55 protein-coding genes and 1 tRNA gene (1 of these 56 running past the window's edge) are annotated in these 55,702 nt (G+C 62.1%); 34 read left to right on the top strand and 22 right to left on the bottom strand.

What is annotated here, in order from left to right; all coding sequences use genetic code 11:
- Window positions 1-94: 94 nt before the first annotated feature.
- The 5 genes from MESOP_RS26420 to MESOP_RS26400 all read right to left on the bottom strand — a co-directional run bounded on the left by MESOP_RS26420 (window position 95) and on the right by MESOP_RS26400 (window position 5,255).
- Window positions 95-1,702 (bottom strand): carboxyl transferase domain-containing protein, encoded by a 1,608-nt coding sequence (locus tag MESOP_RS26420; protein ID WP_013896402.1) that lies wholly within the window; start codon window positions 1,700-1,702, stop codon window positions 95-97.
- Window position 1,703: 1 nt separating this feature from the next.
- Window positions 1,704-2,867, bottom strand: a complete 1,164-nt coding sequence (locus tag MESOP_RS26415; protein ID WP_013896401.1) for an isovaleryl-CoA dehydrogenase — start codon at window positions 2,865-2,867, stop codon at window positions 1,704-1,706.
- Complete coding sequence (locus MESOP_RS26410) at window positions 2,836-3,477, bottom strand: TetR/AcrR family transcriptional regulator (RefSeq protein WP_013896400.1); 642 nt, start codon at window positions 3,475-3,477, stop codon at window positions 2,836-2,838. The genes MESOP_RS26415 and MESOP_RS26410 overlap by 32 nt, the downstream gene beginning before the upstream one ends.
- A gap of 21 nt (window positions 3,478-3,498) precedes the next feature.
- Window positions 3,499-3,780 carry an acylphosphatase gene (locus tag MESOP_RS36805; RefSeq protein WP_412033889.1) on the bottom strand — a complete coding sequence of 94 codons (282 nt, stop codon included), beginning with the start codon at window positions 3,778-3,780 and terminating at the stop codon, window positions 3,499-3,501.
- A gap of 362 nt (window positions 3,781-4,142) precedes the next feature.
- Entirely contained in the window at window positions 4,143-5,255 is a 1,113-nt protein-coding gene (locus MESOP_RS26400) for a pyridoxal phosphate-dependent aminotransferase (protein WP_013896398.1), read from the bottom strand.
- Window positions 5,256-5,373: 118 nt separating this feature from the next.
- Here MESOP_RS26400 and MESOP_RS26395 point away from each other — a divergent pair, with 118 nt between their 5' ends.
- Both MESOP_RS26395 and MESOP_RS26390 read left to right on the top strand, forming a co-directional pair.
- On the top strand, window positions 5,374-7,038 hold the full coding sequence (locus tag MESOP_RS26395; RefSeq protein ID WP_013896397.1) for a tetratricopeptide repeat-containing sulfotransferase family protein: 1,665 nt from the start codon (window positions 5,374-5,376) through the stop codon (window positions 7,036-7,038).
- A 117-nt stretch (window positions 7,039-7,155) separates the two neighbouring features.
- Complete coding sequence (locus tag MESOP_RS26390) at window positions 7,156-8,817, top strand: sulfotransferase (protein ID WP_013896396.1); 1,662 nt, start codon at window positions 7,156-7,158, stop codon at window positions 8,815-8,817.
- A gap of 131 nt (window positions 8,818-8,948) precedes the next feature.
- Here the strand turns inward: MESOP_RS26390 and MESOP_RS26385 are convergent, their stop codons facing one another.
- Window positions 8,949-10,118: a porin gene (locus MESOP_RS26385; RefSeq protein WP_013896395.1), complete on the bottom strand. Its 1,170-nt coding sequence runs from the start codon at window positions 10,116-10,118 to the stop codon at window positions 8,949-8,951.
- Between the two features lie 453 nt (window positions 10,119-10,571).
- On the opposite strand from MESOP_RS26385, the gene MESOP_RS26380 reads away from it, so the two are divergent.
- From MESOP_RS26380 to MESOP_RS26365, 4 genes are all read left to right on the top strand, one after another.
- Window positions 10,572-10,662: transfer RNA gene (locus tag MESOP_RS26380), tRNA-Ser, on the top strand.
- Between the two features lie 177 nt (window positions 10,663-10,839).
- Entirely contained in the window at window positions 10,840-11,082 is a 243-nt protein-coding gene (locus tag MESOP_RS26375) for a GIY-YIG nuclease family protein (protein ID WP_013896394.1), read from the top strand.
- Between the two features lie 124 nt (window positions 11,083-11,206).
- Window positions 11,207-12,292 carry a porin gene (locus MESOP_RS26370; RefSeq protein WP_013896393.1) on the top strand — a complete coding sequence of 362 codons (1,086 nt, stop codon included), beginning with the start codon at window positions 11,207-11,209 and terminating at the stop codon, window positions 12,290-12,292.
- A gap of 243 nt (window positions 12,293-12,535) precedes the next feature.
- Window positions 12,536-13,639 (top strand): tyrosine-type recombinase/integrase, encoded by a 1,104-nt coding sequence (locus MESOP_RS26365; RefSeq protein ID WP_013896392.1) that lies wholly within the window; start codon window positions 12,536-12,538, stop codon window positions 13,637-13,639.
- Window positions 13,640-13,703: 64 nt separating this feature from the next.
- Here MESOP_RS26365 and MESOP_RS26360 read toward each other — a convergent pair whose 3' ends face one another.
- On the bottom strand, window positions 13,704-14,609 hold the full coding sequence (locus tag MESOP_RS26360) for an alpha/beta fold hydrolase (RefSeq protein WP_013896391.1): 906 nt from the start codon (window positions 14,607-14,609) through the stop codon (window positions 13,704-13,706).
- A gap of 278 nt (window positions 14,610-14,887) precedes the next feature.
- Window positions 14,888-16,963, bottom strand: a complete 2,076-nt coding sequence (locus MESOP_RS26355) for a lytic transglycosylase domain-containing protein (protein ID WP_013896390.1) — start codon at window positions 16,961-16,963, stop codon at window positions 14,888-14,890.
- Between the two features lie 301 nt (window positions 16,964-17,264).
- On the opposite strand from MESOP_RS26355, the gene dapA reads away from it, so the two are divergent.
- From dapA to MESOP_RS26340, 3 genes are all read left to right on the top strand, one after another.
- Window positions 17,265-18,146 carry a 4-hydroxy-tetrahydrodipicolinate synthase gene (gene dapA, locus MESOP_RS26350; RefSeq protein ID WP_013896389.1) on the top strand — a complete coding sequence of 294 codons (882 nt, stop codon included), beginning with the start codon at window positions 17,265-17,267 and terminating at the stop codon, window positions 18,144-18,146.
- Window positions 18,147-18,171: 25 nt separating this feature from the next.
- Window positions 18,172-18,651 carry an SsrA-binding protein SmpB gene (smpB, locus tag MESOP_RS26345; protein ID WP_013896388.1) on the top strand — a complete coding sequence of 160 codons (480 nt, stop codon included), beginning with the start codon at window positions 18,172-18,174 and terminating at the stop codon, window positions 18,649-18,651.
- 86 nt (window positions 18,652-18,737) lie between these two features.
- Complete coding sequence (locus MESOP_RS26340; RefSeq protein WP_013896387.1) at window positions 18,738-19,448, top strand: glycoside hydrolase family 25 protein; 711 nt, start codon at window positions 18,738-18,740, stop codon at window positions 19,446-19,448.
- An 88-nt stretch (window positions 19,449-19,536) separates the two neighbouring features.
- On the opposite strand, the gene MESOP_RS26335 is transcribed toward MESOP_RS26340, so the two are convergent.
- On the bottom strand, window positions 19,537-20,436 hold the full coding sequence (locus MESOP_RS26335; RefSeq protein WP_013896386.1) for a DMT family transporter: 900 nt from the start codon (window positions 20,434-20,436) through the stop codon (window positions 19,537-19,539).
- Window positions 20,437-20,566: 130 nt separating this feature from the next.
- Between MESOP_RS26335 and MESOP_RS26330 the strand changes: the two genes are divergently transcribed.
- Window positions 20,567-21,040 carry an Lrp/AsnC family transcriptional regulator gene (locus tag MESOP_RS26330; protein ID WP_013896385.1) on the top strand — a complete coding sequence of 158 codons (474 nt, stop codon included), beginning with the start codon at window positions 20,567-20,569 and terminating at the stop codon, window positions 21,038-21,040.
- 34 nt (window positions 21,041-21,074) lie between these two features.
- Here the strand turns inward: MESOP_RS26330 and MESOP_RS26325 are convergent, their stop codons facing one another.
- Both MESOP_RS26325 and MESOP_RS26320 read right to left on the bottom strand, forming a co-directional pair.
- Window positions 21,075-21,731 (bottom strand): uracil-DNA glycosylase, encoded by a 657-nt coding sequence (locus MESOP_RS26325; protein WP_013896384.1) that lies wholly within the window; start codon window positions 21,729-21,731, stop codon window positions 21,075-21,077.
- Between the two features lie 11 nt (window positions 21,732-21,742).
- The gene (locus MESOP_RS26320; RefSeq protein WP_013896383.1) at window positions 21,743-22,324 is read right to left on the bottom strand and encodes a LabA-like NYN domain-containing protein; all 582 of its coding nucleotides are present in this window, start codon (window positions 22,322-22,324) and stop codon (window positions 21,743-21,745) included.
- Window positions 22,325-22,660: 336 nt separating this feature from the next.
- Between MESOP_RS26320 and rpoZ the strand changes: the two genes are divergently transcribed.
- The 9 genes from rpoZ (at window position 22,661) to era (ending at window position 30,391) form a co-directional block, all read left to right on the top strand.
- Complete coding sequence (rpoZ, locus tag MESOP_RS26315) at window positions 22,661-23,062, top strand: DNA-directed RNA polymerase subunit omega (protein WP_013896382.1); 402 nt, start codon at window positions 22,661-22,663, stop codon at window positions 23,060-23,062.
- Window positions 23,063-23,195: 133 nt separating this feature from the next.
- Window positions 23,196-25,424 (top strand): RelA/SpoT family protein, encoded by a 2,229-nt coding sequence (locus MESOP_RS26310; protein WP_013896381.1) that lies wholly within the window; start codon window positions 23,196-23,198, stop codon window positions 25,422-25,424.
- 147 nt (window positions 25,425-25,571) lie between these two features.
- On the top strand, window positions 25,572-26,150 hold the full coding sequence (pyrE, locus tag MESOP_RS26305) for an orotate phosphoribosyltransferase (RefSeq protein ID WP_013896380.1): 579 nt from the start codon (window positions 25,572-25,574) through the stop codon (window positions 26,148-26,150).
- Window positions 26,151-26,276: 126 nt separating this feature from the next.
- On the top strand, window positions 26,277-26,657 hold the full coding sequence (locus MESOP_RS26300; protein ID WP_041165018.1) for a VOC family protein: 381 nt from the start codon (window positions 26,277-26,279) through the stop codon (window positions 26,655-26,657).
- 263 nt (window positions 26,658-26,920) lie between these two features.
- The gene (locus MESOP_RS26295) at window positions 26,921-27,520 is read left to right on the top strand and encodes a DUF2062 domain-containing protein (RefSeq protein WP_013896378.1); all 600 of its coding nucleotides are present in this window, start codon (window positions 26,921-26,923) and stop codon (window positions 27,518-27,520) included.
- Window positions 27,517-27,930, top strand: a complete 414-nt coding sequence (acpS, locus tag MESOP_RS26290; RefSeq protein WP_013896377.1) for a holo-ACP synthase — start codon at window positions 27,517-27,519, stop codon at window positions 27,928-27,930. Before MESOP_RS26295 ends, acpS begins: the two co-directional genes overlap by 4 nt.
- Before the next feature lie 78 nt (window positions 27,931-28,008).
- Window positions 28,009-28,758: a signal peptidase I gene (gene lepB / locus MESOP_RS26285; RefSeq protein ID WP_013896376.1), complete on the top strand. Its 750-nt coding sequence runs from the start codon at window positions 28,009-28,011 to the stop codon at window positions 28,756-28,758.
- Between the two features lie 2 nt (window positions 28,759-28,760).
- Window positions 28,761-29,474 carry a ribonuclease III gene (rnc, locus tag MESOP_RS26280; protein WP_013896375.1) on the top strand — a complete coding sequence of 238 codons (714 nt, stop codon included), beginning with the start codon at window positions 28,761-28,763 and terminating at the stop codon, window positions 29,472-29,474.
- The gene (gene era / locus MESOP_RS26275; protein WP_085984559.1) at window positions 29,459-30,391 is read left to right on the top strand and encodes a GTPase Era; all 933 of its coding nucleotides are present in this window, start codon (window positions 29,459-29,461) and stop codon (window positions 30,389-30,391) included. Before rnc ends, era begins: the two co-directional genes overlap by 16 nt.
- Before the next feature lie 74 nt (window positions 30,392-30,465).
- Here the strand turns inward: era and MESOP_RS26270 are convergent, their stop codons facing one another.
- Both MESOP_RS26270 and MESOP_RS26265 read right to left on the bottom strand, forming a co-directional pair.
- Entirely contained in the window at window positions 30,466-31,971 is a 1,506-nt protein-coding gene (locus tag MESOP_RS26270) for a winged helix-turn-helix domain-containing tetratricopeptide repeat protein (RefSeq protein WP_013896373.1), read from the bottom strand.
- Between the two features lie 127 nt (window positions 31,972-32,098).
- Window positions 32,099-32,902 carry a CPBP family intramembrane glutamic endopeptidase gene (locus tag MESOP_RS26265; protein WP_013896372.1) on the bottom strand — a complete coding sequence of 268 codons (804 nt, stop codon included), beginning with the start codon at window positions 32,900-32,902 and terminating at the stop codon, window positions 32,099-32,101.
- Window positions 32,903-33,647: 745 nt separating this feature from the next.
- Here MESOP_RS26265 and MESOP_RS26260 point away from each other — a divergent pair.
- The 11 genes from MESOP_RS26260 to MESOP_RS26210 all read left to right on the top strand — a co-directional run bounded on the left by MESOP_RS26260 (window position 33,648) and on the right by MESOP_RS26210 (window position 44,290).
- Entirely contained in the window at window positions 33,648-34,790 is a 1,143-nt protein-coding gene (locus MESOP_RS26260) for a porin (RefSeq protein WP_013896371.1), read from the top strand.
- Between the two features lie 131 nt (window positions 34,791-34,921).
- A complete protein-coding gene (gene recO / locus MESOP_RS26255; RefSeq protein WP_013896370.1) occupies window positions 34,922-35,698 on the top strand; it encodes a DNA repair protein RecO in 777 nt (258 codons plus the stop codon).
- Window positions 35,695-36,213: a PaaI family thioesterase gene (locus tag MESOP_RS26250; RefSeq protein ID WP_013896369.1), complete on the top strand. Its 519-nt coding sequence runs from the start codon at window positions 35,695-35,697 to the stop codon at window positions 36,211-36,213. The genes recO and MESOP_RS26250 overlap by 4 nt, the downstream gene beginning before the upstream one ends.
- A gap of 94 nt (window positions 36,214-36,307) precedes the next feature.
- The gene (locus tag MESOP_RS26245; protein WP_013896368.1) at window positions 36,308-39,058 is read left to right on the top strand and encodes a DUF2339 domain-containing protein; all 2,751 of its coding nucleotides are present in this window, start codon (window positions 36,308-36,310) and stop codon (window positions 39,056-39,058) included.
- A gap of 47 nt (window positions 39,059-39,105) precedes the next feature.
- Window positions 39,106-39,348, top strand: coding sequence for a type II toxin-antitoxin system VapB family antitoxin (locus MESOP_RS26240; protein ID WP_013896367.1), 243 nt, complete (start codon window positions 39,106-39,108; stop codon window positions 39,346-39,348).
- Window positions 39,348-39,764 (top strand): type II toxin-antitoxin system VapC family toxin, encoded by a 417-nt coding sequence (locus tag MESOP_RS26235; RefSeq protein WP_013896366.1) that lies wholly within the window; start codon window positions 39,348-39,350, stop codon window positions 39,762-39,764. The genes MESOP_RS26240 and MESOP_RS26235 overlap by 1 nt, the downstream gene beginning before the upstream one ends.
- Before the next feature lie 162 nt (window positions 39,765-39,926).
- A complete protein-coding gene (locus tag MESOP_RS26230) occupies window positions 39,927-40,445 on the top strand; it encodes an RNA polymerase sigma factor (protein ID WP_013896365.1) in 519 nt (172 codons plus the stop codon).
- Window positions 40,442-41,233: an anti-sigma factor family protein gene (locus MESOP_RS26225; protein WP_013896364.1), complete on the top strand. Its 792-nt coding sequence runs from the start codon at window positions 40,442-40,444 to the stop codon at window positions 41,231-41,233. Before MESOP_RS26230 ends, MESOP_RS26225 begins: the two co-directional genes overlap by 4 nt.
- A gap of 205 nt (window positions 41,234-41,438) precedes the next feature.
- Window positions 41,439-42,536 (top strand): GNAT family N-acetyltransferase/peptidase C39 family protein, encoded by a 1,098-nt coding sequence (locus MESOP_RS26220; protein WP_041165017.1) that lies wholly within the window; start codon window positions 41,439-41,441, stop codon window positions 42,534-42,536.
- Window positions 42,536-43,999, top strand: a complete 1,464-nt coding sequence (locus MESOP_RS26215; RefSeq protein ID WP_013896362.1) for a RimK family alpha-L-glutamate ligase — start codon at window positions 42,536-42,538, stop codon at window positions 43,997-43,999. Before MESOP_RS26220 ends, MESOP_RS26215 begins: the two co-directional genes overlap by 1 nt.
- Before the next feature lie 18 nt (window positions 44,000-44,017).
- A complete protein-coding gene (locus MESOP_RS26210; RefSeq protein WP_013896361.1) occupies window positions 44,018-44,290 on the top strand; it encodes a DUF3303 domain-containing protein in 273 nt (90 codons plus the stop codon).
- A 20-nt stretch (window positions 44,291-44,310) separates the two neighbouring features.
- Here MESOP_RS26210 and MESOP_RS26205 read toward each other — a convergent pair whose 3' ends face one another.
- Window positions 44,311-45,228 (bottom strand): LysR substrate-binding domain-containing protein, encoded by a 918-nt coding sequence (locus tag MESOP_RS26205; protein WP_013896360.1) that lies wholly within the window; start codon window positions 45,226-45,228, stop codon window positions 44,311-44,313.
- A gap of 112 nt (window positions 45,229-45,340) precedes the next feature.
- Here MESOP_RS26205 and MESOP_RS26200 point away from each other — a divergent pair, with 112 nt between their 5' ends.
- Window positions 45,341-46,231 (top strand): fatty acid desaturase family protein, encoded by an 891-nt coding sequence (locus MESOP_RS26200; RefSeq protein ID WP_013896359.1) that lies wholly within the window; start codon window positions 45,341-45,343, stop codon window positions 46,229-46,231.
- 10 nt (window positions 46,232-46,241) lie between these two features.
- Here the strand turns inward: MESOP_RS26200 and MESOP_RS26195 are convergent, their stop codons facing one another.
- The 3 genes from MESOP_RS26195 to ygfZ all read right to left on the bottom strand — a co-directional run bounded on the left by MESOP_RS26195 (window position 46,242) and on the right by ygfZ (window position 49,944).
- Window positions 46,242-48,383 carry a putative bifunctional diguanylate cyclase/phosphodiesterase gene (locus MESOP_RS26195; protein ID WP_013896358.1) on the bottom strand — a complete coding sequence of 714 codons (2,142 nt, stop codon included), beginning with the start codon at window positions 48,381-48,383 and terminating at the stop codon, window positions 46,242-46,244.
- A 65-nt stretch (window positions 48,384-48,448) separates the two neighbouring features.
- The gene (locus MESOP_RS26190; RefSeq protein WP_013896357.1) at window positions 48,449-49,084 is read right to left on the bottom strand and encodes a YfbR-like 5'-deoxynucleotidase; all 636 of its coding nucleotides are present in this window, start codon (window positions 49,082-49,084) and stop codon (window positions 48,449-48,451) included.
- Window positions 49,084-49,944 carry a CAF17-like 4Fe-4S cluster assembly/insertion protein YgfZ gene (gene ygfZ / locus MESOP_RS26185; protein WP_013896356.1) on the bottom strand — a complete coding sequence of 287 codons (861 nt, stop codon included), beginning with the start codon at window positions 49,942-49,944 and terminating at the stop codon, window positions 49,084-49,086. The genes MESOP_RS26190 and ygfZ overlap by 1 nt, the downstream gene beginning before the upstream one ends.
- 75 nt (window positions 49,945-50,019) lie before the next feature.
- On the opposite strand from ygfZ, the gene MESOP_RS26180 reads away from it, so the two are divergent.
- A complete protein-coding gene (locus tag MESOP_RS26180; protein ID WP_041164337.1) occupies window positions 50,020-51,351 on the top strand; it encodes a dihydroorotase in 1,332 nt (443 codons plus the stop codon).
- An 86-nt stretch (window positions 51,352-51,437) separates the two neighbouring features.
- Here the strand turns inward: MESOP_RS26180 and MESOP_RS26175 are convergent, their stop codons facing one another.
- From MESOP_RS26175 to MESOP_RS26160, 4 genes are all read right to left on the bottom strand, one after another.
- Complete coding sequence (locus tag MESOP_RS26175; protein WP_013896354.1) at window positions 51,438-52,223, bottom strand: hypothetical protein; 786 nt, start codon at window positions 52,221-52,223, stop codon at window positions 51,438-51,440.
- A gap of 70 nt (window positions 52,224-52,293) precedes the next feature.
- Window positions 52,294-52,551: a hypothetical protein gene (locus tag MESOP_RS26170; protein ID WP_008874920.1), complete on the bottom strand. Its 258-nt coding sequence runs from the start codon at window positions 52,549-52,551 to the stop codon at window positions 52,294-52,296.
- A 409-nt stretch (window positions 52,552-52,960) separates the two neighbouring features.
- Window positions 52,961-53,338: a TIGR02301 family protein gene (locus MESOP_RS26165; RefSeq protein ID WP_041164336.1), complete on the bottom strand. Its 378-nt coding sequence runs from the start codon at window positions 53,336-53,338 to the stop codon at window positions 52,961-52,963.
- Window positions 53,339-53,400: 62 nt separating this feature from the next.
- Window positions 53,401-53,835: an NUDIX hydrolase gene (locus MESOP_RS26160; RefSeq protein ID WP_013896352.1), complete on the bottom strand. Its 435-nt coding sequence runs from the start codon at window positions 53,833-53,835 to the stop codon at window positions 53,401-53,403.
- Between the two features lie 124 nt (window positions 53,836-53,959).
- Between MESOP_RS26160 and MESOP_RS26155 the strand changes: the two genes are divergently transcribed.
- Entirely contained in the window at window positions 53,960-54,721 is a 762-nt protein-coding gene (locus MESOP_RS26155; RefSeq protein ID WP_013896351.1) for an SOS response-associated peptidase, read from the top strand.
- 79 nt (window positions 54,722-54,800) lie between these two features.
- Here the strand turns inward: MESOP_RS26155 and MESOP_RS34090 are convergent, their stop codons facing one another.
- Window positions 54,801-54,956 (bottom strand): hypothetical protein, encoded by a 156-nt coding sequence (locus MESOP_RS34090; protein ID WP_013896350.1) that lies wholly within the window; start codon window positions 54,954-54,956, stop codon window positions 54,801-54,803.
- A 417-nt stretch (window positions 54,957-55,373) separates the two neighbouring features.
- On the opposite strand from MESOP_RS34090, the gene cysS reads away from it, so the two are divergent.
- On the top strand, window positions 55,374-55,702 hold the start of the coding sequence (gene cysS, locus MESOP_RS26150; RefSeq protein WP_013896348.1) for a cysteine--tRNA ligase. Its footprint extends 1,120 nt past the window's final position; 329 of the gene's 1,449 nt are visible here — the first part of the coding sequence; it begins with the start codon at window positions 55,374-55,376; the stop codon falls past the right edge of the window.

The raw sequence follows: 55,702 nt of genomic DNA, 5'->3' as shown, positions 1-55,702 counted from the left end.
CAAGCAATAGCGAATATTTCCTGCCATCACTAGCTCTGCGGCGAAGGCTCGCAATTTCGTGATGGGATGGATGACCACGCCGATATCGTTCATCTCACATCCTGAACACGCCGAAGCGGGTTTCCTCGATCTCCGCATTGAGTGCCGCGGACAGGCTGAGCGCCAGCACCTCGCGCGTCTTTGCCGGGTCGATGATGCCGTCATCCCAGAGCCGCGCGGACGAGTAGAGCGGGTGCCCCTCATGCTCGTATTTCATCAGGATCGGCTTCTTGAACTTCGCCTCCTCCTCGGCGCTCCACTCGCCGCCCTTGCGTTCGATGCCTTCGCGCTTGACCATGGCAAGCACCGTTGCCGCCTGTTCGCCGCCCATCACCGAGATGCGGGCATTCGGCCACATCCACAGGAAGCGTGGCGAATAGGCGCGACCGCACATGCCGTAATTGCCGGCGCCGAACGAGCCGCCGATGATCATGGTCACCTTCGGCACCTTGGCGGTGGCAACCGCCATCACCAGCTTGGCGCCGTCCTTGGCGATGCCGCCGGCCTCGTATTTTCGCCCGACCATGAAGCCGGTGATGTTCTGCAGGAAAACCAGGGGTATCCCGCGCTGGCAGCACAGCTCGATGAAGTGCGCGCCCTTCAGCGCGCTCTCGGAAAACAGCACGCCATTGTTGGCGATGATGCCGACCGGCATGCCATGGAGATGGGCAAAGCCGGTGACAAGCGTGGTGCCGTAATTCTGTTTGAACTCATCGAATTCGGAGCCGTCGACGATGCGCGCGATCACCTCGCGCACATCATAGGGCTGGCGCAGATCGGTCGGTACGATGCCGTAGAGTTCATCCGCCGGATGAAGCGGCGGATGAGCTTTCCTAGAGGTCAGGCTTACAGTCTTGTTTCGATTCAGGTTCTTGACGATGCGCCGGCAAATGGCCAGGGCATGCTCGTCGTCCATCGCATAATGGTCGGCGACGCCGGAAAGCCGCGTGTGCACGTCCGCGCCGCCCAGATCTTCGGCACTGACGTCCTCGCCGGTGGCCGCCTTCACCAGCGGCGGGCCGCCGAGGAAGATGGTCGCCTGGTTGCGCACCATGATCGTCTCGTCCGACATCGCCGGCACATAGGCACCGCCCGCCGTGCAGGAACCCATGACGCAGGCTATCTGCGGAATGCCGGCCGCCGACATGTTGGCCTGGTTGTAGAAGATGCGGCCGAAATGTTCCCGGTCGGGAAACACCTCGTCCTGGTTGGGCAGGTTGGCGCCGCCGCTGTCGACCAGATAGACGCAAGGCAGATTGTTCTGCAGCGCGATCTCCTGCGCGCGCAGATGCTTCTTCACCGTCAGCGGGTAGTAGGTGCCGCCTTTCACGGTGGCATCGTTGACGACGACCATGACCTCGGTGCCTTCGACGCGGCCGACGCCGGCGATCAAGCCGGCCGCCGAAATCTCCTCGCCATACATCGACCACGCCGCGAACTGGCCGATCTCGAGGAAGGGCGAGCCGAAATCCAGCAATTGCGCGAGGCGCTCGCGCGGCAACAGCTTGCCACGCGAGACGTGGCGTTCACGGGCCTCCTCGGAGCCGCCGCGCTCGACGCTAGCCGCCTTCTCCGCAATGTCGGCGACCAGCGCCCGCATGCGCTCGGCATTGGCACGGAAGGTCTCGGAGGAGGGGGAGATCTGGGTTCGGAGAACGGCCATGCTACACCCCCTCGGCCATGATCTCGCGGCCGATCAGCCAGCGGCGGATTTCGCTGGTGCCGGCGCCGATCTCGTAGAGCTTGGCATCGCGCAGCAGACGCCCAGTCGGATAGTCGTTGATATAGCCGTTGCCGCCAAGCAGCTGCAGCGCATCGAGCGCCATCTGCGTCGCCTTCTCGGCGGCGAACAGCACGCAGCCGGCGGCATCCTTGCGCGTCGTCTGGCCGCGATCGCAAGCGGCGGCGACGGCATAGACGTAGGCGCGCGCGGCATTCATCGTCGTGTACATGTCGGCCAACTTGCCTTGCACCAGCTGGAATTCGCCGATCGCCTGGCCGAACTGCTTGCGCTCGTGCACATAGGGGATCGCCACGTCGAGGCATGCCGCCATCAGGCCGATCGGACCGCCGGCGAGCACGGTACGCTCATAGTCGAGGCCCGACATCAGCACCTCGACGCCGCGCCCTTCTTCGTGCAGCACATTGTCGAAGGGCACTTCGACATCCTCGAACACGAGCTCGCCGGTGTTGGAGCCGCGCATGCCGAGCTTGTCCAGCTTTTGCGCCACGGAGAACCCGGCCATCGCCTTCTCGACGATGAAGGCGGTGATGCCGCGCGATTTCCGCTCCGGATCGGTCTTGGCATAGACGACCAGCGTTTCGGCATCCGGGCCGTTGGTAATCCACATCTTGGTGCCGTTGAGCACATAGCGGTCATTGCGCTTTTCGGCGCGCAGCTTGAGCGAGACGACGTCGGAGCCTGCGCCGGATTCCGACATGGCGAGCGCGCCGACACGCTCGCCCGAGCACAGCGGCGGCAGGAATTTTTCCTTCTGCGCCGGCGTTGCCCAGCGGTTGATCTGGTTGACGCAAAGATTGGAATGAGCGCCGTAGGAGAGGCCGACCGACGCCGAGGCGCGCGAAATCTCCTCCACTGCGATCACATGGGCGAGATAACCCATGCCGCTGCCGCCGAAATCCGGATCGGCTGTTATGCCGAGCAGGCCGAGCGCGCCGAACTCGCGCCACAGATGCGCCGGAAATTCGTTCTGGCGATCGATGTCGCCGGCGATCGGCGCGATCTTGTCCTGGGCGAAGCGCCGCACCAGGTCGCGCAACGCCTCGATGTCTTCGTCATGCCCGAAGCTGAGCGTGTTCGTATACATGCCGTTCCTCCCCGGTAGTTGTCGCGCCAACCAGCCGCATTGTCATCGAAAGATATGTCGCCGTCACTTCAGCGATCGACAGCCGCTCGCCCGGGCGAAACCAGACGATGACACCGGTCATCATTTGGATCAGCGCCATCGCCGTCAGTCCGGTGTCATCGACGCTGAAGGCGCCTGCCTCCGCGCCGTCACGCAGGATCGAGCGCAATTCCTTTTCATAGGCCGTGCGCATGCGCAGAATCTGCGTCAGCCTGTCGGGCGAAAGGCTGCGCAATTCCATGTTCGATACATGCGTGGCGTGCCGTCGCTCGATATGGAAAGCGATGTGGTTGCGCACATAGGCCGCAAGCTGTTCCGCTGGATCGGCGCCGACTGGCCTGGCCTGTTCCCAAGCCCCGCGAAGCCCTTCCATGTGCTCGCGCATCAGCGTGAACAGCAGGTCTTCCTTGGTCGGGAAATAGCGGTAGAGCGCGGCGGCCTGCACGCCGACTTCCGCCGCCAACTGGCGCATGGACATCGCCTCGTAGCCATAGCGCGCAATCAGGCTGACCGCTGCCTGGCGGACAGCCGCCTCGGTCTTTTCGCCATCGGATCCTGTGGTGCGCGCCATGGTCGCCTCATTGAAGCGGCATTAATAAAACGAACGTTCAATTAATTCAAGTGCTCTGGATACGTTGTTCCTCGCCCCGCTGCCTTGGGGGCGAGGAATGGCGCTAAGCGATAATCCTGAGTCTGCCGGCGCGTCGTCCGTCGCCTCCTCGACCTCGACCGCCGAGACCAGCGCGCCCCGCGGCCCTTGCCAAAGCCGCTCTATCATGGGGTCGACCGCGGCATCGGCACCGGCAATCAGCGCGGTGACCGAGCCGTCGCGCTCGTTGCGCACCCAGCCCGTCAGCCCAAGACACATTCCCAAGCGGCTGGTCTTTGGCGATAGCTTGCATGGCAGCTTGGCGCATGCATTGTCTAATGTAGCGCTGGTCGACCCCCACTCCGTCTCGGCTTCGCCGAGCCACCTCTCCCCCGATCGACGGGGTAGAGGAAAGGCGCCAAGCTTCTTGCCGTCAACGCGCGTCCAGCAACGCTCCCTTCCTTTCCCTCCGGAGGGGGGAAAGGTGGCGCTGCGAAGCAGCGACGGATTGGGGGAACCACGTGGCAGTCAAGCCGAAGCCCGATCAGTCACGCCAGTCACAGAAGATGTGCGCATAGCGTAGCCACAAGGGAGATTGGCCGCCACCTCGGCCTTCGCAAATGTCCAGGATGTCGCCGGTACCCGCCCTAATTCCCCCGTGCCGCGGCCAATGCGCCGGGCAGCTCCTCGGCGAAAATGTCGAGCTCGTGGTCGAGCCCGACGCTGACGCGGATGCAGCGGTCCAGCCGTGGCGCCATCGGCTTGCGGATGAACACGTCGCGCGACAACAACCCTTGCAGCACTTTCAGCGCGAAATTGGCGTCATGGCCACAGTCGATGGTGACGAAATTGGTCGCCGAAGCCAACGGCTTCAGCCCGCTCTGTTCGGCGATCGCCGTGATGCGCCGGCGCCCGGCAGCCACCCGCGCCACCACTGTCTCGAGATAGGCCTGGTCGGCAAGCGCCTCGACACCGGCGATCTGCGCCATGCGGCTGACACCGTAATGGTTACGGATCTTTTCGAAGTCGCGGATCACTTGCGTCTCCGCCACCGCATAGCCGCAACGTATTCCGGCGAGCCCGTAAGCCTTTGAAAAGGTGCGCATGCGGATGACGTTCGGCCGGGAAATATCGATCGGCGGCAGGGCCGATGCCGGCCCCAATTCGCCATAGGCCTCGTCGAGCACCAGCATGGTGGTTTCAGGCAGCGCCTCGATGAAGCGGATGATTTCGCCCGCCTCCCACCAGGTGCCCATCGGATTGTCCGGGTTGGACAGATAGACCAGCGGCGCCCTTTCCTTGACGACAGCCGAAAGCAGGCCGCCCAGGCTTTCGTGGTCGTTCTCGTAAGGGACGGTCACCAGCCGCCCGCCAACGCCGGCGACATGGAAGTTGAAGGTCGGATAGGCGCCGAGCGAGGTGACCACCGCATCGCCTGGCGCCACATACATGCGCGCCACCAGGCTGAGCAGGCCGTCTATGCCTTCGCCGACAACGACATTCTCGACCGCCACGTCGTGATGCGCGGCGACTGCAACCTTGAGATCGTAATTGTCCGGGTCGCAATACATCCACATGTCGCGGGCGATTTCGGCCATGCGGGCTATGACACGCGGCGACGGCCCAAAACTGCTCTCATTGGCGCCGATGCGGGCACGGAAAGCCCGCCCGCGCTCGCGCTCCTGCGCTTCGGGGCCGACAAACGGCACAGTCGAAGGAAGCGCTGCGATGAGCGGTGTGAGGGGAGGGCGCTGGCGCATGACGGAAGCTCGCATGGAAGGGGAACTTCTTGCTAGCGTGAGCGGATGGTTGGCGCAAGCTGTGCAGGCCCAGGTTGTCGTGCTGGATTCTTGCGACTGTTTTTGCTAGCGAGGCAAGATGAACAATCGTCTGCCGCCCGCTTGGTCCAAGCACCTGAAAGCTCCGTCCGGCTCGAAAATCCCGCACCCGAAAATCGCACAGCCAAAGGCGAACCAGCTATCGCGGGCACAGGCCGACGACGCGCTGCTCAGGCAGGCGGTAGAGCTTCATCAAGCAAACCGGTTGCTTGAGGCCGAGGCACTGTGTCAGCGCGTCCTGGCCCATAGCCCGCGGCATCCTCTTGCCTTGTACATACTGGGAACCTTCGCGCTCGGTCTGGACGACGAGATGGCCATTCGATGCTTCGAGCGTGCGGTCAACGAAGCACCTCGAAATCCGCATTATCAGCTGACGTTAGGTGAAGCCCATTTGAAGGTCGGCGAGCATTCGGACGCAATCAGGCATTTTGAGTTGGCTTGCGAACTGAAGGCTGATTGGGTCGAGGCGCTTTGCGCATTGGGCCGCGCCTACACCGAATTCGGCAAGGCCGATATGGCAGTGCCACGCTATGAGAAAGCGCTCGAAATCGACAGCGGCCATTCCGCCATCCGAATGGGGTTGGCCAATGCGCTGGTCAGTCTTGGCCGGATGGAGGAGGCGACAGATTATATGAAGGAGGCGATCGGCCATCGCCAGGATATTGCGTCTGCTTACAACGGCCTGGTCAGCATCCGGAAATTCACGGACGAGCCGGCAGAATTCAAATCCATTCTGGCTGAGCTGAAAAATCCGGCGCTTGATGAGAACAGCGTCAAGAAGCTCCATTATGCGGCGGGCAAGGTGCTCAACGATATCAGGCGCCATGACGAGGCGATGGACCATTTCCGTGAGGCAAAACGCTCGGCCCGCCGCTTTGACATGGAGGCCTACCGCCGCAGCATCGATTTCATGATCGAATTGTTCAGCCCTGGGATGTTGGCCGCCAGGGCAGGGCATGGAAGCGCTTCGGAAGTGCCTGTCTTCGTGCTTGGCATGCCGCGTTCGGGCACCACTTTGACCGAGCAGATCTGCGCGAGCCATCCCGATGTCCACGGCGCCGGTGAGCTGACAAAGCTCCGGCGCATCACCAACAGGCTTGCGCCGAAAACGCGCTCGTCCGAAGAACTGCGCAGATCGATCCTGAACATGACGGTCGATCAGTCGAAGTCCCTGGCCGAAGAATATCTGGCCCACATCAGGCAACGATCGCCGGATGCTCGACGAATCATCGACAAATTGCCCCATAATTTTGAGCTTATCGGCCTTATAAGGCTCCTTTTCCCCAAGGCGCGCATCGTTCACTGCCGTCGTGATGCTATCGACAATTGCCTCTCGTGCTATTTCCTGGGTTTCAACGAGGACAACACCTATACAGCCGATCTCCGCACGCTCGGACTGTACTATCGTGAGTACGACCGGCTCATGCGTCATTGGGACGAAGTTTTTCCGGGGCAAATCCTGCAGAACCGCTATGAGGACATGGTCTCCGACCAGGAAGGGCAATCGCGCCGCTTGATAGACCATCTGGGTCTGCCCTGGGACGATGCCTGCTTGCGATTCTTCGACAAGGGCGGTGCGGTGAACACGTTCAGCCGTTGGCAGGTTCGGCAACCGATATACACCTCGTCCGTCAGTCGCTGGAAGAACTATGGCAGCGCGATCGAGCCACTGATCGAAGCCCTGGATGATCTGGCCGAGTCCTGATCCGGCCAGCCTCCACCGGACCGCTGCCAGGATTGGCACGCCAGCGGGTGTTCCCGCATCAGCTCGACGGTTTATCCTGTGCTGGCTTCCGCGGGCGGTTTTTGCTAGCGAGGAACGATGAACTCGCGATTGCCGCCCGCCTGGTCCAAACATCTCAAGAAGCAGCCAGCGCAAAAGATCGGATCTTTGCCCCAACCACCGAAGCATGGAGCTTCGCGTGGGCCGACCGACGATATGTTGCTGAAACAGGCATTGGAACTTCAAAAGGCCAAGCGCTTTCCGGAGGCCGAAGAGCTTTGCCACCGTGTCCTGGCGCGCTCGCCCGACCACGCGCTTGCCCTCTACATTCTCGGCACACTAGGGCTCGGTTTCGATGACGAGTTGGCGATCAAGTATTTCGCGCGCGCGGCAGCGAGGGAGCCCAACAATCCACACTATCAGCTCAGTCTGGGCGAAGCCTGTCTAAAGATCGGCGACTACCCGCTCGCGGCTCGTCATTTGCAACGCGCTTGCGAGCTGAAGCCGGATTTTGTGGAGGCACTGCGCGGGCTTGGCGACGCTTATGCGGCGTCCAGCAAGGCGGACATGGCTTTGCCGCTCTATCAGAAAGCGCTTGAGATAGACCCGGACAACGCCGTGGCCCGAATGGACATTGCGAATGCTCTCGTTGACCTCGGGCGCATGGACGAAGCCACGGTCTGTCTGAACGAGAACATCGCCAGGCGTATAAGCGTGCCTTCATCCTACAAGACCCTTGTGGCGGTTCGAAAATTTTCCACCGAGCCGCCCGAACTCAAATCCATTCTGGACGAACTTGGAAAAACGACGAATCCGGCCGAAGAACCCTATGAGCTTCACATGGCCGCGGGCAAGATCCTGGACGATCTTGGTCGTCACGACGAAGCCATGGATCATTTTCTCAGGGCCACTGCGAACAAGGGTTACAGTTTTGACATCGAATCCTATCGTCGGAAGGTCGATGCGACGATCAAACTGTTCAATCCGGAGTTCTTTGCGGCGAGGGCAGGATATGGCGACCCATCCGAAACACCGGTATTCGTGCTGGGAATGCCGCGCTCGGGCACAACACTGACCGAGCAGATCTGCTCCAGCCATCCCGATGTTCACGGCGCGGGGGAACTCACCAAGCTGCCGCGAATCGCGGTGGCCAACGGTCTCAAATTGCGGCCGGGACGCGCATTCGGCCAGCCGGTCGCGTCCATGACGAAACAGCAATCCATGGCGCTCGCCAGAGAATATCTATCCGACTTGTATCTCTATGCGCCGGCAGCGTCGCGCATCGTCGACAAGATGCCACATAATTTCGAGAGTATCGGCCTTATCGGCCTTCTTTTTCCAAACGCCCGGATCGTTCATTGCAGGCGCGATCCGATTGACAATTGTTTTTCTTGCTTCATCTCAAACCTTAACAAGGCGCATCAGTATACTTCGGACCTTGCCCAGCTTGGGCTCTATTATCGCGAATATGATCGGCTTATGCGCCATTGGAAGGCGGTTCTTCCTGGGCGCATTTTTGAGAATCGCTACGAAGACCTTATCTTTGACCAGGAAGGGCAGTCGCGCCGTCTTGTGGAGCACCTTGGTCTGGCGTGGAACGATGCCTGTCTTCGCTTCTTCGAAAAGGCTGGTCCCGTCAGAACGATCAGCCGTTGGCAGGTTCGTCAACCGATCTACAAATCATCCGTCAAGCGTTGGAAAAGCTACGAAAGCAGACTTGGGCCGTTGATAGATGCCTTGGGCGATCTGACTGAAGAGTAGGCGGTTTCCCAGTCACTCACGCGGGCTTCCCTCGAGCGAGGACGAACAGAGCTCTGCGATCGTTGCAATCGGACCGACGAAAAAACCCGGCGGTTGCCCGCCGGGTTTCGATTTCGACAAGGCGAAATTGATTAGAAGTCGCGCTGGAAGCGGAGGATGCCGGCGACGTTGCTCTTCTTGGTCGCGCCAACCCAGCCCTGCGACAGGTCGTCAGCACCGCCAACGTTCTGGTAGTCGACTTCGGCCGTGACCGTGAAGCCGGGAACAACGGTGTAGGCGACGTTCGCCGCGATGCCGAGGTTCTTCCAGTCGTCATAGGACGCCTGCAGGTTGAACGAGGTCTTCTCGTTGAACTTGTAGGTGCCACCGCCCCATACTGCCCAGTTGCCGCCCCACTGCTTGTAGAAGCCGCGGCCGCCAGCAGGGATCGCCACAGTAGGATCGCTGAGGTTGTCGTCGGTGCCGTAGCCGGCCATGATCCAAAGCGCCAGTGCTTCGTTGACGTTGACGTCCAAACGAACCTTGCCGGCAACTTCTTCATAGTTGCTGTCATAGGAAATGACGCCGGTGAGCGCGCCCCAACCCTGGGTCCACTTCAGACCGCCGACGACATGCGGAACGTAGCTGTCGATCGTATCGATGCCCGAGCCTTCTTCGAGCGAGACCACGGCCGAGAAGCCGTTGCCGGCATCGAAGTAGTACTGCACGACGTTGGTGTCGAAATTGCCGTAGGGGACGATCGTATCTTCGATGACATTACCGGCGTAGCCGATGAACGTATCGAAAGCCGATTCGTCCTTACCGACGCGCAGGCCACCGAGCTGGATCCAGGCGAAGTTCAGCGAAACGCCCTTGTTGCGACCCTGCCAGTTGTTGCGGTCGTCGTTGGTCGTAGCCTGGTTGGAATAGTCGCCGTAGTTGTTGCCGAAGTTGAAGCGGGTTTCGGTGTAGGTCTTCAACGTGCCGAGCTCGGTTTCCTGGCCGGTCCAGGTCTTCAGCGTGAAGCGGGCGTTCTTCCAGTAGGTGTCGTTGGTATCGCCAGCGTTCAGGTGGTCCGGAACGTTCTGGGCGCCACCGAACGCACCGTGATCGCCAACGCCGATGTCGTAGCGGAGATAGCCGCCGATGCGCAGGCAGGTCTCGGTGCCGGGGATGTAGAAGTAGCCAGCGCCGTAGACGTCGCAGATCTTGACGTATTCAGCGGGTTCCGGCTCGGCGACGACGACGGCGTCGGCGGCGCGCGCACCGGAAACTGCGATCAGGGCCGCAGCGGAGCCGAGAAGAAGGCTCTTGATGTTCATTTTCTGACCTCCAGTCAAAAGTTAAAAAACGGGTCTGGGTATTCTTTGCTGAAGGACAGCGTTCCCTGCCCCATCCCCACTACCGAAAAAGATGCGCACCGCGCCGCTCCTTCGAATTCGACATTACCCATGAGCCGGCGGCGTTCAACCACGATCGTACCGGCGAAAGGTCTGTTCGGCTGCTATCCCCCAGCGTTGTTGCACAAATGACACGATTTGGCCTCACTCAGAAAGCTCTCGTTAACCTTCAGGCCCGCCGCAACCGCTTGTTTCCAGCCGAATCCGGCAATCGGCCGACGGAATCATGGCAAGGCCTGGAGTCGCCAGCCTGGGATTTGCCGCAGAACCGCCGCAGCTGGGGGAAACCCGCGATTTCCGGCGCCATCTTATTTTTCCATATAATGATGCGGGCTTGTTGATTGTGGCGGCGCTTTTCTTTATCTGCGGCGCAACGGAGAGGTGGCCGAGTGGTCGAAGGCGCTCCCCTGCTAAGGGAGTAGAGGTCAAAAGCTTCTCGTGGGTTCGAATCCCATCCTCTCCGCCATCCTGCTTCGCTCTTCGAGCTTCGCAGGACAAGCCCAGACCTTCCCCCGAAGCAGGATGCCCTCCGAAGCCTTGGCGAAGGAGGGCGGCAAGTCTCTGAGAATCCTTGTAAAAAACAAGGTTGGCAGTCCACTCGTCACGAGCCAAGATGCCCTTGCTTGGCTAGGGAGGGCGGTTTGTGTGGTATGTATATCTACTGGAAAGCATGGCTGTGGGAGGCGAACGCTATATTGGCGTGACTGCCGACCTGAAGCGGCGAGTTGCTGAGCACAATGCCGGGAAATCCAGCCACACATCCAAGTTTCTGCCATGGCGGATCGTGACCTATGTCGCCTTCTCGAATCAAGCAAAGGCGGTCTCATTCGAGCGCTATCTCAAATCGGGATCAGGGCACGCTTTCGCCAACAAACGTCTGTGGTGAAGACTCGCATTCTTGGTGAAATCCAAGAGATTTTCCAGAAAACCTGTGCAAACACAATGATTTAAGGAAAAAGCACGGCTTGTCAAAGCTGTCATTTCGTTCGATTCTGACTGGAGGTCAGAAAATGAACATCAAGAGCCTTCTTCTCGGCTCCGCTGCGGCCCTGATCGCAGTTTCCGGTGCGCGCGCCGCCGACGCCGTCGTCGTCGCCGAGCCGGAACCCGCTGAATACGTCAAGATTTGCGACGTCTACGGCGCTGGCTACTTCTACATCCCCGGCACCGAGACCTGCCTGCGCATCGGCGGCTATATCCGCTACGACATCGGCGCTGGCGACGTTAACGGCCTTACGGACGTCAACGATCGCTCGGATCCTGGTTCGCTCAACGATACCTTCTACAAGCACGCCCGCTTCGCGCTGAAGACCTGGACCGGCCAGGAAACCGAACTCGGCACCTTGAAGACCTACACCGAAACCCGCTTCAACTGGGAAACCCAGCGTGAAGGCGGCAACTACGCTGTCGCTGCCGGCAGGGGCGTCTCTCTGAACTTTGCTTGGATTCAGCTCGGCGGTTTCCGCGTTGGTAAGGACGAGTCCGCCTGGGTGACGTTCAGCGGCTACGCCGGCAACGTCATCGACGACTCGCTCGTCGGTTATGGCGGCGACTTCGATACCGGCGTGGTCCAGTACTATTTCGATGCCGGCAACGGCTTCTCGGCTGTTGTGTCGCTCGAAGATGGTGCCGGCGCCAACACGGTCGACAGCTATGTTCCGCACATCGTCGGCGGCGTGAAATACACGCAGGGCTGGGGTTCGATCAGCGCGACCGGTGTTTATGACAGCGTGTGGGAAGAGTGGGGCGGCAAGGTTCGCGTGGACGTGAACGCCTCCGACGCCCTGTCGCTGTGGGCCATGGTCAACTACGGCTCGGAGAGCAACGTCATCCACAATTCCTTCAAGAACTGGGAAGGCAACTGGGCCGTCTTCGGCGGCGGTACCTACAAGTTCAACGAGAAGACCTCGTTCAATGCGCAGGTCTCCTATGATGAAGGCAAGAGCCTGGGCGTCGCCGCGAATATCGCTTACAATATCGTGCCCGGTTTCGCGATCATCGGCGAAGTTGATTACGTCAACAAGGCCACCAGCGACTATCGCGCCGTCAGCAGCGACGGCTTCGGCGGTATGCTCCGCTTCCAGCGCGACTTCTAAGGGCTGGTACCATAAAGGTGAGATCCAGCCCGGGCGCTTCAACGCCCGGGCTGTTTTGTTTCGTGACTGGGGTTTGGGAAACAGAAGGAACGGGGGGTAACGGTAGCTGAACAGGGTCTGTGGAACGATTTCGTGGGATTCGCAATTCGCGGATGAAGTCGTTTTGTCGGACAAAAACTCTTGAAAGGACACTCTCAAGTAGGCTAGGTGTCTCCTGGCCACTTCCGGGGGGTGTGGTTAACAATGACAAACGAGGCGATTCAAGAGGGATATCCCTCTGATCATTTTGCGGTCTTTTCTTCTCAAAATTCGAAATTCAATTATACATACAACAAGATCAGAGAAGTAAAATCGCATAGGGTTGGAGAGCTGTTTTCAGCCTATCGGGACATATTGTGGGATGATGGGCGACATAAATACAATGTCAGCTCCTTCATCGGCGAGATAGACGAGATCCTCCTCGGGGAGCGTTTCAGCGCCTTTGACCAGAGTACCCTCGACAACCTTGTCGGTACCTTGCGCCAGCGCGGCAACAGCAACGCAACCATCAATCGAAAGATGGCTGCCCTCAGCAAACTGCTGCGCAAGGCTTACAAGATGGGGGATATCCACAGCCTGCCCGAGTTCCGCCGCCAGAAGGAGCGGGCGGGACGTATTCGTTTCCTGGAAAGGGACGAAGAGGCGCGGCTATTCGCCGCCATCAAGAGCCGCAGCGAGGATGCCTACAGGCTTTCCGTCTTCCTGGTCGATAGCGGCTGCCGTCTCGGCGAGGCGCTGGGGCTGATCTGGAACGACATCCAGGAGCATCGCGTCTCCTTCTGGATCACCAAATCCGGCCGCAGCCGCACCATCCCGATGACCGAGCGGGTCAAGGAGGTGATCAAGCTGCCTCCGGCCGAAGGCCGTCGGCCGAAAGGCCCGTTCACCAAATTCAGCCAGGCACAGTTCCGTGCCATCTGGAACGAAGCGAAAGCCGAGGTCGGACTCGGCGCCGACGACCAGGTCGTGCCGCACATCCTGCGTCACACCTGCGCCTCGCGACTTGTCCAGGGCGGCATCGACATCAGGCGCGTGCAGATGTGGCTCGGCCATCAGACCCTGTCGATGACCATGCGTTACGCGCATCTCGCCACCAACGATCTCGACGGCTGCGTTACCGTGCTGGAGACGCCTCGGTGCAACGGGGCGGGCGACCGCAATTCGGTCAGCGCACCACCTGCCCCCCAAATACTTAAGGGGGAAAAGCCACTTAAGCGGGAAAAGCCGCTGAAGCGGGAAAAGAAGAACGAACCGGGGGACGAGAAATCTCAGCCCAATGCGGCTCGAAGAAATACAAAATCCCGGTAGATCAGTCGAACAAGAATAGTAGGCTAGTCGAACAAGAATAGAAGCCTGGTATCGAGATTTGATCCTAGGCTTCTTGCTTCGAGCCTTCCTGCCTTTCCGCACAGGCGAGAAAAGCCACGATGTCGTCGGGCAAGCTGCCTGTTTCGAGGAAAGGGGCGTGACCCTGGCCCTCGGCCGTGATCGTATCCATCATCGGATGGTGCTCTCGCATCCGCCGCAGCGTGTCCACCGACAGCAATCTTGAATTGGCGCCGCGTATGGCGAGCAAGGGGATCGCCGCCAACGCATCGAACTGCGGCCACAGCGCCGGCAATGGCTGAGACAGGTCGAGACCGGCAACCGTGTCGACCAGTTTCGGATCGAAATCCGGCAACAGCCCTTGATCCGTCTCGCGGTAGAGCGCCCCTACCATCCGGGTCCAGTCGGCGTCGGTGAGCAGGGGGAAATCCTTGCCGTGGACGCTGCGCTGCGCATCCGTTACCTCGGCGACGGTCTTCGGCTTCGGCGTGCGTTCGAGGTAGGACTGGATATGCGCGAGGCCGGCGGGCTCGATCACGGGCCCGATGTCATTGAGAACAATGGCTTTCAGCGCGGCTGGCCGCAGGGCGCCGAGCCCATGAATGATCAGCCCGCCGCGCGAAGTGCCGATGAACGCGGCCTCCTCGATGCCGAGCGCTGCCAGCCCGGCAAGCACGTCGCCGGCCTCGGTGCCGACATTATAGTGGCTGAGATCGGGATCGTAGGCCGACTGCCCGCGTCCGCGATAGTCGAAGGCAACCACCTTGCGTGGATCGGGTCCTGTAGACAGACGCAGCGCCAGCTCGTGAAAATCACGCGCGTTGCGGGTCAGGCCAGGCAGGCAGACGACCGGCCAGTGTCCGGAATTTGCGTCGCCATAGACGCGCGCATGAAGTCTCAGCCCATCGGGCGCGGCGTAGAAGAAGTCGGAAAAGCCTTCGTGGTTCGACATCGGAAAAAGACTCCTGGCCGGCTTGTTTCCGACTGCTACAGATGAGTGCAGGAGCGGTCAAATGAAGGCGCGACGCCGAAGCTGCCAATCTCCCCTCTTGCGGGGGAGATGGCCGGCAGGCCAGAGGGGGGTGTGAAGGATCGCCAATCTTGACTGGCTAATTCGGAATGAGTCAACAAATTAACTGATAGGCCGAGGGACGGCACCCCCCTCTGCCTTGCCAGGCATCTCCCCCGCAAGGGGGGAGATCGGCAGCTTCGGCGTCGGTGAGCTTGCCCTCAACTCCGTCCGTTCACCAGATCTCCAACGATGTCGTATTTGCCGGAAATACGCATCTTGTAGACCTCGTAGTTCTCCATCACACGCTGCACGTAACTTCTTGTTTCCGTGTAGGGAATCCGCTCGATCCAGTCCACCACGGCATCGATATCCTTGCCGCGTGGGTCACCGTATTTCGCCACCCACTGGCTGGCGCGGGTCGGACCGGCATTGTAGCCGGCGAAGGTCAGCACATAGGAGCCGTTGAAGCGGTCGAGCTGTTCGCCGAGGAAGGCCGAGCCAAGCGTGGCGTTGTAGCCGGCATCGGTGGTCAAGCGTGTCTGCGAAAATTGCAATCCGGCCTTCTTCGCCAATTGCTTGGCAGTTCCCGGCATCAGCTGCAGCAGCCCGCGTGCTCCTGCGCTCGACACGGCTCCGACGTTGAATTCGCTCTCCTGGCGGGCGATCGCATAAGCCAGCGCCTTGCCCGAACCGGAAATGTCGGCCGAATCGGGAATGACGCCGAGCGGATGCGACAGCGCACCGACATCGATGCCGCGCGCGCCGGCGATCTTGCCGACCTTCAGCGCCATGAAATGGTTGTCCTGCTTCTCGGCAAGGACAGCGAGCAGCGCCAGTTCGCCGGGGCTGGTCAACTGTCCGGCAAGATCGCGATAGAGCGTTTCGGCATAGCGATCGTAGCCTGCTTCCTGCAGGCGCTTGATGGCGCTCACCGCTTCACGGCCGGCAAAGTTCTGCCGGTCGGCCGCACTTGGCGACGGATAGACGATGTTCAGCGCCTGCCGGCCGACACGTTCGGCGGCAAGCTGGCCGTAAAATGTCGTGCCATAATCAGCCGCACGCCCAAAATAATCCTTGGCATTGCCGGGGCCGCCGACTTCCGCGGCACGACCGAGCCAGTAATAGGCGCGCGACAGGGTCATCGGCCCCTGGGCAAGGTCGGCGATGCGCGTGAAATGCGTTGCGGCGAGCTTGGGGTCGTTCAGGCCGCGCAACGCATACCAGCCGGCATGGAATTCGGCTTCCGCCGCATTGGCAGCACTTTCGGCGGCATGCATGGCGACGATCCGGTAGGCCGTCTTCATGTCGCCCTGGTCGACCAACTCACGCGACAGCACCCGGCGCTCGACCCACCAGGCGTCCGGATCGACAAGTGCCTCGCGGTCCGTCGGCGCCTTCATGACAATGGCGGCGGCGCCGGCAAGATCCTCCTGCTTGCGCAAATATTCGGCCTGGGCGAAGAAATAACCGGCCGAACGCTGCGCCACCGGCACTGCCTTGAGCAGTTTCGGCGTGTTCTTGTCGCCCCTGTCGGCGGCGGCCCAGGCGTCCGCCAGCTGCTGGGCGCCGGCAAGGCCGGCGACGCGCAGGGCGGAATTCACCCGGTCGGCATAAAACATGCGCTCCATGCGAAAGCGATGGTCGGCGGCGGGGATCAGGCCGCCGAACTCCTTGATCAGCGCCGTCTCGTCCTTGGCTTCCAGGATTGCCGTGCGCCAGAACGGCGACAGCACCGAGCGCGCCGCCTTGGTATCGCCGGATGCCACATAGGCGCGGGCCAGAACCATCACGCCTTCGAATGTCTGCGGCTGGCTGCCATCGAACGCCCGGACGACGATGTCGGGAGCGGGGTTCTCGCGATAGAGAGCGCGCTCGCTGTTCTTGCGCAGGGCAATCGTGCCCGGCCAGTTGGGCAGCATCTTCGCGGCGGCCGCGATATCGCCGCTCGGAACCTTGTCCCCGCCGTAAAGCGCGATCGCCCAGGCCAGGATGTGCTGGTCGAGTGCGTGAGCGGGCAGGGCGTCACGCACGCCGCGAGCGCGGGGAATATCGCCGGCCGCCAGTGCATCCAGCCCGCTTTTCAGCAGGGCGACGCTGGGAGAGGGATCCTGCTGCGCCTTGTCTTGCAGGTTCGGGTCTTGCAGGTTCGGGTCTTGCAGGTTGGGGGTTTGCACGTCCGGCATGGGGATGGCCGAGGTGACCCGCACATCGACGCTGCCGCCGATCGCCACGCCGGGCACCAGCACGGCAATGGCGCCAAGCAGCGCGAAGAAATGGGGCCGATTGGCCGGCATGATCTATGTCTTTCCTTGCTCTGGCATTTACCAGCAGGCGAAGATGCCTCGAAGCCTAAACTTAGGTCGTGAAGGGCTCGTAAACAAAAGCTTATCGAGGCCGTTCGAATTGCGCTTGCTGGCACCACGGCAATGCTTGCCGCGCAACCATGTCGAGACTATGGTGCGCCGCTTCGCTTTCGGCTAGAAGGCGCGCACGACAAACCGATCGACAAAACACCGATGCATGTCGCCCAAAAGTGGTTACCGGGTTTGGGACAACGACATGCACAAACAAAGAAGTCCCAAGGAGTTGGACGATATGCTGAGAGGCTCGCTTACTGCGCTCGTGACACCGTTCGAAAAGAGCGGGCGTTTCGACGAGAAAGCCTTTCGCGCGTTTGTCGAATGGCAGCTCGGCGAGGGCACGGCGGGCCTGGTCCCGGTCGGCACCACGGGCGAGTCGCCGACGCTGTCGCATGACGAGCATCGCCACGTCGTCAAGGTCTGCATCGAGGTGGCCAAGGGCCGCGCTCCTGTCGTCGCCGGCGCCGGTTCCAACAACACCGATGAGGCCGTTGGGCTCGTGCAATATGCCGAGAAGGCCGGCGCCGATGCCGCTTTGGTCGTCACGCCCTATTACAACAAGCCGACGCAGCGCGGGCTCTACGAGCACTTTGCCGCCGTCGCCAGGGCGACCAAGCTGCCGATCATCATCTACAACATCCCGCCGCGCTCGGTCATCGACATGATGCCGGAGACGATGGGACGGCTGGCGCATGACTTCAAGAACATCGTCGGCGTCAAGGATGCGACCGGCAAGGTCGAGCGTGTTTCCGAGCAGCGCATGACTTGCGGCAAGGATTTCATCCAGCTTTCCGGCGAGGATGCCTCCGCGCTCGGCTTCAACGCGCATGGCGGTGTCGGCTGCATCTCGGTGACGTCCAATGTCGCGCCGCGGCTCTGCGCCGAGTTCCAGGAAGCGACGCTCTCCGGCGACAGCGCCAAGGCACTGGAATTGCAGGACCGTCTGTTGCCGCTGCACAAGGCCATTTTCATCGAGCCCGGCGTTTCCGGCGCCAAATACGCGCTGTCGAAGCTCGGCAAGGTCGAGAACGTGCTGCGTTCGCCATTGGTTACGGTCGAGCCTTCGACAGCTGAAAAGATCGATGCGGCCATGAAGCACGCCGGCTTGATTAATTAGGGATGAGGCGCCACCTCTCCGCATCATGAATCAAGTCAGAAAAGCCGATCCCAACAACAAGACCGTTGCGGAAAACCGCAAGGCGCGGTTTTCCTATGAGGTGCTCGACACGATCGAGACTGGCCTTGTGCTGACCGGCACCGAGGTCAAGTCGCTGCGCCAGGGCCAGGCCAATATCCAGGACAGCTACGCTTCGGTCGAGGGCGGCGAGATCTGGCTGATCAACTCCTACCTGCCGGAATATTTGCAGGCCAACCGCTTCAACCACGAGCCTAGGCGCCGCCGCAAACTCCTGCTCAACAAGCGCGAGATGGCAAAGCTGGCGCAGAGTGTCGACCGCGAAGGCATGACCCTGGTGCCGCTGAAGATCTATTTCAACGACCAGGGCCGCGCCAAGCTGCTGCTTGCCGTCGGTCGCGGCAAGAAGCTGCACGACAAGCGCGAGACCGAGAAGCAGCGCGACTGGTCGCGTGAAAAGGGCCGGCTTTTGAAGGAGCGCGGGTGAGAAACATCGGGCGATAGCCCTATAAAAGCCGGGTTGGCTTCCAAGTTTCGGACAGCAAGGGGCTGCAACCACCAAAGAGGATCGCCTTGAAGAACCGGATCATCCTCTGGAGTTCGGTTACCCTGGTTCTCGCGGCTCTGGTCGCCGGAGGCGGCTTCCTCTACTTCCGCGCCTATTCTCCCGACCGCGGCAAATATCCGCTCAGAGGCATCGACGTTTCCCATCATCAGGGCCAGATCGACTGGCGGCGCGTTGCCGCCGATGATGTCGCCTTCGCCGTCATCAAGGCGACCGAGGGCGGCGATCATGTTGATGATGCCTTTGATCGCAATCTGCGGGAGGCTCGCGCGGCCGGCCTTGCCGTCGGCGCCTATCACTTCTTCACCTTCTGCCGGCCCGGCGCCGATCAGGCGAAGAATTTCATCTCGGTCGTGCCACGCGATCAGCCCTTGCTGCCGCCGGTCGTCGACGTCGAGTTCGGCGGCAATTGTCCGCAGCGCCCGTCGCCCGAACAGTTGAATGCCGAACTCCAGGCCTTCCTCGGACCTGTCGAGGCCGCGTTCGGCAAGCCGGCGATCGTCTATCTGACGGATGAGGCCGAGGCAGCCTATGCCGGGCAGATCGCGGCTCGTCCGCTTTGGCTTCGCTCGCTGCTCGTGGAGCCGGATCGCCACGACTGGGTCTATTGGCAGTATCACAACAGGGGCCGCATCGACGGGATCGCGGGCGATGTCGACCTCAACGTTCTCCAGGGCGGGCAGGAGAGATTGGCGGCGCTGCTTGCATCCGCGCATTGAGGTGTTGAACGACTGGGGCGCCCGAATCTGTTTCTTCATAAGCCCGTCCATGTCATTGAACTCAATGACGATTGGGGTGGCGTCGCCGTCAGGCTTGCTGGGCAGAACGCCCCGCGGTCGCTGAAAACCCCATCCCCGCGGCCATGATCGCGATCGCCGCGAACTGGACGGTCGTCGGGGTTTCGCCAAGCACGGCCATGCTGACCATCACCGTGGCGATCGGCACTCCCGGCATAAACAGCGATGCCGCCTGCGACCCGATCTGGCCGACGATGTAGGTGTAGAGGAACATGGCGGCCGCACCTGCAAGAAGGCCCTGGATGATGACCTGGCCGGCGATTTCCGCGCCTGCCGCGGCATGGAGGCCGCTCGGCGCGAAAAGGGTGAGAAACGGCAACGGCAGGCACGATAGAAAAACGACGGCCGCGGTGGCCGTGACCGGATCGATGCGCCATTGCCGCACAAGAGTTGCATAGGCGGAGAACATCAGGCCCGATCCTATGAACAAGAGATCGCCGAGGAGAACCTCATGGCTGCCGGCGCGCGCCGGCGCGATGAACAGCAACAGCCCGGCGATGATGGTGGCGACGCCGATGGTCCGCCGCTGCGAAGCGCGTTCCAGGAAAAGCGACAGCAGGAACGAGAAGAACACGATCGAGGCAGGGCAGAGTGCCGCGCCATGGACGGCAGGCGCATAAATCAGGCCCCAATTGATGATCAGCGGATAAGGCAATCCGGCCAGCACCGCCAAGGTCAGGGCCCGCCGCCAACCCAATGCCTTCAACTGTTGGAAGCCGTTTCGCCAGATGATCGGCAGGAAGACGGCACCCGCACCCGCAAAGCGCAGGGTCGCCATGTCGGTCACCGTCAGATGTTCCCTTAGGCTGAAGCGGGCGGCGACGAATTGCACGGCATAGATGCCGATCATGGTCAGCCCGGCGATGATTGCCAGCCTCGCTTTTCCCGTGTTTTCCGCCACGCCTGCCATCCATAAAACATCACCGCCGGACAGTTTGACTGTTGCGGCATAAGCGCAGGATATTGCGGGGAAACCGGCGATTGAATATGTTAATTTCCTGGTAGTTGAGTGAAATTCGCGCAAATGGGCCAGTTGGAACGTGAATCTTGAATCAGGCGAACTCGACGCTATCGATCGCAGTCTGCTGCGGCTGCTGCAGGAAGACGGACGCCGCACCACGCTCGATCTGGCGGCGCGCGTCGGCTTGTCGCCGACCGGCACCAGCCAGCGGGTGAAACGCCTGTTCCGCGATGGTTTCATCACCGCCGTCAGGGCCGTGCTCAATCCGGCAAAGATTGGCCGCGGCACGCTTGTCTTCATCGAGGTGCGGCTCGATCACACGGCTCCGCATATCTTCGACCGCTTCGCCGAAGCCGTGGCCAAGGCGCCCGAGGTTCTGGAATGCCATATGGTCGTCGGTGGCTTCGACTATCTGGTGAAGGCGCGCATTGCCGAGATGTCCGACTACCAGGACTTTCTCAAGCGCGTGATCCTGCCGCTTCCCGGAGTGAAGGAGACACATACCTATGCCTCGATCGGCGACGTGAAACCGGATGCCCTGCTGCCGGTGTGAGTCGGTGCCGAAGACCTGCGGCCCCACGGTGACCTCAATTCTCCAGGAATTCCGCGATCTCGCTGAACACCCTGACGAACATCGCTTCCGTCAACACACCCGTATTGGTGTTGTACCGAGAGCAGTGATAGCTGGAAAACAGCGTGATGCCGCCGGCCGGCAATTGTCCGCCATGCTTGAAAGGGTAGGCGGCGACACGCCCGCCCAGCGCGCGGACCGTCGACTGGTGGGCGATCGATCCCAGTGCGAGCACGGCGCGCAAATTGGGGAAGCGGGCGATCGTCGGCACCAGGAACGTCCGGCAAGTGGCGATCTCGGCGCCCACGGGTTTGTTCTCCGGCGGCACGCAGCGCACCGCATTGGTGATCGCCGTGCCGACAAGCTCCAGACCGTCATCGGGCCGCGCCTTGAACTCGCCACGTGCAAAACCGTGCGCGATCAGCGTCGAGTAGAGCAGGTCGCCGGCATAGTCGCCGGTGAAGGGACGCCCGGTGCGGTTGGCGCCGCGCAGGCCGGGCGCCAGCCCGACGATCAGCAATCGAACCGCGGCGTCACCTTCCGGCGGCAAGAAAGTCGGTACCGGCGCGTTGAACCAGGACGGCTCGCGCTGCCGCCATTCGGCGATGAAGTCGTGCAGCCGTGGACAGAGCGGGCAGTCGCGGTCCGGCTCGGAAGCGGAAAGGGCCGTCAAGGCGACCGGCCTCAGTAGTCGTCCTCGTCGACTTCGGCCGGCTCGGGCCGGCGCACGGGCCTCTCCGAGGGATCGCGTCCGACCTCGTTCTTCAGCGTCACCAGGTCGATGAAATGGTCGGCCTGGCGGCGCAGGTCGTCCGATATCATCGGCGGCTGCGAGGCCATGGTCGAGACGATCGACACCTTGCGGCCACGCCGCTGCAGCGCCTCGACCAGCGTGCGGAAGTCGCCGTCGCCGGAAAAGATGACATAGTGGTCGACGACATCGGCGAGCTCCAGCGCGTCGACCGTGAGCTCGATGTCCATATTGCCCTTGATCTTGCGGCGGCCGGTCGAGTCGGTGAATTCCTTGGCGGGTTTGGTGACCACCTTGAAGCCGTTATAGTCGAGCCAGTCGATCAAGGGGCGGATCGACGAGTATTCCTGATCCTCCACCAGCGCCGTGTAATAATAGGCGCGCAGGAGATAGCCGCGCTTCTGGAAGCTCGACAAGAGCTTGCGATAGTCGATGTCGAAGCCGAGCGCCCGCGACGTGGCGTAGAGATTGGCACCGTCGATGAACAGGGCGATTTTTTCACGAGGGTCGAACATGGAAAATATTCCTTTTCGAAAATGCGGGCCGTCTAAACGAAATGCGGTAGCGACTATCGGTCAGGCTCATAATAAACCGGCTGACCTTGTCCATCCGAGATAACGCCAGTTTGGTGGCAATCCAAGGCGTGATGGGCCACTGCAAGCAATTGTGATCGCCGAACGAAGGGGGCGGCCCGACTTTGCCAAATCCCCCGACTTTGCCAAATCCAATGTCTAAACAGGGGATTGAGCGCCCAATAGCGCCGCCATTGCCAAGAAGCTTGTATTTCGGCGGCGTTCGGGTTATGGACCGCGCCTGTTTTCCGTCAAATCCAGGCATGAAAGGGGCAATCCATGGCCCGCGTAACCGTTGAAGATTGCATCGACAAGGTCGACAACCGCTTCGAGCTGGTGCTGCTTGCCGGCCACCGCGCTCGCCAGATCAGCCAGGGCGCGCAGATCACCGTGCCGCGCGACAACGACAAGAACCCGGTCATCGCCTTGCGCGAGATCGCCGATGAGACGCTGTCGCCCGACGATCTCAAGGAAGATCTGATCCACTCGCTGCAGAAGCATGTCGAGGTCGATGAGCCCGAGGCCGATGGCGAAGTGATCGCCGACCAGACCGGCGGTGCCGTTGCGGCCGCCGACACCGACGACGCCGAGGAGAATGTCACGTTCGACCGGATGACCGAGGAAGACCTGCTGGCCGGCATCGAGGGTCTGGTGCCGCCGGAAAAGAGCGACGACTACTAAGAGCGAGCTTCTGTTCCGGGGGGTGCTGGAATAATCTTCCGCACTTCCGTCCTGGCAGTTTCGTGGTTATCTATGACATGCGCCGTACAGCAGTGCGGCGCATGATTCATTTCATCGCCGAGAGATTCCGCCCATGATGCGTCAGTATGAGCTTGTCGAGCGCGTTCAGCGCTACAAGCCTGACGTCAACGAGGCATTGCTCAACAAGGCTTACGTCTATGCCATGCAGAAGCATGGCCACCAGAAGCGCGCTTCCGGCGATCCCTATTTTTCGCATCCGCTCGAAGTCGCGGCGATCCTCACCGAAATGCACATGGACGAGGCGACCATCGCGGTCGCCCTGCTGCATGACACCATCGAGGACACCACGGCGACGCGGGCCGAGATCGACGATCTGTTCGGCCCGGAAATGGGCAAGCTGGTCGAGGGCCTGACCAAGCTTAAGAAGCTGGACCTGGTGTCGAAGAAGGCCGAGCAGGCGGAAAACCTGCGCAAGCTGCTGCTGGCCATCTCGGAGGATGTCCGCGTGCTTCTGGTCAAGCTCGCCGACCGCCTGCACAACATGCGCACCCTCGACCATATGCCGGAGGCCAAGCGCCTGCGCATCGCCGAGGAGACCATGGACATCTATGCGCCGCTGGCCGGGCGCATGGGCATGCAAGGCATGCGCGAGGAGTTGGAAGAGATCGCCTTCCGCTTCATCAATCCGGAAGCCTATCGCGCCGTCACCGCACGGCTTGCCGAGATCTTCGAGCGCAACAAGGGCGTGCTGACCGACATTGAAAAGGCGCTGTCTACGCTGTTCGAGAAGCATGCGATCAATGCTGGCGTCAAAAGCCGCCAGAAAAAGCCGTGGTCGGTGTTCCGCAAGATGGAGGCCAAGGCCCTGTCCTTCGAGCAACTGTCCGACATTTTCGGCTTCCGCGTCGTCGTCGATACGGTTGAGGATTGCTATCGCGCGCTCGGCGCCATCCACACCACATGGTCGATGGTTCCCGGCCGCTTCAAGGATTACATCTCGACGCCGAAGCAGAACGACTACCGCTCGATCCACACCACCATCGTCGGCCCTTCGCGCCAGCGTGTCGAACTGCAGATCCGCACCCGCGAGATGAACAAGATCGCCGAATACGGCGTCGCCGCCCATTCCATCTACAAGGATACCGGCGGCAAGGTGAACGGTGCCGCTCCCGCGATCTCGAAGGAAACCAACGCCTATGCCTGGCTGCGGCGCACCATCGAGCAACTCGCCGAAGGCGACAATCCCGAGGATTTCCTCGAAAACACCAAGCTGGAGCTGTTCCAGGACCAGGTGTTCTGTTTCACGCCGAAGGGCATGCTGATTGCGTTGCCGCGCGGCGCCACGCCCATCGATTTCGCCTACGCGGTGCACACCGATGTCGGCGACACTTGCGTCGGTGCCAAGGTCAACGGCCGCATCATGCCGCTGATGACGGAACTGAAGAATGGCGACGAGGTCGAGATCATCCGCTCCAAGGCGCAGGTGCCCCCCGCCGCCTGGGAATCCGTCGTCGTCACCGGCAAGGCGCGTGCCGCCATCCGCCGGGCCACCAAGAATGCCATCCGCAAGCAGTATTCGGGCCTTGGCGCGCGCATTCTGGAGCGGGCCTTCGAACGGGCCGGCAAGACTTTCACCAAGGATAGCCTGAAGCCGGTGCTGCACAGGCTGGCACGCAAGGACATCGAGGATGTCCTGGCCTCGGTCGGTCGCGGCGAACTGGCCTCGACCGACGTCATGAAGGCGGTGTTCCCCGACTACAAGGACGAGCGTGTCACGCCGGCAGCGCCCAAACAGCGCGAGGAGGGTTGGTCGAAGATCCGCAACGCCGCCGGCATGCTGTTCCAGATACCGGGCCGCGCCGCGCGCAAGGACAAGGACCAGCCGCGCGACGGCGCAGTTCCGATCCGCGGCGTGCGCGGCGATCTACCGGTGCGTTTCGCGCCGGAAGGCGCCGTGCCTGGCGACCGCATCGTCGGCATCGTCCAGCCGGGCACCGGCATTACCATCTATCCGATCCAGTCGCCGGCGCTGCAGGCCTTCGACGACCAGCCCGAGCGCTGGATCGACGTGCGCTGGGACATTGACGAACGCACCAAGGAGCGGTTTCCCGCACGCGTCTCGGTCACCGCTATCAACGCGCCGGGATCGCTCGCCGACATCGCCCAGGTCGTTGCTTCCAACGACGCCAACATCCATACGCTGTCGATGGTGCGCACGGCGCCCGACTTCACCGAAATGCTGATCGATCTCGAGGTCTGGGATCTGAAGCATCTCAACCGGCTGCTGTCGCAGCTCAAGGACAATTCGAGCGTCAGCGATGCACGGCGTGTGAATGGGTGATAGTGAGTAGTGAGTAGTGAATGGTGAAGGAGGTGCTCTGCCCTCTACCCTCTACCCTCTACCATCTACTCACTAATGACTACTGACTACTGACTACTGACTAATGACTATTGACTACTGACTACTCACTACTCACTGGAGCGAACAATGAACACCGATGAAGTGCTGGGCATTTTCCGCGAGGCGGGTGCTGTTCTGGAGGGGCATTTCATCTTGACGTCCGGCTTGCGCAGCCCGGTTTTCCTGCAGAAGGCGCGCGTGTTCATGCACGCCGACAAGACCGAGCGGCTGTGCAAGGCGCTGGCGACAAAGATCCGCGCGGCGGTGCCGGGCAAGATCGACTATGTCGTCGGCCCGGCGATCGGTGGCCTGATCCCGGCCTACGAGACCTCGCGCCATCTCGGCGTGCCGGCGATCTGGGTCGAGCGGGAAGGGGGCGAGTTCCGCTTGCGTCGCTTCGAGATCGCGCGCGGCGCGCGTGTCGTCATTGTCGAGGACATCGTCACCACCGGCCTGTCGATCCGCGAAACCATCGACTGCTTGCGCGAGCTTGGCGCCGAAGTGGTCGCCGCCGCCTGCATCATCGACCGTTCGGCCGGCAAGACCCATGTCGGCGTGCCGCTGATCGCGTTGGCCGAGTATGAGGTCCCGGCCTATCCCGCGGACCGGCTGCCGCCGGAGCTTGCCGCCATACCGGCAGTCAAGCCCGGCAGCCGCAACATCTGACCGTGCATGTCGCCCAAAGTGTGCAGCGGTTTTGGGAAGGACGACATGCATGAAAACAAACGGTGCATGTCGCCCAAAGATGTGCAGCGGTTTTGGGAGGATGACATGGATGAAAACAGATCGGCGATGATCGTTGGGATCGATCATTTCGTGTTGACGGTGGCGTCGCTCGACGCGACCTGCGCCTTTTATCAGCGCGTGCTGGGTTTTGAGCGCATCGATACGCCGGGCCAGCCGACAGCGCTGGCTTTTGGCAACCAGAAGATCAATGTCCACGAGATCGGTCGCACTTTCGAACCGAAGGCTAGGTTGCCGACGGCCGGATCCGGCGATTTCTGCCTGATCACCGATCGCCCGCTCGGCGAAGTCATCGCCAGTCTCGAGGCAAACAATGTGGTGGTGGAACTGGGGCCGGTCGAACGCACCGGCGCCCGCGGCCCGATGATGTCGGTCTATTTCCGCGACCCCGACGGCAACCTTGTCGAGGTCAGCGAATACCTGCGGTAGGATCGCAAGCATTGGGCTGCGACAAAAAGCCGACGCCCTTCTCAAATTCGCCGTGATTGTCCGGTGTTGGAGGACGCGAACCTTACCAGGATTATAGGCTGTATGGCCGCAGTTCAGATGGCATTCGGTTGTTGTCGGGGGTGCGCATGGCTATATCAAAGTCGCGATTGCCTTTAGGCGGCCGCAAAGCGCAAGATATGGCGGTCGAAGCCGGGCTGGAAGCAGCCGGTATGTAAGCTGTACGTTATCGGGAATAGGAAAGAGTGCTTTTTCGTCGCCGCAAGCCGGATGGTCTTCTCGAGCGGGTGCGTACCTATCTGTGGCCGCGCCGCTCGTTTTCACGCTCGCTCCAGTATTTCTCCAAGCGCATCCTGCGGCTGAAGGCCACGCCGCACGCTGTGGCGGCCGGGGTCGCCGCCGGCGTCTTTGCATCGTTTTTCCCGGTGGGCTTCCATTTCGCCATTGCCGCTATCGTGTGCTGGCTGATCGCCGGCAATCTGGTGGCAGCCGCCCTCGGCGCGGTTTTCTTCGGCAATCCGTTGACCTTTCCCCTGTTGTGGGGCGCGTCCTGGGAAACCGGCAAGCTGATCCTGCATGAGCGTCTGCCCAGGCACGGACCGCCTGCGCAACTGGGCGACATGATGCATACGCTTTCGTTTGCGAAGCTGTGGCACCCCGTGCTGGAACCAATGCTGATCGGCGCCGTGCCGCTCGGGCTGGTGTTTGGCCTCTTGTTCTACGGCATCACGCGCTGGGGCATGAACGCTTTCCGCGAACAGCGTCGCAAGCGCCTTGCCGAGCGCGCACGCCGTCATGGCCAATCGTCCCATCCCACGGGAAGCATCGGCTCCGCCGCACGATGATCATTGGCATCGGCAGTGACCTGATCGATATCAGGCGCATCGAGAAGTCGCTGGAGCGCCACGGCCAGCGCCTCATCCAGAGAATCTACACCGAGGTCGAACAGGCGCGTTCGGAAAACCGGCGCGCCCGCGCGGCCTCCTACGCCAAGCGCTTCGCTGCCAAGGAGGCTTGCGCCAAGGCCTTGGGAACGGGTCTGGCGCAAGGCGTCTTCTGGCGCGACATGGGTGTCGTCAACCTGCCAAGCGGGGCGCCGACGATGGCGCTGACTGGCGGCGCACTGGCGCGGCTGGAAAAGATCCTGCCTCGGGGACATCGCGCGGCGATCCACCTCACCATCACGGATGATTTCCCGCTCGCTCAAGCCTTTGTGATCATCGAAGCGTTGCCCGTCGAAGAAGCGCCACATTGATTGCCTCTGACGACCGGCATTGACGTTGCCCAGCGCGCGCCGAGACTCTATACCATCCAACGCACAATCGAGGACGACATGAGCGTGGCTGATAAATCCCAGAAGAAATCCGGCGGGCTTGGCGAAACCGTCAGCGTCGTCGTCCAGGCGCTTTTGCTCGCCCTGGTCATCCGCACGCTCTTGTTCCAGCCCTTTTCGATCCCATCGGGATCGATGCGGCCGACGCTCCTGGAAGGCGACTATCTGTTCGTCACCAAGTGGTCCTACGGCTACTCGCGCTATTCGCTGCCTTTCGGCCCCGATATTTTTTCTGGCCGCATCTGGGGCTCCGAGCCCAAGCGCGGCGATGTCGTGGTGTTCAAGTTCCCGCCGGACCCTTCCGTTGACTACATCAAGCGCGTGGTCGGCCTGCCCGGCGACAAGATCCAGATGAAGGACGGCCAGTTGTTCATCAATGGCGTGGGCGTGCCGCGTGTGAAGACCGGCCAGATCGATAATCCCGACGTCACGGAAAAGGATTATCCGATCGACGTCTATCGTGAGACCCTGCCTAATGGTGTCAGCTACGACACGCTGGACCTGTCGCCGAATTCGATCGGCGACAACACCCGCGAATTCGACGTGCCGCCCGGCCATTATTTCATGATGGGCGACAACCGGGACAACTCCGCCGACAGTCGTTTCACGGTCGGCTATGTTCCGGCGGAAAACCTGGTTGGCCGCGCCAATCTCGTTTTCTTCTCGATCGCCGGCAAGGCAAGCCCACTCGAAATCTGGAAATGGCCGTCGCTGATGCGCGCGTCGCGCCTGTTCCACTTCGTCAATTAGGGATGGCAGCGGCAAAACGCCTGACCGCCGATGCGCTCGCCGAAGCGCTTGTGGAACGCACGGGCCATGCCTTTGCCGACCGCCAGCGCCTGCAGCGCGCGCTCACGCATGCCAGTGCCCGTGGGGCCAATGCCGGCATCGATTACGAGCGCTTCGAGTTTCTCGGCGACCGCGTTCTCGGCCTGGTCGTCGCCGACATGCTGCTGGCCGCGTTTCCCGATGCGGCGGAAGGCGAGCTGTCGCTGCGGCTCAACGCGCTGGTCAACGCCGAGGCGCTTTCGGACATTGCTGAACATATCGGGCTGCCGGACTTGATCCGCGCCGGATCGGATATACGCGGGCTCGATGGGCGCAAGCGCGTCAATTTGCGCGCCGACGCCTTGGAATCGCTGATCGCCGTGCTCTATCTCGACGGTGGGCTGGAGGCGGCGCGGGCTTTCATCCACAAATATTGGCTGCCGCGTTCGCAAGCTTCAGGCGCGGCGCGCCGCGACGCCAAGACCGAATTGCAGGAATGGGCGCATCAGGCGGCGAGTGCGGTTCCCGCCTACCAGATCGACAGCCGCGAGGGGCCGGACCACGACCCGCTGTTTACGGTCAGCGTCAGGGTCGGCACGTTTCAGCCGGCAGTCGGCAGCGGCCGTTCCAAGCGCGAGGCGGAGCAGGCGGCCGCGGCTGCCCTTCTGCTGCGCGAAGGTGTATGGAACGCGGCATGACCGATATCGAAACTGCTGAACCCCCTGCCACGCACTCCGGCTTTGTCGCGCTGATCGGCGCGCCCAATGCTGGCAAGTCGACGCTCGTCAACCAGTTGGTCGGCGCCAAGGTGTCGATCGTCACCCACAAGGTGCAGACGACACGTGCCATCGTGCGCGGCATCGCCATGCATGACAATGCGCAGATCGTCTTCGTCGACACGCCCGGCATCTTCAAGCCCAAGCGGCGGCTCGACACGGCAATGGTCACCACCGCCTGGGGCGGCGCCAAGGACGCCGACATCGTCTTGCTGCTGATCGATGCCGAGCGCGGCATCCGGGGCGATGCCGACGCCATCCTCGAGCGGCTGAAGGACGTGCGCCAGCCGATGGCGCTGATCCTCAACAAGGTCGACCGGGTCAAGCACGAGACGCTTCTGGCGCTGTCCGCGGCGGCGAACGAAAAAGTGCCGTTCAAGCGCACCTTCATGGTCTCGGCGCTGACCGGTTCCGGCTGCAAGGACCTGCTCGACTATCTGGCGCAGGCGCTGCCGGCCGGCCCCTGGTACTATCCGGAGGACCAGATTTCGGACCTGCCGATGCGCCAGCTCGCGGCTGAGATCACGCGCGAAAAACTGTATCTGCGGCTGCATCAGGAATTGCCCTATTCCTCCCATATCGAGACCGAGAAATGGGAAGAGAAGCCGGACGGCTCGGTGCGCATCGACCAGACCATCTATGTCGAGCGCGACAGCCAGAAGAAGATCGTGCTCGGCCACAAGGGCGAGACCATCCGCGCCATCGGCCAAGCGGCTCGGATGGAAATCGCGGGCATTCTCGAGCAGAAGGTGCACCTCTTCCTGTTCGTGAAGGTGCGCGAAAACTGGGGCGACGATCCCGAGCGCTACCGCGAGATGGGACTGGAGTTCCCGCACTAAGGTCGAAATCGACACAGCACTCGTCAGCTGGTTGGTCGCCACGCCATATAAGCTGTGAGGTAACGGCACCGGATCTAACGTCGCCGTCCCAGCGCCAGCAATACGCCATTGACAAGATGCTCCGCGTCGACGGCGTTTTCGAACGGGACCACTGTTGTCGCATAGTCGACCGGCGAAAAATCGAAGCCACCGGCATTGATCAACGCCGCCTGGCGTGTTGCCGCCTCCATGTTGCCGAGTTGCGCATAGCAGGCGGCCAGGCGCGTGCGGATCCACGGCGTTGGCCGCGTCGCAAGTTCCAATGCCTCCGCGGCCGGCCGGTATTCGCCCAGCATGTAGAGCGCCAGCGATCGATCGTATTGGTACCAGTGAGGATTGAGCGGGTCGATCCTGATGGCGCGCGCCAGCCAGCTGAGCGCCTCGAGCGGTCGGCCGCGCATCGTCAGAAGATGGCCCATCTGCTCGATGCATTCGGCGTCGCCAGGATTAAGCTCGAGCGCGATCTGCAAATGATGCTCGGCGGCCTGATGGTCGCGCATGCTGAGCCGGACCAGCGACTGAATGCGGTGCGCCGTCGCCTGGTCGGGAGACAGCGCGATACCCCTTTCCGCAAGATCGCGGGCTTTTGCCAGCACGGAACTGCTGGTAGGTCCGAATTCGCTGTTCAGCACATAGGACAGCGCCAAATACGTGTGGGCGAGGCCATAGGAAGGATCCTTCGAGATCGCCGCCTCGAACAGTGCCGCAGCTGCCTTCAGGTCGCTTTGCGCCGGGTCGCGCATCAAGGCGACGCCGCGCAATACCAACTCATAGGAGGCGAGGCTGGTCACCGGCCGCCGCGAGGCGCGCGTCAGTCCGGCATTGCTGACCTTGACCACCAGCCGACCGACGATCTGCTCGACGATGTCCTGCTGGATCGTGAACAGCCCGGCAGCCTCGGCCTGGTAGCGATCGCCCCAGAGCTGCGCTGAATTGGCGGCATCGATCAGACTGACCGCGGCGATGATGCGCTCCGCTTGTCGCCGCACCGAGCCTTCAACGAGATAATCGGCGCCGATTCGCGAGCGGATGGCTGGCCACTCGGCGGGCGAATGGGAGGCGAACGAAAAGCTCGAATTGCGCGCCAGCACTGTCACCGTGCCGAAGCGGGCAAGGCCATTGATGATGTCTTCTGCAAAACCGTCGACAATCTCCTGATTGGCTGGATCCGCGCCGTCGTTGCGAAATCTCAGCACCGCCACGATTGGCTGTGCGCCGGATTCGGGTACTGCTTCCGTCTCCGGCACCAACATGTAGCCGCGTTTCGACACCGTCCGCACCCGTTCCTCGCCCAGCACCTTACGAATTTCGCGCACCGACTGCGTCAGCGAATCCTCGGTGACGAAAACTCCAGGCCAGACCGTATCCATCAGCTCCGATTTCGGCACCACGCGGCCGATGTGGCAGGCAAGGTGGGTCAGCAACGCGTAGGCTTTCGGGCGCAGGAAGGCCGGCTGGTCGGCACGGCTGAGCGTGCCTTTGCCCAGATCGAGCGTAAAACCGCCGAATTGAAAAACCTGACCGGTGGCCGAGACCGCCATCAAAGGCCCGCTCCTGAAGCCATGCCGGCATTGGCCTACGGCGAGCGGGCTGGGTCAAGGGCCAGTGCACTTTCATCGCCAGAAAGACGCAGCGCCTGGCTTCGGGCGCCGCGACAATTGCGTTGGGTTAGACTGTGCCGGCGACGGCAAACCGCGTCTTTGGCCTGCGCACGAAACTTTCCGTGCCATAGTGGGCGACGATGATGACCGCGATGACTGCCCAAATGCCGACACCGAGCCATTGCTGCTGCACGTAGTCCCCGCCCGTGAACACCTGGCCCAGGAAGCGCACGCTGTTCTGGTGGGTGAAGTGCATGATGAAGGCGAGAAGCACGCTGCCGGTATTCTGGTAGAGCCATGTGAAGACCACGGCAGCCAGCAAGACATTGATCGTGCCGTACAGGCTGAGGTCGCCGACCAGCCCAAGCGGAAAGTGCCAGACTGCCCAGATCACGCCGAGGATCAGGCTGCCGGCCAGCGCCGAATGACTGGCGAGCAGACGTGATGTCGCAAAGCCCCGCCAACCGGGCTCCTCTCCGAGCGGGCCGCTGAAGATGGCGTAGAGCGCGATGATCGGCACCATCTCGGAAAACGCCGGAATATTAGCCCAGGCTGGTGCTGCGGCGCCAAATAGCGGATTGATCATGATGGAAGTCAGCTGTGTTGCGAACGGCAGGCCGAAGGCCACTAGGTACCATGTCGGATGCACCCGCCACTTTACCATCGAGGCGAGGATCGCCTTGACTGAAGTCCAACCTCCGGAAAGAGAGGCGACGATGAAGCCGGCGGCCATCGGGCCAAACGTAAACCAGGGAATACTGTCGCCATTCGACAGCCAGAACGGGATGAAGCCCAGCCAGGTCAGGCCAAGCGCCAGTGAAAAGAAGGTGGTCAGCTGGTGCCTTCGCACCATGCTCAGGAGGGAAATCATGTCAGGTCCTCTCGACGGGCAGATTGGTCAGGAGAAGTCGCCGGGCTGCCCGATCGGTCGACCTGCATCTGGAGACGAGCCGAATGTGTCCGGCCGTTGATCGACCGCTCTGGCCGACCTGCCCTTATTGCTTCTTGTGCCGCCAAAAATCCCGAGCAGTTTCTGAAAGATTTCCGATATTTCTGAAGGGCTGGCCTATTTGCTCGGCAGCCGGGGCGGAGCCGATGTGGAGGCCGGCCACGGACTGCTACCGGGCACCGCGTCCCGATTGGCGCCATCTCACAGTCTTGCCGGACGGCCTCCCGACCGTATCGCCGCGGATGCCAGGGCCGTCGGCGTTGCCAAGGGACGAATGTCGCCTGGCGATGCGTCGGGCAAAAAAACAGCTGCGTATTTGTAATTTGGAACAGGTATGGCCTCGCGAGTTCCAGCGTTTTGTAGTGATGCCATGCATATACACCTATTTAGCCGGGAAATTATTCGTGTATATATTGAATATATGACGTTGTTCCAATTGTGCCATTCGCTAAAATGGCAAGTGTTATTTGTGCAACACAGGATTATTCTGTTCACGGAATCGACGTTATTTCCAAAACCGTCATTGAAGGCGGACGATTGATGGGTATGTTCGCCGCGAAAAGGGGACGCGGTGCGAGCCTTTTTCGTTGTGGGGATGAGGCGGGAAAACATATCCGCCAGCCACAAATCCGAAGCCATTTTTAACTTTGACTGGAGAGGTCAGAAAATGAATATCAAGAGCCTTCTTCTCGGCTCAGCCGCGGCACTGGTCGCGGTGTCCGGCGCGCGCGCCGCGGACGCTGTCGTCGTCGCCGAGCCGGAACCGGCCGAATACGTCAAGATCTGCGACGTCTACGGCGCCGGCTACTTCTATATCCCGGGCACCGAGACCTGCCTGCGCATCGGCGGCTATCTCCGCTACGACATGGGCGTCGGCGATTCCGGTACGCTGGATGGCGTCAATAACGTTGCCGATCACATGGACGGCGATAGGCACGACACCTACTATAAGAACATGCGTTTCACGTTGAGGACTTATACCGGCCAGGAAACCGAGCTCGGCACGTTGAAGACTTTTACCGAGACTCGCTTCCAGTTCGGCAACTCCTCCGGCGACTATTCAGGTGACGGCACTGGCTGGCAAGCTGGCAACAAGACCACCACTCTCAACTTCGCCTGGATCCAGCTCGGTGGCCTGCGCGTCGGCAAGGATGAAACGGCATACGACCAGTTCATCGGTTATGCCGGCAACGTCATCCAGGACACGATTATCCCGTATGGCATCAAGGACACCAACGTTGTCCAGTACTACTTCGACGCGGGCAGCGGCTTCACGGGTGTGATCTCGCTCGAAGAAGGCACTGGCGTCAACACGATCGACAGCTATGTTCCGCACGTCGTCGGCGGTTTGAAGTACAAGGCCGATTGGGGTGCGATCACCGGCGTCGTCGCCTATGACAGCAACTACGAGGAAGTCGCCGGCAAGGTCCGTTTGGACGTCAACGTCACCAAGGAACTGTCGCTGTTCGTCATGGGCGGCTATGGCACGACAGACAACAGCGATGTCTGGGCTCCAAGCGGCCGCACCCAATACAAGCCCTGGGGTGGCAACTGGGCTGTCTGGGGTGGCGGCACCTACAAGTTCAACGAGAAGACCGCGTTCAACGTCCAGGCTTCGGCTGATGACGACAAGAACTACGCTCTCGCCGCGAACGTCGCCTACACCATCGTCCCGGGCTTCACGGTCACGACCGAAGTCGACTGGGACCACTACGGCAATTACGGCAATCCCTCCCTCTACGGCAACTGGTCCAAGGCCGACAAGAAGGACAGCGTTGGCGGTATCGTCCGCTTCCAGCGCAATTTCTAATCGATCGACTGACCTTACCAGGCCGCCCGCAGCATTTGCTGCGGGCGGTTTTTTATGTGCTGTTGCAAGAGTCGGTCCCAGCGCAAGCCCATACCTTGATTTCGCCACCCGATCGGTGAAAAGCTCTAGAAATGGAATGGCGCGACGAGGGAATCATTCTCGGCACCCGCAAGCATGGCGAAACCAGCGCCATTCTCGAGGTGATGACGCGCACGCATGGCCGCCATCTCGGTCTCGTTCGCGGCGGCCGTTCGCGCAAACAGCAGCCTGTCCTGCAGCCGGGCAATCGCGTCGATCTCTTGTGGCGGGCACGCCTTGACGAGCATCTCGGCACCTTCCAGGCCGAGCCGATCGAGATGAATGCCGCCCGGCTCATGGACAGCGCCATCGCCGTCTACGGGCTGCAGACCATGGCGGCGCATCTGCGTCTGCTGCCGGAGCGCGACGCCCATGGCGGCCTTTACGAAGCGCTTTCGGTGATGATCGTCCATCTCGACGACGCCGATGCCGCCGGCGAACTGGTGGCACGCTTCGAGCTTCTGATCCTCGATGAACTCGGCTTCGGCCTCGATCTCAGCCGCTGCGCCGCCACCGGCACGCAACAGGACCTCGCCTATGTCTCGCCGAAGTCGGGGCGCGCGGTGTCGCGTGAAGCAGGCTTGCCGTGGCGCGACAAGATGCTGGCGCTGCCGGCGTTTCTGCAGCGCGGTTCCGGCCTGCGCGCGGATCCCGGAGCTGTCGAGGACGCCTTCCGGCTCACCGGCTTCTTCTTCACCCGCCACGTCTATGAGCCGCGCGCCATCGAGCAGCCGGATGCCCGCCTCGGCTTTCTTGCCGCACTGCGCAAGCATCATGCAGCGCGCAAGACCATTGCCGGAGAGAATGCCGCCAGAGAAATCATCACATGAGCGAGGTTGAACTCTATCCGGGCCGCGTCTCGCCGCTCGGCTTGGGCACGATCCCGCACGCCGACATCCTGGAATATACCGGCCTGGAATTGCTGCAGCGCATCGTCGATGGCAAATATCCGGCGCCGCCGATCTCATTTCAGCTGAATTTCACCCTCACCGAAGTCTCGGAAGGGCGCGCTGTTTTTCACGGCATGCCGGGCGAGCGTCACCTCAATCCGCTGGGCAGCGTGCATGGCGGCTGGGCGGCGACGCTTCTCGATTCGGCTTTGGCCTGCGCCGTGCAGACACTGCTCGAAAAGGGCGAGGCCTATACGACCGCGGAATTCAAGGTCAATCTGACACGGCCGATCACGCCCAGGACCGGCGAGGTGGTCTGCGAAGGCAAGGTGGTCCACAAAGGCCGTACGCTTGCCGTTTCGGAAGCGACGCTGAAGGATGCCGGCGGCAAGCTGCTGGCTTTCGGCACCGAGACATGTTCCATATTTCCAGCCGCCAATCTGGCGGCACGTTGAGTTTTCCAGCCGTCCAGTTGCCGCCTAGCCGCCGTATTTGAATGTCAGTGAGACGAAACGTCAGTGAAAACTGGCCTGGTTTGGGGGAACCGCCATGTTTGAGAGCCTGATCGGCCTTGTCGCCATCATCGCCTTGTTCGTCATCATTTCGCGCCAGCAAGGCCGCATCGGCCTGATCGAGCGCGAACTTGGTGCGTTGCGCAGCCTTGTCCTTTCAGGCGCCGTGCCACCAGCGGTCAAGCCGTACGAACTGGCGGCCACCCATGGCAAGGAGGACGCGGCGCCGGTGCCGGCGGCAGCGGCGGATCTAGCTCCAGCAGCAGTGAGCGAGCCGACCGCCGCACCGATGCCCGCTGCAGAAGCGGAAGCTCCGTCCGACGAGATCATGTCCGGGCCATGGACCGCGGGCGAGCCGAAGGCAACGAAGCCCACCGAACCTGCCACAACGCCGAAAGCCGCCCGCCAATCCGATGTCGAAACGGCGCTCGGCACCCGCTGGGCGGTCTGGGTGGGCGGCATCGCGCTGGCGCTGGGCGGGTTGTTCCTGATCCGCTACACCATCGAGGCCGGCATTTTCGGTCCCGGCGTGCGGCTCACCATGGCCGCGGTGCTCGGGCTGGTGCTGGTCGCGGGCGGCGAGTTCATCCGCCGCACCGGCTTCAAGATGCCCGTGCAAGGCGCCGCGGGCGCCTACATTCCGGCAATCCTGACAGCGGCGGGTGCCTTCATCCTGTTCGGCACCGTCTACGCCGCCCATGGCATTTACGGTTTCATCGGGCCGGCGCTCGCCTTCACGTTGCTCGGCGCCATCGGCGTGGCGACCATCGCGGCCGCTCTCGTCCACGGCCAGGCGCTGGCGGGCATCGGTCTTGTCGGCGCCATGGTGACGCCGGTGCTGATCGCCTCGCAGGCGCCCAATCCCTGGGCGCTGTTCGGCTATCTGGCGATCGTGCTTGCCGCCACCGGCGTCATCGCCCGCATGCGCGATTGGAAGCTGCTGATGGCGGCGGCCTTTTTCGGCACCGGCATCTGGACCATCCTCTACATGACCGACGCACCGGGGGCGAACCTCTCCGTCATCCTGTTCATCAATGCGGCCACGCTCGCCGTGCTCGCTTTTGTCTGGCTCGGCCGTCGTGGCGACGAGACCGGACCGGCGAGGGCTTTCGACTGGCCGTCGATCGTGCCTGGGCTGTTCGTCGCATTCTCGGCGCTGGGCCTGTCGGTCGACCCGGTCTTCGCCGCCGCCGGCGATGCGTTGCCGGCGGCAGTGCTGCTTGCCGCGATGGTGGCCGTCGCGGTCTATCGACCGCTGGCGCTGCCCCTGCTTTTCGCCGCCGGATTGGCGACGGTGCTGATCTATCTCGGCATCATCCCGCCGACCTCGATCGCTTCCGATTTTTCGGGCGGCGCTCTTGGTGTCGATGGACTGCCGCTTGCAACCTCCAACGCGCTGACATGGCGCATCGGCATCGCGCTGGGCCTGGTCTTCATTGGCGCCGGTCTCTGGGCAGCCTGGAAGTTCGCGGCCTCCTCCTGGCCGCGGTCCGCCTCCTGGGCGGCATGGGCCGTCATCGTGCCGCTGGTCATCCTGCTGGCGCTCTGGTTCACCTTCGGCAATCTCGACCGCGACTTTGTTTACGCCGCCATCGCGGCATTGCTGGTGGTGATTTTCGCCGCCGGCGGCGAGTGGATCGCAAGGGCCGAAGCGCCGCCGCTCAAGGGCGGAATGGCCGTATCATTTGCCCTCGGCGGCGCGGCAATCGCCGGCCTCCTGATGCTGCACATGGCTTTCGGCTCGGGCTGGACCACCATGTTGCTGGGTGCCGCGGCCATCATACCGGCGCTGGCGACACGCTGGCGTTCTTATCCGGCGCTCGGCTGGATTTCTGTCGGCGCCGTGATCGCGGTGCTCGGCCGCGTCGCCTTCGATCCGACAATCGTCGGCGCTGGATTCCTCTCCACCACACCGGTGTTCAACTGGCTGCTGCCGGGTTACGGGATACCGGCGCTGGCCTTCGGCTTCGCCGCCTGGCAACTCGCCCGCACCACCGATGGCCGGCCACGCCTCGCCATGGAAGCGGCCGCGGCGCTGTTTGCGCTGCTAGCCGTTGCCATGCTGGTGCGTCACGCCATGCATGGCGGCGTGATCGACACGGGTGCCATGACGCTCGCCGAACAGGCGATCTACACGCTGATCGCGATCGGCGCCGGCGCCATCCTGGTCGCCATCGACATGCGCTCGCCAAGTTCGGTGCTGCGCTATGGTTCGATGGCCGCCGGTGTGGTCTCGGTCGCCTTCATCGTTGTCAGGCATTTCGTGGTGCTGAATCCGCTGTTCACGGACGAATCGACAGGCCGGATCCCGGTGTTCAACCTGTTGTTCCTCGCCTATCTCCTGCCGGCGGTCGCCGCCGGCGGGCTGGCGCTTTACGCCAGGGACAAGCGGCCGAAATGGTATGCGCAGATGTTGGCGCTGGTGGCGGCGCTGCTTGCCTTTGCCTATGCCACGCTGTCGGTGAGGCGCCTGTTCAAGGGCGAGTTCATCGGCCTGTGGAGCGGGCTTGGCCAATTGGAAACCTACACCTATTCGGCGCTCTGGCTGGTCATCGGCGTGGCGCTGCTCACCGCCGGCGTCTGGCTGAAGTCGCAGGTGCTGCGCATTGCCTCCGCCGGCCTGATCGCTGTCGCCGTGCTGAAGGTCTTCCTCTTCGACATGTCCGAACTGGAGGGCGTGCTCAGGGCGCTGTCCTTTATCGGGCTCGGTGCCGTGCTGATCGGCATCGGGCTATTCTACCAGCGGCTTTTGACGCGGGCGGCGAAGGAGGGAAGCGTAGCATCTTGAAGGAATATGCAACGTTGAATATATGAATATCCATTGGAGGATATTCCATGCCGCTCTATATCCGTGACGATGAGGTGGATGCGCTGGCAACCAGATTGCAGCGCGAGACCAACGCCCCGAGCAAAACGGAGGCGGTTCGGATCGCGTTGGTACACGAACTTGAGCGCAATCGCGCCACGGTGCCGCTTCGCGATCGGATTGCGAGACTACAAGCCGAGGCCAGGAAGCTTGGCCTGCCCAACCCCGATTTCGACATGAAGAAATTCACCGACGAGATGTGGGAAGACTGATGTTCGTCGACGCATCGGTGATCGTCGGAATTCTCAATTGGGAACCTGGGTGGGAGGAACTGGTCAAGCGGCTTTCCGGTTTTGCCGGCCCGCTCTACGTATCTGCACTGGTGCGTTTCGAGGCGACGCAGGCACTGGCGCGCGCAGCCGCGGGCTCCGACAGGCCGGATGCTGAAGCCCTTCTCAGGGCTCGCGATCTGATCGATCGTTTCATTGTGGAAATTGGCGCGGAAAATGTGGTCATCGGCGAAGACATTGGCTCCCAGGCCATTGATGCAAGTGCGCGCTATGGCAAGGCTGTCGGCCATCAGGCCCAACTGAATTTCGGCGACTGTTTCGCCTACGCTTGTGCCAAAAGCCTCAATGTTCCGCTGCTCTACAAGGGCAATGATTTCCCGTTTACCGATTTGGGATAATTCGGCTTTCTTGTTGATTGCCGGGAATAATTTAGCCGATCACGTCGTTATCTCATTGCTTGGGTGACCGGGGCGGCGGACCGCTTCGCGCTGGCCGCTTGCGCCGCGCCGGGAAGGCGCGTTCAATCGAGATCAACAAAGGCGACCTCAGAACCAGCGGTCATGGACGAAAAGAAGGCAGCAATCCTTGGCGAAATACCGCGCCTGCGCCGCTACGCACGCTCGCTTTTGCGCGACCGCGATTCTGCCGACGACCTCGTCCAGGACTGCCTCGAACGCGCACTGCTGCGGCTCGAGAACTGGCAGACGGGAGAGAGCCCCAGGAGGTGGCTGTTTACGATCATGCATCATTTGTTCATCGACCAGATGCGCAAGGTGAACCGCCGAGGCGAGGCGGCGATGCTGCCGCTGGAAGCGGGCGAGGCGGTTGCCCAGCCGGCCGAACAGTTGGAGGGCATCGCCTCACGCGAAATCATCAATGCTTTGCAGGCGATCAGCCCCGATCGCCGCGCCGCGCTTGTCATGGTCGCGATCGAGGGCTTTTCCTATGCCGAAGCCGCCAACATTCTGGGCGTGCCCGCCGGCACGCTGATGTCACGCATCGCGCGTGGGCGTGAGGAATTGCGTGGGTTGCTGGATGATACGGCGCGCCGCCGCACGATAAGGATCGTCGAGAAATGATCCGCCGCGATTTTTCCGAACGTGACATCCACATGGCGCTCGACGGCGAGCTGCCGGCCGACGAGCGTGCCGCCTACGATGCCTGGCTCGAAGCCAATCCCGAGATGAAGGCCAGGAGCGTCCGCTTCACCGCCGACCGGGAGGCATTGCGCGCCGCCTTTGGCGGCGTGCTGGATGAGGCTGTACCCCTGCGTTTGCGCAAGGTGGTGCTCGGCGAGGCGCCGCTCAGGGTCGCCGCGCCACGCTCGCGCTGGTGGCTTGCCGCTGCTGCGGCCGTGCTTCTGGCCGCGGGCGGATTTGGCGGCTACTTTGCCGGCATCGACGGCTTCGGGCAGGAGGATCCGGCTGAAGACAGGCTCGCCGAACAGGCGATCGCCGCCCATGTCATCTTCGCCGCCGAGAAGCGGCATGCCGTGGAAGTGCCTGCCAGCGACAAGGATCATTTGCAGACCTGGCTGTCCAATCGGGTCGGCTTGAGGCTGGTCGCCCCGGACCTGACCGCCAACGGTTTTCAACTGATCGGCGGCCGGCTGCTGCCGGCCGGCGAAAGCAAGGCCGCGATGCTGCTCTACGAGGACGACAAGGGTGAGCGCATATCGCTCTTCGTCACCGCGGAATCGACGGAGAACGCCAAGGGCACCTATGCTGCGGCGCAGGACGGGCCGCAGGCCGTCTATTGGCTGGACAAGGGCTATGGCTGCGCCGTTGTCGGCTCGCTGCCGCGTGAGCAATTGGCGGTCGTGGCCAAAAATGCCTATGGCCAGCTTCTGGCTGGTCTCGCGAGCTGAGCGGGCTGTGATCTTCCGCCACGGGCAGGCTTCAACGGCGATCTTGCGCAAAGCTTGCCGGCTTCCCTGCCGCCACGGAAACTGTCACAATTCGGCCCTAATCAAGGAGCGATAGCGCTTGATGAATACCGGCGCTTCGGCCGGTGTTCGCGACGCTTTTGACCGGGGCCGTTTCCGCAACGCAATCGAGGTTTCCTCAAGCCGCATGCCTGCCGAGATCCGCACGGCCCGCGCGTCCGACGTCGATGATCTCGCCGCCATCGAGAAAGCTGTGTTCTCGAGCGACCGCATCTCCCGCCGCTCCTTTCGCCAGTTCATCGAGCGTGAGACCGCCGAGACGCTGGTCGCCGAAATCGATGGCCACGTCGCCGGTTATTCGATCGTGCTGTTTCGCAAGGGCAGTGGGGTCGCGCGGCTCTATTCCATAGCTGTCGGCCCGTTTTTCGGGGGACTCGGTGTCGGCCGCCAGCTGCTGTCGGCGGCCGAGGAGGCAGCCTTCGAGCACGACCGCATGATGCTGCGCCTCGAAGTGCGCGAGGACAACGGCCGGGCCATCCGCATCTACGAACAGGCCGGCTATCGCAAGATCGGCCGCGAGCCGGGCTACTACTCCGACGGCGAGACGGCGCTTCGTTATGAAAAGACACTGCGCGGCGATCTCCCGGTCGCCACCAAGGTGCCGTTCTATCAGCAGACCTGCGAGTTCACCTGCGGTCCATGCTGCCTGATGATGGCCATGGCCAATTTCGACCGAGGCTTCGTGCCGGACCCGGTGATGGAAATCCGCCTCTGGCGCGAGGCGACGACCGTCTTCATGATGTCTGGACCTGGCGGCTGCGAGCCGTTCGGCCTGGCGGTCTCGGGGTACGAAAGCGGACTTGCGGCGGAGATTTTCGTTTCCTTCTACGGCGCGCTGTTCCTGCAGTCGGTGCGCAGCGAGGACAAGCGCCGGGTGATGGAGCTGGCTCAGGTCGACTTTCGCCGCCGCGCGGAACTTTACGGCATCCCGGTGAATTACCGTCCTTTCACCATCGATGATATCAGAACCGCGATCGCTGGAGGGAAGTTGGTGCTGGTGCTGATCAGCGGCTTCCTGATGTTCGGCAAGAAGGTGCCTCACTGGGTACTGGCCATCGGCGACGATGGCGACCATATCCTGATCCACGATCCCTGGGTCGAGGATGAAAGGCAGGAAACCATCCTTGATGCCGCCAACATTCCCGTGCCTTACGGCATCTTCATGAACATGGCGCAGTTCGGCCGTGACGGACTGCGTGCCGCCATCACTTTGGGAAAGAGATAATGACCTGGGTCATTCTTACCGGCAGGCAGAGCGATCTCGACCAGGTGGCGACACCGCACAAGATCATCACCAATCGCGAGTATCTCGCGCATCCCTCGCTGTTTCGCGGCCAGCGGCCGAAGGTCATCAACCTGTCGAACAACTACGGTTACCAGAGCCGCGGCTACTATGCCTCGCTGCTGGCGGGCTCGCGCGGCCACAAGGTCATCCCGACCGTCGAGACGATGATCGACCTGTCCGAGCGCAAGCTCTACGAACATGCGCTACCGGAATTGGAATTGGCGCTCAACAAATGCCGCAAGGACCTCGGCGGCGCCTTTCCGGCGAAGGTGTGCATCTTCTTCGGCATCGGGCCGTCGAAAGTGTGGGACCGCTTCGCCAAGCTGTTGTTCGACTGGTTCCGGGCACCGGCGCTCGAGGTCCACATCAAGGACAGCGCCGAATGGGCCTCGATCCGCAAGATCGGCTTCCACCCCTTGGCACGGATGACCGAGGACGAGGAAAAAAGCTTCATCCAGTGCCTGGAAACCTACACCAACCGCGAATGGCGCGACACCAAGGGCCGCACGCCGGCGCGCTACACCTTCGCCACGCTTGTCGATCCGCATGAGGAACTGCCGCCGTCGGAAATCTCGTCGCTGCGCTACTGGGCCAAGATAGCCGAAAAGATGGGGGTCGAAATCGAGCCCATCACCAGGAAGGATCTCGCCAAGCTCGCCAACTACGATGCGCTGTTCATCCGCGAGACCACCTCGATTTCCAACCACACCTATCGTTTCGCCCGCCGCGCCCAGCAGGAGGGCATGCCGGTCATCGACGACCCGCTGTCGATGATCCGCTGCACCAACAAGGTCTATCTCAACGAGTTGATGGCCTACAACAAGGTGCCGGTGCCTCCCACGGTGATGATCGCCGGCACCTCGGACCTCGAACTCGCCGCGCAGACGCTGGGCTTTCCGTTGGTTCTGAAGATCCCGGATTCCTCCTTTTCGCGCGGCGTCAAGAAATGCGCCAACCTGGAGGAGCTGACGCGGCTCGCGACCGAGTGGCTGGAGGATTCCGATCTTCTGATCGCGCAGAAATTCATCCCGACCGAATATGACTGGCGTGTCGGCGTGCTCGGTGGGCAGCCATTGTTTGCCGTCCACTATCTGATGGCCAAGAAGCACTGGCAGATCGTCAACCACAAGGCCAATGGCAAGCCCGACCAGGGTGGCATCAAGACCTTCACGCTGAAGGAGACGCCGCCCCATGTCGTCGAGACCGCGGTCAAAGCGGCGCGCTGCATCGGCGACGGCCTCTACGGCGTCGACCTCAAGGAGACCAAGGACGGTGTCTTCGTCATCGAGGTCAACGACAATCCCAACCTCGACCATGGCTGGGAGGATTCCGGCGAGAAGGACGAGGTCTGGGTGCGGCTGACGCAGTGGTTCCTTGAGCGGCTGGACAGGCCGGGGCGGTAATCAAACCGAGGGAAAAAGATGCTGTTCATCGTGATCGAGGACTTTACCGGCTGCGATCGCAAGGAGATCTACCGCCGTTTCCGCGACCGTGGTCGCCTGAAGCCGGATGAGCTTGTCGTTCACCACAGCTGGATCGCGGCGGATATGAGCCGCTGCTTCCTGCTGGTCGAAGCCGATGACGTCACGCTGCTGCAGCGTTGGGTCATCGAATGGGCGGATCTGGTCGAATTCGAGATCGTTCCCGTGGCGACCAGCAAGGATATGACGCAAGCATTGAGCGGGCACCTTTGACCGTCCAGCCGACTGCTGTGTCAACGGAATACAGACGAACCCACCGCGCGCTGGCATTCACGGATCAGCCAATCGCGGAACGCCGCCACGACGTCGCGCCGGCCGCTTCTTTCCGGGATCGTCAGGCAATAGGGCTGGCGCAGCGCGATCGCCCTGGCGGCGGGCCGGACCAGCCTGCCGTCCTCCAGAGCCTCGGCACAATAGACCCCTTGCGCCAGCGCCACGCCCAACCCCGAAATGGCAAGGTCGAGCGCCGCGCGTGACGAGTTGGCCGAGAGGCCGCGCTGCGCTGCCCGGTCGGGCTGGATGCCGGCCGCGTCGAACCAGTTGCCCCAGGACGGAAAAGACGCGCCGGTCGGACCCCAATCCGTGTGGATCAGCGGCAGCCCGGCGAGCGGTCCGCCATCTGCCTTGACCATGCTGGCAAGCCTTGGCGCGCAGACGGGATAAACCGCGTCCTGGACGATGTCCTCGGTCGGGTGCTCGCGATAATGCGGCCCGTACGACAGCCTGATATCGATCAGCTCGCGATCGAACGGCATCGGATCGTCATCGCCCCGGAGCGAAATATCGGCAGCGCCATGGCTTGCGACGAAGCCGGCCAGGCGCTGCGAAAGCCAACCCATGGCCATGGATGGCGGGACCGACACCACCAGGCGCGGGCGGAAGACGTCGCCGCCCAGTTCGCGCGCGACGCTGCCGATTTCCTGGAAAGCCATGGTCAGCCGTGGCAGCATTTCCACGCCCGCCTCGGTGAGGACGACGCGGCGGTTGACGCGATGGAACAGCTTGCGGTCCATCTGTTCTTCGACCGAGCGGACGAGCTGGCTGACCGCGGCAGGCGAAACCGAAAGCTCTTCCGCCGCCGCGGCAAAGCTGCCTGTGCGCGCCGCTGCCTCGAAAGCCTGCAGTCCTTTCAGCGATGGAGATGTAACCATGATCACCAGATAGGTAAGTTTACCTTATCTAAATCGCAGAAATCATCGTTTTTGGAAAGTTTTTTCATCGGCTACAGTGGGTGTCATCAAATCCCAGCCAGGACCGAAGCCAATGGACCATCGCGACATCATCGCGTCATTGACCCCGGAAGAGCGCAATCGTCTGACCGCCAAGTCCGATGTCGCGGGTCTCGTTCAGCTCGGCGCCCATTGGGGGGCGATCATGGTCATTGGAGCGCTGATTGCGGCCAAGGTGCCATTCTGGCCGCTGCTGATGCTGCCGCAAGGCATCCTGATCGTGTTCCTGTTCACACTCCTTCATGAGACGGTTCATCGCACGGCGTTCGAGACGCAAAGGCTGAACGATGCGGTGGCGCGGGTGTGCAGCCTGGCGATCGCGCTGCCGGCCGACTGGTTCCGCTACTTCCATTTCGCCCATCACCGCTTCACCCAGGATCCGGACAACGACCCGGAACTGGCGTCCCCGAAACCGGAGACGCTGCGGCAGTATCTCGTGCATGTTTCCGGCATCCCGGTGTGGTGGGGCCATTTCAAGACGCTCCATGCCAATGCCATTGGGCGCAGCCAGGACAGCTATGTACCGCCGAAGGGCCGCCCCAAGGTACGGACCGAAGCGCGCTTGATGATTGCCATCTATGCCGTGGTCATTCTGCTCGCCGTCTATTTCCGGCTCTCCGTGCTTCTCTATGTTTGGATCGTTCCCGCTTTGCTCGGACAGCCATTCCTGCGCCTCTACTTGCTGGCCGAGCACGGTCGCTGTCCGTTCGTCGCCAACATGTTGGAGAACACCAGGACGACACTGACCAACTGGCTTGTCCGCAAGCTCGCCTGGAATATGCCGTTCCACGCCGAGCATCATGCCTATCCCGGCGTGCCGTTTCATCAGCTGCCGCGGTTTCATGCGCTGATCGAGCGGCATCTCAAGGTGGTCGAGCCGGGCTATATCAGCTTCCATGAGAAATACATTGAGACACTGCGTTGAGCGGCGTGTCTCAGCCCGCCTGGCTGCGAGGTGCACGCGACTTCAACAGGCGCTGGATGTCCGCCGCCTTCGACGGCACGCCGATCAGATAACCCTGCGCCTCCGTGCAACCATTGTGGCGCAGCATGTCGAGTTGCACCTCCGTCTCGACGCCCTCGGCCGTGACGACGATGCCAAGCTCCGTACCGAGCCCGATAATGGTGCGAACGATCGCCGCCGTGTCGCGATTGCCGAGGTCGCGGATGAATGAACGGTCGATCTTGATCTTGTCGACCGGGAATCGCCTGAGGTAGCCGAGCGAGGAATAGCCGGTGCCGAAATCGTCCAGCGCGATGCGGATGCCGAGGTCGCGCAACTGCCGCAGCGCCTTCAGGACGGCTTTGCTCTCGTCCATCAGCACGGTTTCAGTGATTTCCAGTTCCAACTGGCCGGCCGACACCCCAGAAAAAGCCAGTGCCGAGATGACGCTGCGGGCAAACCCGTCGCTTCTGAGCTGCACGGCCGAGACGTTGACCGCGATACGCAAACCCGGCGGCCAGCCGGCCGCCGCCGCGCAGGCCTTCCTCAGTGCCCACTCGCCGAGCGGCACGATCAGTCCGGTGTCCTCGGCGACCGGAATGAATTGGTCCGGCGCGACCGTCCCTCGGGCCGGGGAATGCCAGCGCATCAAGGCCTCGGCGCCGGTGATCTCGCCGGAGGCGATGTTCATGATGGGCTGGAAATCGAGATCCAATTCCTGACGCGGCAACGCTGTCTCTAGGTCGACTTCAAGCGCCCGGCGGGTCTGCACCATGGCGTCCATTTCGGGTTCGAAGAAGCGATAAAGGTTTCGTCCTTCGCTCTTCGCCCGATAGAGCGCCGTATCGGCGTTCTTCAACAGCGCATCGGCGTCCCTGCCGTCGTCGGGGAAAACGGCGATGCCCAGGCTGATGCCGACATGCATGTCCCGGTTCTCGTCGCGGAACGGTTTTGAAATCGCCTCGACGATGCGCTTCGCCATTTTCTCGGCATTGGCAATGCCCTTGAAATTGGACTGCATGACGACGAACTCGTCACCGCCGAAGCGCGCGACAATGTCTGTTTCATTGCGCAGGCAACGCTGCAGCCTCTCGGCGACGCATTTCAGCAGCCAATCGCCGGCCGGGTGCCCCCAGGTGTCGTTGATCGCCTTGAAGCGGTCGAGATCGAGCGAGAAAACCGCCAAGGGCGTCGCGGCCGCGTCCTCCAGCGCAAAGTCGAGCCGTTCGCGAAACATCGAGCGGTTGGGCAGCCCGGTCAGCGTGTCGTGATGCGCAAGATGGGTCATGCGCTCTTCGGTGCGGCGGCGCTCGGTGACGTCGTCGAAAGTCGCCACCCAGCCGCCGCCGCTCATCGGCCGGCGTGTGACCAGGATCGTCCTGCCGTCGGCAAGATGCCGATAGGCCGAATGGATTTTTCCCGCGCGCCGGCAGGCTTCGGTCTTGGCAACTTCGCTGTCGACGTCGATCTGCGTATAGATGCCGAGTTCCAGCAAGCGTTCGAGTGCGTCGCGATGCGTCGTTCCAAGCGGGAAATCCGCTGCCTTGACCTTGAAAAGCTCCAGAAAACGCTCGTTGCGCACGATCATCTTGCCGTCGGCGTCGTACATCAGCAGGCCTTGCGACATGTTGGCGAGTGCTGCGTCGAAGCGGCGATGCTGTTCCTTCAGATCCTGCTCGGCGCGCCGCTGTTCGGTGATGTCCTCGTAGATCGAGACCCAGCCGCCCGAGGCCAGCGGACGGTGCGAGATGCGGATGATGCGGCCGTCCGCCAGCGCCTCCTCGTAGGTCGAGGGTTTTGCCTGGTCGATATAGGGCTTGCGGATGGCGTAGAGCTCGTTGGCGCTTTGCGAGGCGATGCCGATGTCGACGCTGTGCCGCAGGATGTCGATGAAAGAGATGCCGGGCCGCACCACCTTGGCGTCGAGGCAGAAGATGTCGATATAGTTGCCGTTGCAGATGATCATGCGCTCGTCGGCGTCGAACATGCAAAGCCCATGCGACATGTTCCCGACAGCAGCCGAAAAGCGTTCGTTCTGTTCGCGCAGTTCGTCTTCCATGCGGCGTGAGCGTTCCATGCCTTCGGCCGCCCGTTCCGGGACGATCGAACCATCCTTGACGTCCACGACGGGCATGGGGCGCGCCTGCGGTGCGTGATCGAACATCACACTGTTGACGCTTCCGGTTAATTTAGCGTTTTCTACCCTATCGCGGGTGCCGGGGCCTGATGCCGCGATTTTTCGATCGCCGAAAACCGCTTCAGGAAGGCATTCTGTGCCCAGGTCACCGAACGCGGTGCGAAATCGAAACGCTCGGCGGAAAAACCGCGCGGGCGGCCGAAGAACTCCGTTGCCTCGGCGGTCGAAAAGCCGGCGAGCAGCGTTGCCTCGAAATAGGCGGCGATCTGGTCGGCGCGCTTGATTTCCTTGCGCAACCCCGCGGCCAGGTCGGGAGGCAGCGAGAAGCGCAGATGGATGGCGCGCTGCAAGCGCAATTCGCAGTCCTTGTAGCTGCCGCCCATCACCGACTTGAACGGCGAGATCATGTCGCCGATGACATATTCGGGCGCATCGTGCAGCAGCGCCGCCAGCCGGTCGTCGGCCGAAGCCGTGGGCATCAGTTCGTTGAACAGCGCCTCCACCAGCAGCGAATGCTGGGCGACCGAAAAGGCATGCTCGCCGCTGGTCTGGCCGTTCCATCGGGCAACGCGGGCGAGCCCATGGGCAATGTCCGAAACCTCTATGTCGAGCGGCGATGGGTCGAGCAGGTCAAGCCGGCGGCCGGACAGCATGCGCTGCCAGGCGCGTGGCGGCGCGCCGGTGCGGTCCGCCGCCATCAGGCTTCCTCCGCGCCGACGGTTTCCTGCGGGAAACTGAATTTGGCCCAGGTGGGGATGATTAGCGTCACCGGCACGTCGCCCGCCAGAATCGGCCGGCCGGCGTCCAGCGCCGCCTTGACCCTGTCGATGCGCGCGATGGCAAGCCCGGTTGTGCCAGCACTTGAGCCGAGCGCGCCGACCGGCCGTCCCTCGACGGTCAGTTCGGTGCCCGCGACGGGCAAGGGAAGCTCGGACTGGACAATCAACACACGCCGCCTGGCCGTGCCGCGATGCTGCATGCGCGAGACGACTTCCTGGCCGACATAGCAGCCCTTCCTGAAGCCGACGCCGCCTGTCTCGTCGAGCAGCACGTCGTGCGGGAAAGCATCGCCGAGCGCATAGTCGGCCCCGCTTTCGGCAATGCCGTGGGCGATGCGGAAGGTCTGCCATGCGGCGCCATCGTCGGCTTGCGCAGCGCCGGCATAGGAGCGTGTGACGCTCTCGCCACCAAAGCGCCTGTCGGCGACTGCGGTTGAATCACTTTGTAAGGCGATTGACTCTTTTCCCCATGCAACAGAGACAAGTGCCTGTTCTGGCTTGGCAATCTCGACCTTGGCGCGAAGCTTGTAGAGCATCAGCCGGCGAACGAAATCATCCGAGATATCGGCACGGCATTCGAGCCGAAGGGCGTTTTCACCGGCACGCGAGATCAGGAAGTCGAACAGGATCTTGCCTTGCGGCGTCAACAGCGCGCCCGGTTTTGCTTCGCTTTCACCCAGCACATCGAGGTCGGTGGTAAGGATGTTCTGCAGGAAGTGCTCGGCATCCGGGCCCGAGACGGAAATCAGCGCGCGGTCTTTCAGCAGGGTAAAGGGCATGGGGCGAATGAAAGCCTGATCTTGCAAAACGGTTGGCCATTACGTAAGCCGCTGGCACTCCCCCCGCAAGAGAGCATGACCATGACCTACGACCTCATCCTGACAGGCGGCACTGTGGTCAACCATGACGGCGAGGGGCTGCGCGACATCGGCGTCAAGGGCGGGCGCATCGCCGCGATAGGCGATCTCGGCCAAGCCTCGGCCGGCGAAACGATCGACTGCCGTGGCCTGCACATCCTGCCGGGCGTCGTCGACAGCCAGGTGCATTTTCGCGAGCCCGGACTGGAGCACAAGGAAGATCTGGAAACCGGCTCGCGGGCAGCGGTGCTCGGCGGCGTCACAGCCGTATTCGAGATGCCCAACACCAATCCGTTGACCACCAGCGAGGCAACGCTTGCCGACAAGGTTCGGCGCGGCAGTGGCCGCATGCATTGCGATTTTGCGTTCTGGGTCGGCGGTACACGCGACAACGCCAAGGATGTTGGCGAACTTGAGCGGTTGCCCGGCGCGGCGGGCATAAAGGTCTTCATGGGATCGTCAACCGGCGATCTGCTGGTCGAGGATGATGAAGGCGTCGCCTCGATCCTGCGAAATACCCGCCGCCGTGCGGCCTTTCACTCGGAGGATGAGTTCCGGCTGCGTGAGCGCCTTGGCGAACGCATCGAGGGCGACCCGTCATCGCATCCGGTCTGGCGTGACGAGATCGCCGCCTTGCGCTGCACCGAGCGGCTGGTGCGCGTTGCGCGCAGCGTTCGCGCCCGCATCCATGTCCTGCACATTTCGACCGCCGAGGAGATCCTGTTCCTCGAACGGCACAAGGATGTCGCGACCTGCGAGGCGACGCCGCACCATCTGACGCTGAGCGCCGACGACTATGCGCGGCTCGGCACGCTGATCCAGATGAACCCGCCCGTACGGGCCGCGCGCCACCGCGACGGCGTCTGGCATGGCATCGCGCAAAGCATCGTCGACGTGCTCGGCTCCGACCACGCGCCCCACACACTGGCCGAAAAGGCAAAAACCTATCCAGCTTCGCCCTCGGGCATGACTGGCGTACAGACGCTGGTGCCGGTCATGCTCGACCACGTCAATGCCGGCCGGCTGACGCTGCAGCGCTTCGTCGACCTGTCCAGCCACGGCCCGCTGCGTATCTTCGGCATGGCTGGAAAAGGCCGCATCGCCGCCGGCTATGACGCCGACTTCACCATCGTCGACATGAAGCGGCGCGAAACCATCACCAACGCGCAGGCCGGTTCGAAGGCCGGCTGGACACCCTATGACGGCAAGCAGGTCACCGGCTGGCCGGTCGGCACCGTCATTCGCGGTCGCCGCATCATGTGGGAAGGCGAAATCGTCACACCAAGCCAGGGCAGGCCCGTCGAGTTTTCCGAGGCGCTGCCGGCATAGGCTCGGACCGAAGGGCCCGGTTAGTGGCGGCGCCATACCTGCCCGGCTGTTCCATGGCGACCGTTCCCTGGGGAGGGTAGGCCCGCTCAATCCCCGGCGACGAAGAAGGTCCACTGCCCGGCGGGCGTGATGCCGACGCGGTAGAAGATGTAGGCGCCGAACTGCTTCATGTCGTCGAAATCGCCGGCGGTGACGATCTTGAACAGCTCGACCCGCTGCTTGGCGTCGAGCTTGTCGAGCGGCAGCGCGAAGAAATACGGCCAGACATAGAGTTCCTGCGGTGTTCCGGCATCGACATGGACATAGCCGGCGCTGAGCACTTCTTCCAGAATGGCCAGGATTTCCTGGCCGTCCGGGTCGCCGGAGAGCCCCTTGAGGAAGGCGATGGCGTCGCCGTCGATGTCGGTCAGCGACAGCTGGGTCATGCTGTCGCCCTTGCCGATCAATGGCCTGAGCTTTTCGATGTCGCCGGTCCTGCAAGCCTCGATAATCAGGTCGTGCATGCGCCGCACGGGCTCGGGCAGCTTGGCGAGGTCGTACACCACCTCCGGCAGGGGCGCTTCGGGGTCGACACGCGGCCTGTTGCTGCTGCCATCCGATGGGCTGTCGGGTTCCGCCGCGGCCGGAGCAGCCGGCTGGCTGGTCGAAGGCGTTCCCACGGGATCCGGCATCGGGACTGTACTTCCGGGCGCCGAACTGTCGCTATCCGTCGGCGGCGTGACAGGGGACGGAAGCTCTTCGCGCTGGATCTGGCTCAACGCATGGGCAGGGCTGCTCTCAAGACAAGCCACCAGTGTAAACGCGGCACAGCAAGCAGCGATACGGATGTAAAGGACCAAGCCCTTCGGCTTGCCTGACATCGGAAAATTCACTGCCCGTATCTCCCTGCTTCCGGGCATGATGCCCGAACGACACTTGATGGTCAAAGAACCTGATATCGGTTCAGTGCCGCAGCCGCTCGGGTTCGAAGGCGCCAGCAATCACCTTCTCGCGCATGCGGTCGAGCAGGGCAAGGGCCGATGTCTCGCCGTTGGCGCGCAACATTTCACCAAATGCGGTCTCAAGCGCCGCCTCGGCAATGATCTCGGGCTCGATGCCGGCCGAAAGGCCTTCCGCCCAAGCTTCGCTGTGGCTCTCCACCGCCGTCAGGCGCTTTTCTTCCCTGACCAGCGCGTCGATGTCGTTGACACCATGTTCCATAGCGATGTCCACCCTTTCAAGCGGCGATCCATCTGTGTGAATCAGGCTTGATCTGTTCCGTTTTACACGCAGCCCTAAGTAAGTATTTGTAAATACGACATTTTTTTGATCGCGCTTTACAAAGGGGCGACTGCGCCTGGCGAAGTTGCATTCAACTCGGATCAAACTTAGCCGATTAGGCCGGCCTGCGGGGTGAAAACCTTCAGTTTGAGTTAATTCCACATTTGTGCGCTAACGTTTGATTAACGTTGTTGCAGAAGTGCAACATCAGGATTGCACCAAGACACTGGCTGGCACAAGCCGGATATGCCCGGCGCCGCTCTCAGCTGCCCGGATATCTGTTGATGGACGCCTGGAGAGCTTCCCCGTTGTCCCTGGAAAACCGCATCACACTTTTCCCGGAATTGCCCTAGTTGCCGTAGCGCGAGGCGATGTCACGCGTCAGCGTCTCGCCTTCCTTCATGTAACGGCTGATGGCTTCTGTGGCTGATGCGGTGCATTGCGTATAGGTACCGCCGAAAGAGCGGTAGCCGCGATTGAAGCTGGCGATGAAGCGGGCGCGCCGTTCGGCATCCGGATTTTCCGAATCGAGCAGTTTTTCCATCTCGACGCGCCACTGGTCGCCCTTCTCGCCACACAGATTACGCAGGAAATGCAGCGATCCCAAAACCTCGGCCAGCCGCATCAAGCCAGGCTCGAACGGCGCCTCCGCGCTCAATGCCGGCCGCACCGCTAGGCCCGTGCTGGCGGCAAGGCACAAAACGACGAGAAGGGAAGTGCGGCTCATACGTCTATCTGGCCAAACAATTTGTCGCCTGCAAGGCGTTTCCAGCGGGACGGTGGCGGATTTCAGCGGCTTGCAGGGGAACCGTCGGGTCGACCCAGCAGATCCTGTGCCACCGCGAACACCGAACCGGCGAGCGGCAACGCCGCCATCTCACTGAGCGTGTAGAACGCGGCCGTCTCGGCGTCGTCGCTGGCCACTGCCTCGCCGCCGGCATAAGCGGCGCCGAAGACCGTGAGGCGGTAGTCGACCGGATGGCTCTCATCCCTGCCGTCGATATGGATTTCCCGAAGCGGGCGAAAACCGGCGGCGTGCAAACCGGTTTCTTCCAGCAACTCGCGCTTCGCGGCAACCTCCAGTGTCTCGCCGGCCTCGACCTTGCCGCCCGGAAAGGCGTAGAGCCCTTGCGAAGGCGGCCTTGCGCGCTTGACCAAGAGCACGGTGTCACCACGCACCACCGCGACCGAGACTGCCGGCAGTATCTTTCGTTGTTCGTTCATGGCTCCCAACCGTTCGATCGCCGCAGCCCGCTGTGGACGGCTAGTGCCGGACAGCTTTAGCGGTTGCAGTGCGGCTGTTCCATCGCCACTTTCTTGCGCAACCATTCGAGAGGCACGATCGATCATGTGCGGACGCTTTGCCTTGACCGCAACGCCGGACCAGACGGCCGCCTTTCTGGGCTTGGCCGAGCTGGAGGAATTTCCGGCGCGCTACAACATCGCGCCGACGCAGCCAGTGCTGATGGCGATCTCCGGGGTGCCGCGGGCGCCAGGCTCCAACCTGCCGGACCGCCAGTCGATGCTGGTGCGCTGGGGCCTAATTCCCACCTGGGTCAAGGACACCAGGGAGTTCCCGCTGCTGTTCAACGCCCGCTCGGAAGGCGCGATCGAGAAGGCCTCGTTCAAGGCGGCCATGCGCCATCGCCGCGCTTTGGTCCCGGCATCCGGCTTCTACGAGTGGCGGCAAACGGGCGGCAAGAAGGGGCAACCCTACTGGATACGGCCCCGGCATGGCGGGTTGGTGGCCTTTGCCGGCCTGATCGAAACCTATGCCGAGCCGGGCGGCTCGGAAATGGATACGGGCGCGATCCTGACCGTCAATGCCAATGGCGACATCGCCCATATCCACGACCGGATGCCCGTGGTCGTCGATCCCGGGGATTTCGCCCGCTGGCTGGATTGCCGCACGCTCGAGCCGCGCGATGTCGCCGACCTGCTGCGGCCGGCGCGGCTTGATTTCTTCGAAGCGATCCCCGTTTCCGACCTCGTCAACAAGGTCGCCAACACCGGACCGGAAATTCAGGAGAGGGGCGAGATCGGACCGGAGCCCGAGAAGGTCAGGCGCCAGAAGCCTGGCGCGGACGACGGTCAGATGACGCTGTTCTAGCCAAGCCCGTCGAGGGCTTCATTTTCAAGGCACCTGTTTGCGCCCCGACCGCCGGCGGTTGCGGCGGACGCGTACCGCTTCAGGCCGCGCGGGGCGATACGATCTTCTGCGCAGGCTTCTTCTTCTTAGCGGTGTGAAGAAGGGCTGCGACGATCGCGGCCGGACCGATTGCGCGATAGTGGCTGGCCAGCGCCGGTTGCTTGGCGCGGTTGGCGTCTTGCTTGCTTCGAGGCATCTTTCTCTTCCCTGGTAACGTCTTCGTGTCTGCGTTTGATGGTTGATTCCGACCAAATCGTGACGCTTGGTGATCTAGCCGGCGAATGTTTCATGACTGTGCCGACATGTTTAATAAAATGTTTCACTGCCTGATTCCGCGTGATCGAGCGACGCGCTTCACCGTCTTTATGACGTTTTTCCTGGGATCAGCGACTTGACGGCAACACTGGCCAAGGCGATAAAGCCGCCCATGAAAACGTCTTTCGCCATTTGTGGCATTTGCATTATTGGCTAGCCTCGCGCTGGTCCGGACGTTTTCGCCTCATCTTCCCCTAGATTGGACAAACGCCCCGGCCAGCAGGCTGGAGCCTGATTTGCGCCTCGGCGCGGGGCCGGCTCCATCCAGACAAAAAGTTCGGAACCGGGAAGGCATGGAATGTCTGACGCATCTAAGGGCCTGCGCCTCTACAACACGCTGACGCGGACGAAGGCGGACTTCACGCCGATCGATGCGCTGAATGTGCGCATGTATGTCTGCGGCCCGACCGTCTACGATTTCGCCCATATCGGCAATGCCAGGCCGGTGATCGTTTTCGATGTGCTGTTTCGCTTGCTGCGCCATGTATACGGCGAAACGCATGTCACGTATGTGCGCAACATCACGGACGTCGACGACAAGATCAACGCGCGCGCGTTGCGCGATTTCGGCGACGAGATATCAGCCGGAAAGCTGTCGCTCAACGAAGCTATCCGGCGGGTGACCGA

The sequence above is a fragment of the Mesorhizobium opportunistum WSM2075 genome (assembly GCF_000176035.2).
In the GTDB taxonomy this organism is placed as follows: Bacteria; Pseudomonadota; Alphaproteobacteria; order Rhizobiales; family Rhizobiaceae; genus Mesorhizobium; species Mesorhizobium opportunistum.
The sequence above is the reverse complement of the archived record's forward strand: the minus strand, read 5'-3'. Positions and strand labels throughout refer to the sequence as shown.

Bases quoted from the DNA above. Each gene is read 5' to 3' on its own strand.
- MESOP_RS26420 (WP_013896402.1), bottom strand. From the start codon at position 1,702: ATGGCCGTTCTCCGAACCCAGATCTCCCCCTCCTCCGAGACCTTCCGT.
- MESOP_RS26415 (WP_013896401.1), bottom strand. From the start codon at position 2,867: ATGTATACGAACACGCTCAGCTTCGGGCATGACGAAGACATCGAGGCG.
- MESOP_RS26410 (WP_013896400.1), bottom strand. From the start codon at position 3,477: ATGGCGCGCACCACAGGATCCGATGGCGAAAAGACCGAGGCGGCTGTC.
- MESOP_RS26400 (WP_013896398.1), bottom strand. From the start codon at position 5,255: ATGCGCCAGCGCCCTCCCCTCACACCGCTCATCGCAGCGCTTCCTTCG.
- MESOP_RS26395 (WP_013896397.1), top strand. From the start codon at position 5,374: ATGAACAATCGTCTGCCGCCCGCTTGGTCCAAGCACCTGAAAGCTCCG.
- MESOP_RS26390 (WP_013896396.1), top strand. From the start codon at position 7,156: ATGAACTCGCGATTGCCGCCCGCCTGGTCCAAACATCTCAAGAAGCAG.
- MESOP_RS26385 (WP_013896395.1), bottom strand. From the start codon at position 10,118: ATGAACATCAAGAGCCTTCTTCTCGGCTCCGCTGCGGCCCTGATCGCA.
- MESOP_RS26370 (WP_013896393.1), top strand. From the start codon at position 11,207: ATGAACATCAAGAGCCTTCTTCTCGGCTCCGCTGCGGCCCTGATCGCA.
- MESOP_RS26365 (WP_013896392.1), top strand. From the start codon at position 12,536: ATGACAAACGAGGCGATTCAAGAGGGATATCCCTCTGATCATTTTGCG.
- MESOP_RS26360 (WP_013896391.1), bottom strand. From the start codon at position 14,609: ATGTCGAACCACGAAGGCTTTTCCGACTTCTTCTACGCCGCGCCCGAT.
- MESOP_RS26355 (WP_013896390.1), bottom strand. From the start codon at position 16,963: ATGCCGGCCAATCGGCCCCATTTCTTCGCGCTGCTTGGCGCCATTGCC.
- dapA (WP_013896389.1), top strand. From the start codon at position 17,265: ATGCTGAGAGGCTCGCTTACTGCGCTCGTGACACCGTTCGAAAAGAGC.
- smpB (WP_013896388.1), top strand. From the start codon at position 18,172: ATGAATCAAGTCAGAAAAGCCGATCCCAACAACAAGACCGTTGCGGAA.
- MESOP_RS26335 (WP_013896386.1), bottom strand. From the start codon at position 20,436: ATGGCAGGCGTGGCGGAAAACACGGGAAAAGCGAGGCTGGCAATCATC.
- MESOP_RS26320 (WP_013896383.1), bottom strand. From the start codon at position 22,324: ATGTTCGACCCTCGTGAAAAAATCGCCCTGTTCATCGACGGTGCCAAT.
- rpoZ (WP_013896382.1), top strand. From the start codon at position 22,661: ATGGCCCGCGTAACCGTTGAAGATTGCATCGACAAGGTCGACAACCGC.
- MESOP_RS26310 (WP_013896381.1), top strand. From the start codon at position 23,196: ATGATGCGTCAGTATGAGCTTGTCGAGCGCGTTCAGCGCTACAAGCCT.
- pyrE (WP_013896380.1), top strand. From the start codon at position 25,572: ATGAACACCGATGAAGTGCTGGGCATTTTCCGCGAGGCGGGTGCTGTT.
- MESOP_RS26300 (WP_041165018.1), top strand. From the start codon at position 26,277: ATGATCGTTGGGATCGATCATTTCGTGTTGACGGTGGCGTCGCTCGAC.
- acpS (WP_013896377.1), top strand. From the start codon at position 27,517: ATGATCATTGGCATCGGCAGTGACCTGATCGATATCAGGCGCATCGAG.
- lepB (WP_013896376.1), top strand. From the start codon at position 28,009: ATGAGCGTGGCTGATAAATCCCAGAAGAAATCCGGCGGGCTTGGCGAA.
- rnc (WP_013896375.1), top strand. From the start codon at position 28,761: ATGGCAGCGGCAAAACGCCTGACCGCCGATGCGCTCGCCGAAGCGCTT.
- era (WP_085984559.1), top strand. From the start codon at position 29,459: ATGGAACGCGGCATGACCGATATCGAAACTGCTGAACCCCCTGCCACG.
- MESOP_RS26270 (WP_013896373.1), bottom strand. From the start codon at position 31,971: ATGGCGGTCTCGGCCACCGGTCAGGTTTTTCAATTCGGCGGTTTTACG.
- MESOP_RS26265 (WP_013896372.1), bottom strand. From the start codon at position 32,902: ATGATTTCCCTCCTGAGCATGGTGCGAAGGCACCAGCTGACCACCTTC.
- MESOP_RS26260 (WP_013896371.1), top strand. From the start codon at position 33,648: ATGAATATCAAGAGCCTTCTTCTCGGCTCAGCCGCGGCACTGGTCGCG.
- recO (WP_013896370.1), top strand. From the start codon at position 34,922: ATGGAATGGCGCGACGAGGGAATCATTCTCGGCACCCGCAAGCATGGC.
- MESOP_RS26250 (WP_013896369.1), top strand. From the start codon at position 35,695: ATGAGCGAGGTTGAACTCTATCCGGGCCGCGTCTCGCCGCTCGGCTTG.
- MESOP_RS26245 (WP_013896368.1), top strand. From the start codon at position 36,308: ATGTTTGAGAGCCTGATCGGCCTTGTCGCCATCATCGCCTTGTTCGTC.
- MESOP_RS26240 (WP_013896367.1), top strand. From the start codon at position 39,106: ATGCCGCTCTATATCCGTGACGATGAGGTGGATGCGCTGGCAACCAGA.
- MESOP_RS26235 (WP_013896366.1), top strand. From the start codon at position 39,348: ATGTTCGTCGACGCATCGGTGATCGTCGGAATTCTCAATTGGGAACCT.
- MESOP_RS26230 (WP_013896365.1), top strand. From the start codon at position 39,927: ATGGACGAAAAGAAGGCAGCAATCCTTGGCGAAATACCGCGCCTGCGC.
- MESOP_RS26225 (WP_013896364.1), top strand. From the start codon at position 40,442: ATGATCCGCCGCGATTTTTCCGAACGTGACATCCACATGGCGCTCGAC.
- MESOP_RS26220 (WP_041165017.1), top strand. From the start codon at position 41,439: ATGCCTGCCGAGATCCGCACGGCCCGCGCGTCCGACGTCGATGATCTC.
- MESOP_RS26215 (WP_013896362.1), top strand. From the start codon at position 42,536: ATGACCTGGGTCATTCTTACCGGCAGGCAGAGCGATCTCGACCAGGTG.
- MESOP_RS26210 (WP_013896361.1), top strand. From the start codon at position 44,018: ATGCTGTTCATCGTGATCGAGGACTTTACCGGCTGCGATCGCAAGGAG.
- MESOP_RS26205 (WP_013896360.1), bottom strand. From the start codon at position 45,228: ATGGTTACATCTCCATCGCTGAAAGGACTGCAGGCTTTCGAGGCAGCG.
- MESOP_RS26200 (WP_013896359.1), top strand. From the start codon at position 45,341: ATGGACCATCGCGACATCATCGCGTCATTGACCCCGGAAGAGCGCAAT.
- MESOP_RS26195 (WP_013896358.1), bottom strand. From the start codon at position 48,383: ATGCCCGTCGTGGACGTCAAGGATGGTTCGATCGTCCCGGAACGGGCG.
- MESOP_RS26190 (WP_013896357.1), bottom strand. From the start codon at position 49,084: ATGGCGGCGGACCGCACCGGCGCGCCGCCACGCGCCTGGCAGCGCATG.
- ygfZ (WP_013896356.1), bottom strand. From the start codon at position 49,944: ATGCCCTTTACCCTGCTGAAAGACCGCGCGCTGATTTCCGTCTCGGGC.
- MESOP_RS26180 (WP_041164337.1), top strand. From the start codon at position 50,020: ATGACCATGACCTACGACCTCATCCTGACAGGCGGCACTGTGGTCAAC.
- MESOP_RS26170 (WP_008874920.1), bottom strand. From the start codon at position 52,551: ATGGAACATGGTGTCAACGACATCGACGCGCTGGTCAGGGAAGAAAAG.
- MESOP_RS26165 (WP_041164336.1), bottom strand. From the start codon at position 53,338: ATGAGCCGCACTTCCCTTCTCGTCGTTTTGTGCCTTGCCGCCAGCACG.
- MESOP_RS26160 (WP_013896352.1), bottom strand. From the start codon at position 53,835: ATGAACGAACAACGAAAGATACTGCCGGCAGTCTCGGTCGCGGTGGTG.
- MESOP_RS26155 (WP_013896351.1), top strand. From the start codon at position 53,960: ATGTGCGGACGCTTTGCCTTGACCGCAACGCCGGACCAGACGGCCGCC.
- MESOP_RS34090 (WP_013896350.1), bottom strand. From the start codon at position 54,956: ATGCCTCGAAGCAAGCAAGACGCCAACCGCGCCAAGCAACCGGCGCTG.